We start from the raw sequence: 57,671 nt of genomic DNA on the forward strand, positions 1-57,671 counted from the left end.
GCTGCGCCGGTTCGGTCAGCGGCAGGGCGGGGCCGCCACGCTGGGGGAGTTCCGCTCCCGGCTGCGGTTCGCGCTGCCGCTGGCCGTGCTGGCGCAGCTGGCCGTCCTCGCCGCGCTCGGCTGGGCCCTCGCCGACGGCGCGCCCGCCACCGGCCCGGCCGCGCTGCTGGTGCTCGGCACCCTGCCGCTGCTGGCCGCCGTGGTCCGCGACGCGGGCCGCCCGGGCACCGCCGCGGTCGCGGTCCTCACCGCCGCCGCCGGTGCGGCCGTCCTGGCCCTGCCCGGCCCCGCGCACTGGCTGGACGCCTCCCCGCCCGGCGGCCTCGCGGCCGCGGCCCTCGGGCCCGCCCTGCTGCTGGCCGGCCGCGCCTGGCCCCCGTCCACGAGGCCGGGGGCGTACCGGTGAGGGCCGTTCCGGCGACGGGCGGCCCCGCCGGGGCCGCGGCCGGCGGCCGGGCCCGGGAGCGGTCGGGGGCCCGGCGTCCGGCCGCGCTCCCGGGCCGGGGGCCGTGGGGCGCCCGTCGTGGGGCCGGTGCGGCCGGTCGGGCCCGGGCCGCGAGGCTCCGGGCGGCGGCTGTCGGCCGGGTCCGGGTCGCCGACGTCGTCCGGGCCGGGCGGTCGTCGGGTGCCGGGGGTCCGGCTGCCGGGGCCGGCCGGGTCCGGGCGGTGCGCGCTCCGGGGCGGCGGGCCGGCCGGTGTGTCGATCAGATCTCGTTCCGCCCGGCGGTCGCCGGGCCTGAGGGAAGGACTTGGACCCGATGAGGGTGCTGCTGCTGGGGGCCGACGGGTTCATCGGCCGGCGGGTGGCCGATCGGCTGCTGGCGGAGGAGGGGCTCCAGGTGACCGTGCTGGGCCGGGGCGATTCCGCCGACATCCGGTTCGACCTGGCCGCGGGGAGTCCGGGCGCGCTGGCCCGGTTCCTGGACGCGGTCGCCGCGCAGGTGGTGATCAACTGCGCGGGTGCCACGTACGGGACGTCGCGGACCCTGATCCGGTCCAACACGCTCGCGGTGGCCACGGTCTGCGAGGCGATCCGGCGCAGCCGGGAGCCGGCCCGGCTGGTGCACGTGGGCTCGGCGGCCGAGTACGGTCCGGCGCAGCCGGGCGGGCCGATCCCGGAGAGCGCGGAGCCGCGTCCGGTCGGTCCGTACGGGGTGTCGAAGCTGGCGGGCACCGAGCTGGTGCTGAACTCGGGGCTGGACGCGCTGGTGCTGCGGGTGTTCGACGTGGTCGGGCCGGGGGCGCCGACGGCCTCGCTGTTCGGGCGGCTGGCGGAGGGCCTGCGGCGGGCGCTGGAGCAGGAGGAGAGCCAGGTGCGGATGCCGGACCTGTCCGGCTACCGGGACTTCGTGGACGTCCGGGACGTGGCCCGGGCGATCCAGGCGGCGGCGGTCTCGGCCGCCACCGGGGTGATCAACATCGGCTCCGGCCACGCCGTCCGGGCCCGGGACGCGGCGCACCTGCTGGTGCGGGCGTCCGGCTTCGAGGGCACCGTCACCGAGGACGCCCGGCAGGTGGTGCTGCCCGCGCAGCAGGCGGGCGCGGAGGGGCTGCGGGCCGCGGAGGCGCGGGCGGTGGTGGAGCCGGTGCAGTGGCGGCAGGCGGACGTCCGGACCGCCCGGGACCGTCTCGGATGGCGGACGCAGGTGCCGCTGGAGGAGTCCCTCGGGGACGTCTGGCTGGAGACCGCCTGTCGGGTGTGAACCGGAACGGCCGGGCCTGACCAGGGGGTTGGCCCGGGGAACCTAGGTCTCGGCATCCGGTGCGGCGCATCTCACCCACTGGACCCGCTGTCTTGGAATACCCCGGGCACGTGACACTGTTGGCGTAGTCGAACAGAACCTGACGACCATCGGAGTCCCCGTGTCGCTGCCACCCCTGGTCGAGCCCGCCGCCGAGCTCACCGTCGAAGAGGTCCGCCGGTACTCCCGCCACCTGATCATTCCCGACGTGGGCATGGACGGGCAGAAGCGGCTGAAGAACGCCAAGGTGCTGTGCGTCGGCGCCGGCGGCCTCGGGTCCCCGGCCCTGATGTACCTGGCCGCGGCCGGTGTCGGCACCCTCGGCATCGTCGAGTTCGACACGGTCGACGAGTCGAACCTGCAGCGCCAGATCATCCACGGCCAGTCCGACATCGGCCGGTCCAAGGCCCAGTCCGCGCGCGACTCGGTCAAGGAGATCAACCCGCTGGTCGAGGTGGTGCTGCACGAGGAGCGCCTGGACAACGACAACGTGATGGAGATCTTCTCCGGCTACGACCTGATCGTCGACGGCACGGACAACTTCGCCACCCGGTACCTGGTGAACGACGCCGCGGTGCTGCTCGGCAAGCCGTACGTCTGGGGTTCGATCTACCGCTTCGACGGCCAGGCCAGCGTGTTCTGGGCCGAGCACGGCCCCTGCTACCGCTGCCTCTACCCGGAGGCCCCGCCGCCGGGCATGGTCCCGTCCTGCGCCGAGGGCGGCGTGCTGGGCGTGCTGTGCGCCTCGATCGGCTCGATCCAGGTCAACGAGGCCATCAAACTGCTGGCCGGGATCGGCGAGCCGCTGGTCGGCCGGCTGATGATCTACGACGCCCTGGAGATGCAGTACCGCTCGGTGAAGGTCCGCAAGGACCCGAACTGCGCCGTCTGCGGCGAGAACCCGACGGTCACCGAGCTGATCGACTACGAGTCGTTCTGCGGCGTGGTCTCGGAGGAGGCCAGCGCGGCGGCGGTCGGTTCGACGATCACCTCCAAGCAGCTCAAGGAGTGGATCGACAACGGCGAGCCGATCGACATCATCGACGTCCGCGAGGTCAACGAGTACGAGATCGTCAGCATCCCGGGCGCCCGCCTGATCCCGAAGAACGAGTTCCTGATGGGCAACGCCCTGCAGGACCTGCCGCAGGACAGGCGCATCGTGCTGCACTGCAAGACCGGCGTGCGCTCCGCCGAGGTCCTCGCGGTCCTCAAGTCCGCGGGCTTCGCGGACGCGGTGCACCTGGGCGGCGGCGTGATCGGCTGGGTCAACCAGATCGAGCCGGAGAAGCCCGTCTACTGACGGACCCGGGCCTTCCGCGCGACGACCGCCCGGTCGGGGAACGTCCCCCGGCCGGGCGGTTCCGTGTGTCCGGGGGCCTGCCGCGGCGCTAGAGGGCGTTCCTGCGGTGGAGGACGTTGTAGGCGCCCCAGCCTGGGGCGACCGGGAGCCAGAAGGTGAGCAGCCGGTAGAGGAAGACCGCCGGGGTGGCCGCGGTGGCGGGGACGCCGGCCACGGTCAGGGCGGTGATCAGGGCGATCTCGACCGGGCCGATGCCGCCCGGGGTGGGGATCGCGGAGCCGGCCGCGTTCGCGGTGAGGAAGACCACGGCCACGGCCGCGTAGGTGACGTTGGCGCCGCCGCCGAACGCGTGCACGGAGGCGTCCAGGCAGGCGGTGAAGGAGAGCGTCAGCAGGAGGATGCCGCCGAAGCCGGTGATCAGCTTGCGGGGGGTCTGCATCAGGTCGAGCATCCGCGGGATCACGCCGAACAGCAGGGAGCGGACCCGGGTCACCACGAAGCGGCGCAGCGGGCCGACCGCGGCCACCACCAGGGCCAGCACGGCCGCGGTGAGGACGCCGATGATGACGGCCCGGGAGGCGCCGAGGTCGCCGTTGGTCTGTGAGCCGGTGATCAGGCCGAAGGCGAACAGCAGCAGCAGGTGGCCGCCGAGGCCGGCCAGCTGGGAGGCGCCGACCGAGGCGACCGCCTGGACCGGGCGGATGCCGGCCTTCTGCAGGTAGCGGGTGTTCAGGGCGATGCCGCCGACCGCCGCCGGGGCGACCAGCTTCACGAAGGAGCCGGCCAGCTGGGCGGCGACGGTGCGCCAGAACGGGAGCTTCTCCGGGACGAAGCCGGTCAGGCTCATCGCGGCGGCCACGTACGAGAACGCCGAGGCGGCCAGCGCGACCGAGGCCCAGGCCCAGTTCATCTGGGAGACCTTGAACTGGTCCGGCCGGATGGTGGTCAGGGCCAGGTAGGCGGCGAAGGTGAGCGCCACCACCATGATCAGGGTCTTGGGCTTGAGGCGCTCCAGCTTGGCGGGCTCCAGCGGGGCCTCCGGGGCGATCTGCAGGATCTGCGCCCGAATCCGGGCCAGCAGGTCCTCGCCGGCCTGGGCGATGTCCTCCTCGGCCTGCTGCTGGGTGCGCTCCCCGGCGGCGACCTGCCGGAGGGCCAGCGCCTGGGCGGCGGCCTTGCGCTCCTTGGTCATCCGCTGGAGGTCGCCGCGGGTCTGCCGGCTCAGGCCGACGGGTTGCAGCAGCGGCAGCGCCTCGGCGATCCGGGTCGGGCCGAGGACGGCGGTGGCGACGGCCACCGCGCGCTCCGGGCCGATCCGCAGGGCGAAGGTGGTGATCAGCTGGGCGACGTCGATGCGCAGGGTCAGGTCGCCGGCCGCGATGTCGCCGCCGGAGAGGTTGACCAGGCAGCCGGTCTGCTCGTCGACCACCAGCAGCGACTCGCCGGTGAGCCGGCGGTGCGCGATCCGGCGCTCGTGCAGGGTGGCGACGGACTTCCAGAACGAGGCCATCACCGCGTCGGTGACCTCCTCGTCGGCCAGGTCGTCCAGCGTCCGCCCGGCCACGTTCTCGTAGACCAGGATCGCGGCGTCCGGGCCCAGCTCGGAGGTGGCGACCAGCTGCGGGGCGCGGGCCCCGGAGGCGGCCGCCGCGTACGCGATCAGGGCCTCCTGCTCCAGCGCCTGGCGCAGTGACTGGGGGCTGCGGCGGACCGCGACGGAGCGCAGCCGCAGCCGCCGCCAGGCGCGGTAGAAGAAGCCGGACGCCTGCTGCTCGCGGTCGATGATGTGCACGTCCAGCAGCGGGCCGGTCTGCTGGGTGACCAGGTAGCGGCGGGTGCCGCCGGGCGCGGGCGGGGCCAGGTGCGCGGCGGACGGGACGAAGCCGACCTTGCGCAGGCCGATCATCAGGTGCTGCCCGGTGGGGCGGATGTTCGGCGAGCCGATCGCGTACAGCGTGCCGTACGCCACCGACCAGCCGATCAGGACGGTCAGCACCAGGGAGAGCGGGGTGGTGTTGCCGTTGATCAGCTCGGCGGCGCCGGAGAGGATCACCACCACCCACAGGGCGACCCGCCAGCGCGGGCGGCTCGACATGCCGACCGCCGTCATGTAGGCGATCACCGGCGCCAGGTAGCCGTGCACCGGGTCGGTGAGCGTGTCGCTGCCGGGGGAGCTCTGCGTCAGCGCGTTGCGGATCTCCTCGGGCGCGCCGGCGGCCACCCACCAGTCGACGCCCAGCGAGACGCCGTACGCCAGCACCGAGGCGAGCACGCCGTCGGCCACCCGCAGGCCGTCGCGTTTGATCAGCCGCTCGACGGCGAAGGCCAGCGGCACGGTCAGCACCGCGACCGAGGACACCAGCGCGGAGATCTTGGACAGCACGCCGGGGATGCGGTTGGCGTTGACCGTGATGTCGTTCTCGATGCCGGTGGTGGTGGAGACCGCCACCTGCGCCAGCACGAACACCGCGATGATGCCGAACAGCCCGGCCAGGAAGCGCAGCAGGTCGGACGGCCGGTGCGCGCGCGGGGCGAGCAGCGGCTCGTCGACGGCCAGGTACTCGCCGGCCGGCTCCTCGGCGGGCTGGTCCCCGCCCGGGCCGTAGGGCTCGTCCGGCGGCCCGTCCGGTCCGTAGGGCTCGTCCGGTCCGTCCGGCGGCCGGTCCGGCCCGCCGTCCGGCGGCAGCTGTGCGGCCACCGCTTCCTCCCCCGTGTGGTGCGCGTCCCGTGCCCGGTGGCGCAGGTCGACCGGCGGGGCGGCGGGGCCCCGCGCGGCGGAACCGTCGGTGGCGGGCTGCTCGGAGCCCTCGTCCACGTTCAATTCCGCCGTCCCGGTCATCTGGTCTTCGTCCTGGTGTGTCGCACTGCCCCGAAGATGCTGCCATGCCCGCCACCCGGGTGCGGTCCAGGGGCGGCATCCCGCGCGCCGGGTCGCCCGCACGGGGTGCTGGAAATCGACCGGATGGGGAAGAATGCGTCGGATGACCGAGCCCGAGGACGTCCCCGAGATCCCGCCGTACGCCGAGGCCGTGCTCGACCTCGCCGAGCGCATCCCGCCCGGCCGGGTGATGACGTACGGGGACGTCGCCGAGTACCTGGGCCGCGGCGGCCCCCGGCAGGTCGGCCGGGTGATGGCGCTGTACGGGGCGCCGGTGCCGTGGTGGCGGGTGATCCGGGCGGACGGGCGGCCGCTGCCCGGCCACGAGCACCGGGCGCTGCCCGAGTACCGGGCCGAGGGCACCCCGCTGCGCACCGTCGGCGGCGAGCCGCGGGTCGACCTGCGGGCCGCCCGCTGGGACGGAGGGGTCTGACCGGGAGAGGTGCGCCGGAGGGGTCTGTGGGTGCAGGATCGTAGGCTCGTCGGGCGAGCCCGCCCCCCGGCCCGCCGCCGGACCGCCCGAACCGCCTGAACCGCCTGAACCGCCGTACGACCCTGGACCGCAGTGACCTCACCGTTCCGCCTGGTGCGCAGCCCCCTCGCCCAGCCCGACCCGCCCCAGCTGGACTCCTTCCAGCAGGCGGTGGTCGAGCACGCGTCGGGGCCGCTGCTGGTGCTCGCCGGGCCCGGCACCGGCAAGACCACCACGCTGGTCGAGGCGGTCGCCCGGCGGGTCGCCGACGGCACCGCGCCCGAACGCGTCCTGGTGCTGACCTTCAGCCGCCGGGCCGCGATGGAGCTGCGCGACCGGATGACCGCCCGGATCGGCGCCACCGCCCCGCAGGCCACCACCTTCCACTCGTTCTGCTACGCCCTGCTCCGCACCCACCAGGCGCCCGAGGAGTACGCCGAGCCGCTGCGGCTGCTCTCCGGCCCCGAGCAGGACGTGATGGTCCGCGAGCTGCTGGCCGGCGGCGCCGAGGACGCGAGGGCGGGCGCCGGCACCATCGACTGGCCGCTCGACCTGCGGGCCTGCCTGACCACCCGCGGCTTCGCCGACGAGGTGCGCGCCGTGCTCGCCCGCAGCCGCGAGCTGGGCCTGGGCGAGGCGGAGCTGGAGCGCTTCGCCCGGGGCGTGCAGCGCCCCGACTGGGCCGCCGCCGCGCACTTCCTGGCCGAGTACCTGGACGTGCTGGACCTGCGCGGCGTGCTGGACTACGCCGAGCTGGTGCACCGCGCCGTGCTGCTCGCCGAGCGCCCGGACGTCGCCGCCGGGCTGCGCGGGCGCTACGACGCGGTGTTCGTCGACGAGTACCAGGACACCGACCCGGCCCAGGTCCGGCTGCTGCAGCGGCTGGCCGGCGGCGGCCGGGACCTGGTCGCGGTCGGCGACCCCGACCAGTCGATCTACGCCTTCCGCGGCGCCGACGTGAACGGCATCCTGGAGTTCCCGCACGCCTTCCCGCGCGCCGACGGCAGCCCCGCCGAGGTCAAGGTGCTGCGGGTCTCCCGGCGCTCCCGGCCGGTGCTGCTGGCCGCCTCCCGGGAGCTGGCCCGCCGGATGCCGATGGGCCGGCTGCCCGCCGACAAGCTCGCCGCGCACCGCGCCCTGCTGCCCTCCGCGGCCGGCCACGGGCGGGAGGGCGGCGCCGTCGAGGTGTACACCTACCCGACGCCCGGCGCCGAGCTCGACTCGGTCGCCGACCTGCTGCGCCGCGCCCACCTGGAGGACGGCGTGCCCTGGGGCGAGATGGCCGTGCTGGTCCGGGCCGGGTCCCGGACCATACCGGCGGTGCGCCGCGCGCTGACCGCCGCCGGCGTCCCGCTGGAGATCGACGGCGACGACCTGCCGCTGCGCGAGGAGAGCGCCGTCGTCCCGCTGCTGCTCGCCCTGCGGGTGTGCGCCGAGGGCCCCGGCGCGCTCACCGCCGACCTCGCGCACACCCTGCTCACCGGCCCGCTCGCCGCCCTGGACGGCTCCGACCTGCGCCGCCTCGGCCGCACCCTGCGCGAGGAGGAGCGCCGGGCGCTGGCCGCCGAGGGCGCCCCCGGGGCGGTCCGCCCCGCCGAGGAGCTGATCCGCGAGGCCCTGGAGCAGCCCGAACTGCTCGCCCTGCTGGCCGCCCCCTACGCCCGCCGCGCGTACGAGCTGGGCACGCTGCTGCGCAAGGTCCGGGAGCTGCTGGCCGGCGGCGCGAGCGCCGAGGACGCGCTGTGGGAGCTGTGGGACGGCTCCCGGCGCTGGCGCGAGCGGCTGGAGCGGGCCGCCCTGCGCGGCGGCCCCGCCGGGCGCAACGCCGACCGGGACCTGGACGCGCTGTGCGCCCTGTTCGAGACCGCGGCCCGCGCCGAGGAGCGGGTCACCGGCCACCGCGGCGCGCTCGACCTGCTCGCCGAGGTCGAGGCCCAGGACATCGCCGCCGACACCCTGCACGTGCGCGCGGTGCGCCCCGACGCCGTCCGGCTGATGACCGCGCACCGCTCCAAGGGCCTGGAGTGGCGGCTGGTCGTCGTCGCCGGCGTCCAGGAGGGCCTCTGGCCCGACCTGCGCCGCCGCGGCTCGCTGCTGGAGGCCGACCGGATCGGCCGCGACGGCCTGGCCGAGCCGCTGTCGGCGGGCGCGCTGCTCGCCGAGGAGCGCCGGCTGTTCTACGTCGCCGCGACCCGGGCCAAGGACCGGCTGGTGGTCACCGCCGTCAAGGCCCCGGCCGAGGACGGCGACGAGCCCTCCCGCTTCCTGCGCGAGCTCTACCGCGAGACGCTCGACCCGCGCACCGGCAAGGTGCTGGAGCGCACCCCGCCGGTCAGGGTCGCCGACGTCACCTCCCGGCCGCGCCGCCCGCTGTCGGTGCCCGCGCTGGTCGCCGAGCTGCGCGCCGTCACCGTCGACCCGGCCCGCTCCCCGCAGCTGCGCCGGGCCGCCGCCGAACGGCTCGCCACCCTGGCCGCCGCCCTGGACGAGGAGGGCCGTCCGCTCGTCCCCGCCGCCCATCCCGACCAGTGGTGGGGCCTGGACGACCCCACCGCCGCCCCGCAGCCGCTGCGCGAGCCCGGGCAGCCCGTCGGGCTCTCCGGCAGCGGCCTGGAGCAGCTGGAGTCCTGCACGCTCCAGTGGTTCCTGGAGAAGGACGTCAGGGCGGGCACCACCGCCTCCGCCGCCCAGGGCTTCGGCAACGTGGTGCACGCCCTCGCCGACGAGGTCGGCTCCGGCCGCACCCCCGCCGACCTGGCCGTCCTGATGGAGCGCCTGGACACCGTCTGGGACGCGCTGGCCTTCGACGCGCCGTGGAAGTCCGCCCAGGAGAAGGGCGAGGCCCGGGCCGCCCTGGAGCGCTTCCTGCGCTGGCACGTGCTGGAGCGCGGGCGCACCACCGTCGCCACCGAGCACGGCTTCGACCTGACGCTGGAGGTCGGCGGCGTCGCGGTGCGCGTCCGCGGCTCGATGGACCGGGTGGAGACCGACGCCGCGGGCCGCGCCTACGTCGTCGACTTCAAGACCGGCAAGCAGGTCCCGACCGACAAGTCGCTGCCCGAGCACCGCCAACTCGCCGTCTACCAGCTGGCGGTGGGCAACGGCGCGCTCGACCCGCTGCCCGGCTTCGAGCACGGCGCCACCCCCGGCGGGGCCGAGCTGGTGCACCTGCGCGAACCCGCCAAGGGCGACCCGGAGGCCCCCAAGGTGCAGCGGCAGCTGCCCGAGGAGAGCACCCCCTGGATCGAGGACCTGCTGGTCACCACCGCCGGGAAGGTGCTCGCCGAGAGGTTCACCCCCACCGCGGGCGAGCGCTGCGGGCGCTGCTCCTTCCGCGGCAGCTGCTCCGCGCAGCGGGACGGGCGGCATGTCGTCGACTGAGCCGCTCCGGCACCCGGCCCAGCTCCGCGACCTGCTCGGCGTCCCGTTCAACGACGAGCAGCTGGCGGCCCTCGGCGCGCCCATGGAGCCCGGCGTGATCGTGGCCGGCGCGGGCTCCGGCAAGACCACCGTGATGGCCGCCCGGGTGGTCTGGCTGGTCGGCTCCGGCGCGGTCCGCCCCGAGCAGGTGCTCGGCCTGACCTTCACCAACAAGGCGGCCGGCGAACTCGCCGAACGCGTCCGCGCCGCCCTGCTGCGGGCCGGGGTCCGCGCGGCGGACGAGGACGCCCTCGGCGAACCGCAGGTCTCCACCTACCACGCCTTCGCCGGCACCCTGCTCAAGGAGCACGGCCTGCGCCTGGGCATCGAACCCGACGTCCGGCTGCTCGCCGACGCCACCCGCTTCCAGCTCGCCGCCCGGGTCCTGCGCCAGGCCCGCGGCCCGTTCCCGGCGCTCACCGGCACCTTCAGCGCGCTGGTCGCCGAGATCATCGCGCTGGACTCCGAACTCGCCGAGCACCTGGTCGAGCCCGCACGGCTGCGCGCGTACGACCAGGAGCTGCTCGACCGGCTGGCCACCGTCAGGCTCTCCAACGAGGACCTGCGGGCCGTCCCGAAGGCCGCCCGCGGCCGGCAGGAACTGCTGCAGCTGGTCGAGGACTACCGGGCCCGCAAGCAGAAGCTCGGCCTGCTCGACTTCGGCGACCAGATCGCCGCCTCCGCCCGGCTGGCCCAGCAGCGCCCCGAGGTCGGCCGGCTGCTGCGCGAGCAGTACCGGGTGGTGCTGCTGGACGAGTACCAGGACACCTCCGTCGCCCAGCGCCTCATGCTGGCGGGCCTGTTCGGCGGCTCCGCCGGGGCCGGGCACCCCGTCACCGCGGTCGGCGACCCCTGCCAGGCGATCTACGGCTGGCGCGGCGCCTCGGTCGCCAACCTGGACGACTTCCCGCGGCACTTCCCGCGCGCCGACGGCGGCCCGGCGCACCGCTTCTCGCTCAGCGAGAACCGCCGCAGCGGCGGCCGGCTGCTCGCCTTCGCCAACGAACTCGCCGCCCCGCTGCGCGAGATGCACGAGGGCGTGGCGGCGCTGCGCCCGGCCCCCGGCGCCGAACTCGACGGCTACGTGCGGGCCGCGCTGCTGCCCACCCACGCCGAGGAGGTCGACTGGCTGGCCGACTCGATCGCCCACCTGGTGCGCACCGGCACCGCGCCCGGCCGGATCGCGGTGCTCTGCCGGGCCGGCGGCGCCTTCCCCGACCTGCACGCCGCGCTGGTCGCCCGGCAGGTCCCGGTCGAGGTGGTCGGCCTCGGCGGGCTGCTCCAACTCCCGGAGGTGGCGGACCTGGTGGCGGTCTGCGAGGTGCTCCAGGACCCGACCGCCAACGCCGCCCTGGTCCGGCTGCTGATCGGCCCGCGCTGGCGCACCGGCCCGCGCGACCTGGCCCTGCTCGGCCGCCGGGCCGCCGAGCTGGTCCGCACCGCCCGCCCCGGCGAGCAGGACCCGCTGGCCGCCGCCGTGGCCGGGACCGACCCGACCGAGGTGGTCTCGCTGGCCGACGCGCTGGAGACCTTCGTCGACGCCGAGCAGCCCGACGACCTGCCGTTCTCGCCCGAGGCGCGGGTCCGCTTCGCCCGCTTCGCCCGGGAGATCCGCGAACTGCGCCGGGCGCTGGCCGAACCGCTGATGGACGTCCTGCACCGGGTGCTCACCGTCACCGGCCTGGAGGTCGAGCTCTCCGCCTCCCCGCTGGCGCTGGCCGCCCGCCGCCGGGAGACGCTGCACTCCTTCCTGGACATCGCCGCCTCCTTCGCCGACCTGGACGGCGACCCCGGCCTGGCCGCCTTCCTGGGCTTCCTGCGCGCCGCCCAGGAGTACGAGCGCGGCCTGGACGCCGGGCTGCCCGGCGGCGAGGACACCGTCAAGGTGCTCACCGCGCACAAGTCCAAGGGCCTGGAGTGGGACGTGGTCGCCGTCCCCGGCCTGGTCAAGGGGGGCTTCCCGTCCGGCCAGGGGCGCGAGCGCTGGACCTCCACCCGCCGGGTGCTGCCGCACGCCCTGCGCGGCGACGCCGCCACGCTGCCCGCCGACCCGGCCTGGGACGCCAAGGGGATGGGCCGGTTCAAGCAGGAGACGGCCCGGCACGGCGCGGTCGAGGAACTGCGGCTCGGCTACGTCGCGTTCACCCGGCCGCGCTCGCTGCTGCTGGCCTCCGGGCACTGGTGGGGGCCGACCCAGAAGCGCCGCCGCGGGCCGTCGGAGTTCCTGACCGCGCTGCGCGCGCACTGCGAGCGGCCCGGCAACGGCGAGGTCGAGCACTGGGCCGCGGAGCCGGCGCAGGACGCGGAGAACCCCGCGTTCGACGTGTCGGTGGAGACCCCCTGGCCGCTGCCGCTCGACCCGACCGCCCAGCATGCCCGCCGACGGGTCGCCCGGGTGGTGCGGCAGCGGCTGGGCGGCGCGCCCGCCCCCGGGCCGGAGCCGATGGGCGCCGAGGACCAGCGGCTGCTGGCCTCCTGGGACCGCGACCTGAGCGCCCTGCTCGGCGAGTTGGAGCGCTCCCGGCGCGCCGTCCGGGACGTCGAGCTGCCCGCCTCGCTGTCCGCCACCCAGCTGATGCGGCTGGCCGCCGACCCGGACGGCTTCGCCCGCGACCTGGCCCGCCCGATGCCCCGCCCGCCCGCGCCCGCCGCCCGCCGCGGCACCCGCTTCCACGCCTGGGTGCAGTCCCGCTACGACCAGCCGCTGCTGCTCGGCCCCGACGCGCTGCCCGGCCTGGAGGCCGAGGAGATCGAGGACGAGCGCGACCTGGAGCGGCTCAAGGAGGCGTTCCTGCGCGGTCCCTACGCCGGCCGCACCCCGTACCGGGTCGAGGCGCCCTTCCAGCTGGTGCTCGGGGGCGGGTGGTGCGCGGCCGGATCGACGCGGTCTACCGGGACGCGGGCGGTGGCGCAGGGTCACCGCGCTACGAGGTGGTCGACTGGAAGACCGGCCGGGAGGACTCCGGCGACCCGGTGCAGCTCGCCGTCTACCGGCTGGCCTGGGCCGAGCAGGCGGGCGTTCCGGTGGAGCAGGTCACCGCCTCGTTCTGCTACGTCCGCTCCGGCCGGATCGAAACCCCGTCAGGACTTCTTGGCCGAAAGGAGTTGAGCGATCTTCTGATCGGGAATAGGTAGAAAAGAGTCACTCAGAGCATCCAACCCGTCACGAGATCACGCGAAACCTGTGCGCCCTGCACGTTTCGTGCCTATTGTGGGGTCGGTAACCGGTCATCCCTCGTACTCCGGCCGCCGTCAGGGCTCCCGACCCCCTGACCTCCCGTCAGACCCGCAGGTGCCGAGCAGCACCCGCACCTTCCGCTGGAGAGACCGACGTTGAGCGCGACCGGATGGATCAGGGACGTCCTCCACGGCCCCACCCCAGGCCCGGTACCGGGCACCGTCACCGGGACCTGGCCCAAGACCTCGCACGCCCTGCCGCTGATCGGCATGCTGCTGATCCTCTCCCTCGACCTGCTGACCGCCAGCCGGGTCAGCGTCGAGCCCGCCCTGACCGCCGTCCCCGCCCTCGCCGCCGTCGTCTCCCGCCGGACGTGGTACCCGCTGCTGACCGGCGCCCTGGCCGAGGCGTGCGCCTTCGGCACGGCCTGGTACCACGGCATCCTCGGCCAGTCCGTGCACACCGCCACCGTCGCCGCGATCATCGTCATCGCCGGCATCGGCCACCTCAGCGCCACCCTCCGGCTGCGGCAGGAACTCGCGCTCGCCGAGGCCCAGTTGGTCGCCGAGGTCGCCCGCCGGGTGCTGCTGCGCCCGGTCCCCGACCGGGTCGGGCCGGTCCGCGCCGCCGTCCGCTACGCCGCCGCCGCGGCGCACGCCTCGATCGGCGGCGACCTGTACGAGGTGGTCAACACCCGGCACGGCGTGCGCGCCGTGATGGGCGACGTGCGCGGCAAGGGGCTGGCCGCCGTCGAGACCGCCGCCGCCGTGCTCGGCGCGTTCCGCGAGGCCGCCCACCAGGAGCCCGCGCTGGAGCGGGTGGCCGGCTGGCTGGCCGTCAGCCTGGACCGGGCCCTGCACGAGAACGACCACCCCGGCGTCGAGGAGGAGTTCGTCACCCTGGTGCTGGTCGGCGTCCGCCCCGACGGCGTCCTGGAGATCGCCAACTGCGGCCACCCGCCGCCGGTCCTGCTCCGCGGCGAGGAGCCGCCGCACCTGCTGGCCGCCGACGAGACCGTCCCCCCGCTGGGCGTGCTCGACCCCGAGGACGTCTGCCCGCCGCTGCAACCGGTCGAGCTCCGGTCCGGCGACCGCCTGCTGCTCTACACCGACGGCGTCATCGAGGCGCGGGACCACGGCGGCGCCTTCTACCCGCTCACCGACCGGCTCCCGCTGCTCGCCGACGACGGCCCCGGCGACGTCCTGCAGCGCCTGCACGACGACGTGGTCCGGCACGTCGGCCACAAGCTCGGCGACGACGCGGCGATGCTGCTGCTCCAGTTCGACCCCGTGGCGCTGCCCGCCCAGGCGGCCCCCCGGGACCCGGGGGCCGCGGTGGGCACCGGGGCCGACGCCTGACCCCCGGGCGCTGATCAGACCTCGACCTCGACCACCAGCGGCCGGTGGTCGGAGACCCCGGTGCGGGGCGCCGAGACCGAGCCGACGGTGTTGCGCGGAACGCCGATGCCCAGGATGTGGTCGAACTGGACGGTCGGCCGGTGCGCGGGGTAGGTCGGCGTGCGGGCCAGGTCGTACCAGCCCTGCAGCCGGGTGCGCCGCGCGGTGCGGACGCGCTCGCGCCGCGCCGTGCGCTGGATCGCGTGCGCCGAGCCGAGCACGGTGCGCGGCACCGCGCCGATCAGGTTGAAGTCGCCGAGCACCAGGTAGGGCTGCGGCAGGTCGGCGATCCAGCGCCGGATCGCGGCCAGCTGCCCGACGTTCCACCCCGGCACGAACGACAGGTGCGCCGCCACCACGGTGAACTCCCCGCCCGGCCCGGCCAGCACCGCCGCCAGCGCCGCCCGCGGCTCGTCCGGGACGGGCGTCAGCCCGCGCCGCCCGGCCACCCGCAGCGGCAGGCCGAAGGGCGCGGGCGCGAACCGGCGGGCCCGCCAGTGCAGCACCGGCAGCCGGGTGAGCAGTGCGGTGCCGTACGAGGGCCGGGCGGTGTCGGCCAGGTCGGCGGGCCCGTAGACGGCCAGGCCGGGCCGCTCCGGGTCGGGCACCCAGCCCGCCGAGGGGGCGGGGACGCCGTGCAGCGCGGCGGCGAAGCGCCAGTCCGCGGCGCCCATCGCCTTCGCGGCGACGGCCGCCTGGTCGACCAGGCCGGAGCGCTCCTGGTGGCGGTCGACCTCCTGGAGGGCGAGCACGTCGGCGTCGAGCGAGGCGACGGCCTCGGCCAGCGGGCCGCCCGGATCGGCGGGCCGGGGCGCCGGGCTGCCGTCGGGGGCGAGCGGTTGGCCGTGCAGCAGGTTGTACGTGGCGATCCGCAGTGTGGTCACGCCGTCGACCGTACCGGGCCCGGGTGAACGGCCCGGCGGCTTGAGGGTGGCGGGCATACCGGGTATACATACTCGGTATGTCGATCCGTCACGGCCTGCTCGCCCTGCTCGACCAGGGCCCGCGCTACGGCTACCAGCTGAGATCCGAGTTCGAGGCCCGCACCGGGGCGACCTGGCCGCTCAACGTCGGCCAGGTGTACACCACGCTGGGCCGCCTGGAGCGCGACGGGCTGGTGGAGGCCGCCGGCGAGGACGACGAGGGCCACCAGTTCTACTCCGTCACCGACGAGGGACGCGCGGAACTGCGCCGGTGGTTCGACACCCCGGTGCCGCGCACCAACCCGCCGCGCGACGAACTGGCGATCAAGCTGGCGATGGCGGTGACCATCCCCGGCGTGGACGTGGCCGCGGTCGTGCACGGCCAGCGCCGGCACAGCATGCAGGCGCTCCAGGACTACACCCGGCTCAAGGGCCGGGCGCTGGCCGCGGACGACGGCTCCGGCAAGGACCTGGCCTGGCTGCTGGTGCTGGAGCAGCTGATCTTCCAGACCGAGGCGGAGATCCGCTGGCTGGACCACTGCGAGTCCCGGCTCGCCCAGCACGCCGAACGCGCCGCCGCCCCGTCCGAACCCGCCGCCGCGCCGCCCGCCCGGCGCGCCGCCAAGAGCCGCGACCGCGGCCGCATCTGAACCTCCTGGGGGAGTGATGACCGAACAACTCAAGCCGGCCGAGCCCGTGCTGCACCTCGACCAGGTCAGCCGGACGCACGGCCAGGGCGCGGCCCAGGTGCACGCGCTGCGCGCCGTCGACCTGCGGGTCTACCCCGGCGAACTGGTCGCCGTGATGGGCCCCTCCGGCTCCGGCAAGTCCACCCTGCTGACCCTGGCCGGCGGCCTGGACAGCCCCACCGGCGGCCGGGTGGTCGTCGAGGGCACCGTCCTGGGCGACCTGGACCGCAGGAAGCTGGCCGCCGTCCGCCGCCGCTCGGTGGGCTACGTGTTCCAGGACTACAACCTGATCCCCGCGCTCACCGCCGCCGAGAACATCGCGCTGCCCCGGGAACTGGACGGGGTCTCCGCCCGCGCCGCCCGCCGGGAGGCGCTCACCGCGCTCGAGGAGCTCGGCATCGCCGAGCTCGCCGACCGCTTCCCCGACGACATGTCCGGCGGCCAGCAGCAGCGCGTCGCCATCGCCCGCGCCCTGATCGGCGACCGCCGCCTGGTGCTCGCCGACGAGCCCACCGGCGCGCTGGACTCCACCACCGGCGAGTCCGTGCTCGCCGTGCTGCGCGCCCGCTGCGACGCCGGCGCCGCCGCGATGATGGTCACCCACGAGGCCCGGCACGCCGCCTGGGCGGACCGGGTGGTGTTCCTGCGCGACGGCCTGCTGGTCGACGAGACCGCCCGGCAGGACGCCGGCAGCCTGCTGGTCACCGCCGCCACCAACGCGCGGAAGGACGGACAGCGGTGAAGCTGACCGCCTGGCGCGCCGCCCTGCGGATCGCCCGCCGCGACGCCGCCCGCGCCAAGGGCCGCAGCGCCCTGGTGCTGGCGATGATCGCGCTGCCGGTGCTCGGCGTGGCCGGCGTGGACGTGATCGCCCGCAGCGCCCAGCTCGAACCGGCCGAGAAGGCCGCCCGGCAGATGGGCACCGCCCAGGCGTACGTCACCATGTCGCAGCGCGGCGGCAGCATCCTCCAGGACCCCCCGGGCGAGAACACCGTCAGCCAGGTGCCCGACCAGGACCGGCCGCAGACCGCCGCGCAGAAGCGCAGCGCCGACACCGACCCCGCGCGGCTGCTCACCGAACTGCTGCCCGGCGCGGTGCTGGTGCCGACCGACAACGACACCGGCACCACGACCACCACCAGGGAAGGGCGGATGCAGGTCACCCTCGACGAGGCCGACCTGACCGACCCGGTGTGGCGGGGCAAGCTGAACGTGGTGGCCGGCGCCGCCCCCACCCGGCCCGACCAGATCGCCGCCACCCGGGGCTTCCTGGACCGCTCCGACCTGCGGGTCGGCGACCGCACCGCGATCCACGGCCTGGACTCCACGCCGTACACCATCACCGCCGTCGTCGAGGACCCGCACTACCTGGACCGGAACATGCTGTACGGCCGCCCCGGCGCGGTGTTCGCCCCGATGGCGCAGGCCGATCCGGCGGTCGCCGACAGCGGCCGGGTGCGCAACGGCAGCAGCTGGCTGGTCAAGCTGCCCGCCGGGGCCCGGGTGGACTGGTCCAAGGTGCGGGAACTCAACGACCACGGCTTCACGGTGGTCTCCCGGGCCGTCCTGCTGGACCCGCCGGCCCGCTCCGAGGTGCCCTACTACGCGGCCGAGCAGTCCTCCTCCTCGGCCGTGAGCAAGACCGCGCTGGCGATCGCCGCCATGGTGCCCGGCATGGCGCTGCTGGAGATCGTGCTGCTGGCCGGACCGGCGTTCGCGGTCGGCGCCCGCCGCTCGCGCCGCCAGCTCGGCCTGCTCGCGGCCGGCGGCGGCGACCGCGCGCACGTCCGGGCGGTGGTGCTGGCCGGCGGCGCGGTGCTGGGCAGCGGCGGCGCCGTGCTCGGCCTGCTGGGCGGCGTGGGCCTGGTCGGCCTGTTCCGCGGACAGCTCGAACACCTGGCCGGACAGCGCTTCGGCCACCTCGACGTGCAGCCCCTCGACCTGCTCGGCGTCGCCCTGATCGGCCTGGTCACCGGCCTGCTCGCGGCCGTGGTCCCCGCCGTCCAGGCGTCCCGGCAGGACGTCATCGCCGCCCTCACCGGCCGCGGCGACAGCAAGCCCGCCAACCGGACCGTCGCCGTGATCGGCGCGGTGATGGTGGCCGGCGGCACCGCGCTGGCCCTGCTCTGCGCGATCGGCAACACCGCCGTCGTGGCCGGCCTGCTCGGCGGCTCGGTGATCGCCGAACTCGGCATGCTGCTGTGCACCCCGGTGCTGATCGGCCTGTTCGGGCGGCTCGGCCGCCACCTGCCGCTCAGCCCCCGGCTCGCGCTGCGCGACTCGGTGCGCCACCGCGGCCGCACCGCGCCCGCCGTGGCCGCCGTGATGGCCGCCGTGGCCGGCGCCGTCGCGGTCGGCATCTACCACGCCAGCGACGTCGAGAAGCAGCGCCAGGACTACCGGCCCACCCTGCCGTCCGGCGCGGTCGCGCTCTACCAGCCCTCCGGACCGGCCGACGACCCCGGCCGCTTCCCGATGCTGCTCCAGTCGGTGGAGACCCACCTGGACGGGCTCGGCCGGCGCGCCGACGTGCAGGAGATGACCGCGCTGCCCGGCGACTGCACGACCGGCTACCTGTGCGGCTACGTCCGGGCCGTGAAGCCGCCGGACAAGCGCTGCCCGGCCGACGACGTCCAGGACCCGGACAAGGCCCGCGCGTACCAGGACGACCCCCGGTGCGCCGTCGAGCGCGGCCTGCCCGAGTACCCGACCAGCTTCTTCGGCGACACCCTGGTCGGCGACGCCGCCCTGCTGCACAACCTGCTCGACGTGCACGACCCGGCCGCCGAACAGGCGCTGGCCGCGGGCAAGGCCCTGGTCTTCCGGCCCGGCTTCGTCACCGACGGCAAGCTGTACCTGCGCGCCGAGGAGCAGCCCACCCAGGCGCAGACCGACGCCGGGGACTACCAGGGCAAGCAGCGGGACGTCGCCGTCGACGCGGTGGAGGTGCACGCCTCCGTCCCGTTCGCGGTGACGGTGCTGAGCCCGCAGGCCGCGCAGAAGGCCGGACTGGGCGTGCGCGGGGCCGGCTCGCTGTGGAAGCCCGCCGGGACGCTGTCCGACAAGAGCGTCCAGAAGGCCACCGCCGACCTCGCCAAGCTCGACGGCAACGCCTACCTGACCGTCGAGCAGGGCTTCAAGCCCGAGACCGACGTGCTGACCCTCGGCCTGACCGGCTTCGCCGGCCTGGTCGCCCTCGGTGCGGCCGGCATCGCCACCGGCCTGGCCGCCGCCGACTCCCAGCAGGACCTGGCCACGCTGGCCGCGGTCGGCGCGTCCGGCGGCATCCGGCGGCGGCTGTCCGGCTTCCAGTGCGGGGTGATCGCCGCGATGGGAGCGGTGCTCGGCCTGGTCTGCGGCGCCGTCCCGGCCCTGGCCCTGCGGCTGCTGGAGGCCCGCAACTCGACGGTCTGGGTCAACGGCGTGCCGGCCGGCCACGAGGACCCGGTCATCGCGGTCCCGTGGGCGAACCTGGCCGGGCTGCTGATCGGCCTGCCGCTGGTCGCGGTGCTGCTGGCCGCGGTGCTCACCCGCTCCCGGATCGGACTGACCCGCCGGGCCGGGTGAGCCGGGCGCGGGGGGACCGGCCCCGGGGCCGCGGCGGGGGCCGCGGTGGGGCCGGGCGGACCGCGGCGGGGGCCGCGGTGCGGGGACCGGGGCGGGTGACCGTGCTCACGGCCGGGGGAGGCCGTGGGCACGCACCCGTCCGGGCGAACTAAAGTCGTCCGTATGACGAAAACCCCGGACAGCGCCGTCCGCTCCTACATCGACCGGCACGAGGACGCCTTCCTGGCCGACCTCGCCGACTGGCTGCGCATCCCCTCGGTCTCCGCCGACCCGGACCGGGCGGGCGAGGTCCGCCGCTCCGCCGAGTGGCTGGCCGAGAAGCTGCGGGCGACCGGTTTCCCGGTCGCCGAGGTGTGGGAGACGGACGGGCTGCCGGCGGTGTTCGCCGAGTGGCCCTCCGGCGAGGAGGGCGCGCCGACCGTGCTGGTCTACGGCCACCACGACGTGCAGCCCGCCGCCCGCGAGGACGGCTGGGACACCGACCCGTTCGAGCCCACCGTGGTCGGCCGCCGGCTGTACGCGCGCGGCGCCGCCGACGACAAGGGCCAGGTCTTCTTCCACACCCTGGGCGTGCGCGCCCACCTGGCCGCCACCGGCCGCACCGCGCCCGCGGTCAACCTCAAGCTGCTGGTCGAGGGCGAGGAGGAGTCCGGCTCGCCGAACTTCGCCGCCCTGGTGCGCCGCGAGGCCGAGCGGCTGGCCGCCGACGTGGTGATCATCTCCGACACCGGGATGTGGTCCGAGACCACCCCGACCGTCTGCACCGGCATGCGCGGCCTGGCCGACTGCCAGATCGACCTGTACGGCCCGGACAGCGACATCCACTCCGGCTCCTTCGGCGGCGCCGTCCCCAACCCGGCCGCGGTGGCCGCCGAACTCGCCGCCGGCCTGCACGACGCCGACCGCAGGGTCGCGGTGCCCGGCTTCTACGACGGCGTCGTCGAACTCACCGACCAGGAGCGGGCGCTCTTCGCCGAACTGCCCTTCGACGAGCAGCGGTGGCTGGAGGTCGCCAAGTCGCACGGCACCCTGGGCGAGGCCGGCTACACCACCCTGGAGCGGGTCTGGGCCCGGCCGACCGCCGAGGTCAACGGCATCTGGGGCGGCTACACCGGCCCCGGCGGCAAGACCATCGTCCCGGCCGAGGCGCACCTGAAGCTGTCCTTCCGGCTGGTCGCCGGGCAGGAGGTGGAGAAGGTCCGGGAGTCCGTCGCGGCCTGGGTTTCCGAGCGGGTCCCGACGGGAATCCGGTACGAGATCGTCTTCCCCGGCGCGACCCGCCCCTGCCTGACGCCGCTGGACCACCCGGCGCTCCGGTCCACCGTCCGGGCGATGGAGCGGGCCTTCGAGCAGAAGATCCTGTTCACCCGCGAGGGGGGCTCCGGCCCGGCCGCCGACCTCCAGGACGTGCTGGGAGCGCCGGTGCTCTTCCTCGGCATCTCGGTCCCCTCGGACGGCTGGCACTCGATCAACGAGAAGGTGGAGCTCGACCTGCTGCGCAAGGGCGTCGAGACCTCCGCCCACCTGTGGGGCGACCTCGCGGAGAACTTCCGACCGTGACGACGCGCCCCGCACCTGCCGCACCTGCCGCACCTGCCGTACTGAAGCGAAGCGAACGGGGATGGACGAGTTGAGCAGCGCACCCGACACCAAGCACCTCGCGCTGGCCCGGGCCGGGGTGGACCGGGCGGCGCACCGCCGGCTGGACGAGCCGTGGCTGGCCGCGGCCTGGAGCCACCCCAGCACCCGGGTGCTGCCGATCGCCGGCGGCGAGGCGTTCGTGGTCGACACCGCGGACCGCACCGAACTGGTGCTGCTGCCCTCCTTCGAGGCCCCGGTGACCGGCGATCGGTACTTCCTGGGCACCGACGAGGACGGCACCCACTACTTCGCGCTGGACTGCGAGTCGCTGCCCGGCCGGCTCGACGGCGACGCCCGCCCGGCCGGCCTGCGCGAGGTCGGCAGCGCCCTCTCCGACCGGGACTCCGGGCTGCTGGTGCACGCCGTCGCCCTGGAGCACTGGCACCGGCTGCACTCCTTCTGCTCCCGCTGCGGCCACCGCACCGAGAAGGCCGGGGCCGGCCACCTGCGCCGCTGCACCTCCTGCGCGGCCGAGCACTACCCGCGCACCGACCCGGCGGTGATCATGCTGATCACCGACCCCGAGGACCGCTGCCTGCTGGGCCGCCAGGCGCTCTGGCCGGAGGGCCGCTGGTCCACGCTGGCCGGGTTCGTCGAGCCCGGCGAGTCGATCGAGCAGGCGGTGGTCCGCGAGGTGCTGGAGGAGGCCGGGGTCCGGGTCGGCGAGGTCGCGTACGTGGCCAGCCAGCCCTGGCCGTTCCCGTCCAGCCTGATGCTCGGCTTCCTCGGCCGGGCGCTGCCCGGGGGCACCGGGATCACCGTGGACGGCGAGGAGCTGTCCGAGGCCCGCTGGTTCACCCGGGAGGAACTGCGGGCCGGGATGGCCGCCGGGGAGATCCTGCCGCCGTCCGGCATCTCGATCGCCCGGTACCTGGTCGAACTCTGGTACGGCGAACCGCTGCCGGCGGCCGCCCGCTGGTGACGCCCGGCGCCCGGCGCCGGTGCTTCCCGCCCGACGGGGGCGTACGGAGAGATCCGTACGCCCCCGTCGTGCGTCCGCCGGGGGGCCGCGGGCGGTCGGCCGGAATGGTTCGGGCGCACCCGGAACGTTCCGGCGGGGTTTCCCGAACTCCGTTCCCCGGCACGGTTGTCGCATTCCGCTGAAACCGCGCGAGCCCACTGGCTACATTCACTCGCGTGACGATCCACCGCCGCGCCGCCCCCGCGCCCAAGTACCAGCAGCTCGCCACCGACCTGCGCCGGCGCATCGAGTCCGGCGAGTGGGAGGGCGGCGGCCGCCTCCCGGTCGAGACCGAGCTGGAGGCGCAGTACGGGGTGGCCCGCAACACCGTCCGGCTGGCCGTGGACGTGCTGGTCAACGAGGGCCGGGTGGTGCGCGTCCAGGGCAAGGGCACCTACCTGCGCGAGCCCTCCCGGCACGACCACCGGGTGCACGCCCGCCCGCCCCGGCAGGCCCGCCGCGAACCGCTCACCCCCAGCGGCGAGGTGTACGCCGCCGAGGCCGCCGCCGCCGGACGGCAGCTCACCGTGGACTTCGAGGTGGCCGCCGTCCGGGCCCGCCGGGACGTCGCCGCCTGGCTCGGACTGCGCCCCGAGGACACCGTGATGATGCGCCGTCAGCTCTGCCGGGTCGACCGGGAGCCCTACGCCATCGAGGAGAGCCACTACCGGGCCGGGCTGGCCGCCGGCACCCCGCTGATGCAGGACCGGCCCGTCCCCGGCGGCGACGAGCGGATACTGGCGCAGCTCGGCCGGACCGAGACCTCCGCCACCGACCACCTCACCGCCCGGATGCCCGACCCGGCCGAGGCCGCCTGGTTCGGCCTCGGCCCGGGCGTGCCGCTGCTGGTCAACACCCGGATCAGCAGCGACCGGCGCGGCCCGATCCGGGTGGTGGAGACCCGCTACGCGGCCGACCGGGCCCGGCTGCTCTACGAGCTCGGCGACGCCGCGGCGGGCGGCTGAACCGGCGGCCGGGCGCCCCGGTCCGGCCGCCCGCCGCGCCGCGGCGGAATGCCGGCCCGCGCCGTTCCGGCCGCCGGGGCCGGAATTCCGATCAGTACCGGTCGGACCTCCGGCGGAATTCGACCGGGCCCCGGTGGACATTCAGCCGGAATTAGACCGCCGGCGACCGGTATTGGACCGGTAATGACCGGATCGGGACCGAATTCGATCAGACCAACGCGGACTGGACCTGCCGCAGGCTCGGGTTGGTCATCACGCTCTGCTCGCCGGAGGCGGAGACCACCACGACCGTCGGCACCGTCTGGTTGCCGTTGTTCACCGACTCCACGTAGGACGCCGAGGCCGGGTCCTGCTCGATGTTGACCTCGGTGTAGGCGATGCCCTCGCGGTCCAGCTGGCTCTTGAGGCGGTTGCAGTAGCCGCACCAGGTCGTGCTGTACATCGTGACGGTGCCGGACATGGCGAGGGACTCCTTCGGTCGACGGACGGTGGCCGGACGGCCGCCCGGTGCAACGCCCGGCGGCCCCGGCCCATTCCGGGCGGGTAGCGGTGTGACGATCCGACCACCTCGGACCGCCTGTGGACAACCCCGTCCGAACTGTCCGGCCCGCCTGCGAGGATGGGGGCATGCAGGAAGACCTCCTCGGGCTCGACGGCCCCCACTCGCAGTACGGCCACGCCCCCGCCGGGGCGGACGCGGTGCTGGCCGGGCTCGACCCCGAGCAGCGCGCCGTGGCCACCGCCCTGCACGGCCCGGTCTGCGTGCTGGCCGGCGCCGGCACCGGCAAGACCCGCGCCATCACCCACCGGATCGCCTACGGCGTGCGCAGCGGCGTCTACCACCCCGCGCAGGTCCTCGCCGTCACCTTCACCGCCCGCGCGGCCGGCGAGATGCGCGGCCGGCTGCGCCAGCTCGGCGCCGACGGCGTGCAGGCCCGCACCTTCCACTCGGCCGCCCTGCGCCAGCTCCAGTACTTCTGGCCGCGGGCCATCGGCGGCGAGTTCCCCCGGCTGCTGGAGCGCAAGGTCCAGCTGGTCGCCGAGGCGGCCGGCCGCAGCGGCCTGCGCGTCCAGCGCACCGAACTGCGCGACCTGACCGCCGAGGTCGAGTGGGCCAAGGTCACCCAGGTCGTCCCCGACGACTACCCGGCCGCCCTCGCCAAGTCCGGCCGCGAGGCCCCGCGCGACCCGGCGGAGATCGCCCGGGTCTACGCCGCCTACGAGCACGCCAAGCAGCAGCGCCGCCTGATCGACTTCGAAGACGTGCTGCTGCTCACCGCCGCCGTCCTGGAGGACCGGCCGGAGATCGCCGACCAGGTCCGCTCCCAGTACCGGCACTTCACCGTCGACGAGTACCAGGACGTCTCCCCGCTCCAGCAGCGCCTGCTGGAGCAGTGGACGGGCTCCGACGGCGGCGCCAGCCTCTGCGTCGTGGGCGACGCCAGCCAGACCATCTACTCCTTCACCGGCGCCACCCCCGACCACCTGCTGAACTTCCGGCACCGGCACCCCGAGGCCACCGTGGTCAAGCTGGTCCGGGACTACCGCTCCACCCCGCAGGTGGTCCACCTGGCCAACGGGCTGCTCGCGCAGGCCCGCGGCCAGGCCGCCCAGCACCGGCTGGAGCTGGTCTCCCAGCGCGAGGCCGGCCCCGAGCCGGTCTACCGCGAGTACCCGGACGAGCCGACCGAGGCCGAGTCCACCGCCCGCCTGATCCGCGACCTGCTCGGCACCGGCGTCCGGGCCAGCGAGGTCGCCGTGCTGTTCCGCACCAACGGCCAGTCCGAGGTGTACGAGCAGGCCCTCGCCGACCTCGGCATCGCCTACCAGCTCAAGGGCGCCGAGCGGTTCTTCGAACGCCCCGAGGTCCGCGAGGCCGGCGTGCTGCTCAAGGGCGCCGCCCGGGCCGCCGACGACCCGCTGACCTCCGGCGCGCCCGACCTCGCCGCCCAGGTCCGCGCGGTGCTCGCCACCCGCGGCTTCGCGGCCGCCCCGCCGGCCGGCTCCGGCGCCGTCCGCGAGCGCTGGGAGTCGCTGAACGCGCTGGTCCGCCTCGCCGAGGAGTTCGAGGCCGCCCGCCGGTCCGCCGGGGCCCCGGCCGACCTCGCCGCCTACGTCGCCGAGCTGGACGCCCGGGCCGCCGCCCAGCACGCCCCCGCCGTCGAGGGCGTCACGCTCGCCTCGCTGCACGCCGCCAAGGGCCTGGAGTGGGACGCGGTGTTCCTGGTCGGCCTGAGCGAGGGCACGCTGCCGATCATCTACGCCAAGACCGACGAGCAGGTCGAGGAGGAGCGCCGGCTGCTCTACGTCGGCGTCACCCGGGCCCGCCGCTTCCTGACCCTCTCCTGGTCGCTCTCCCGCTCCCCGGGCGGCCGCGCCTCCCGCAAGCCCACCCGCTTCCTGGACGGCCTGCGCCCCGGCTCCGCCGGCCCCGGCGCGCGCGCCCGGGGCGGGCGCGGGGGCGTCGAGCCGGGCGCGGAGCGCTCCGCCGCGCGCCGGGCGCGCGGCCCGGTCAAGTGCCGGGTCTGCGAGCGCACCCTGACCGACGCCGTCGAGCGCAAGCTCCGCCGCTGCGAGGGCTGCCCGTCCACGATGGACGAGGCGCTCTACGAGCGGCTGCGCGAGTGGCGCTCGGTCAAGGCCAAGGAGCAGGGCGCCCCGGCCTACGTGGTGTTCACCGACGCCACCCTGACGGCCATCGCGGAGGACGTGCCGGGCAGCCTCGCGGAGCTGTCCCGGATCTCCGGAGTGGGCGCCATGAAGCTGGACAAGTACGGCTCCGACGTGCTCTTGTTGTGTGCGGGGGAGAGTCCGGAGCCGGTGGGGGAGACCGACCGCGAACCGGAGCCCGCCCCGTCCGAGGGCGAAGCCGGGAACCAGGCTGAGAACTCGCCGGAAAAATAGTTTGCGCGCCGCATGGACGGCGCAATAGCCTGCCGGAGCGGTCAAGGGGACGAGGCCGCGAAGCTCGCAGAGGGCCTGTTTCTGCGTGCACTGACCATCAACCAGATATCGGAGCCCGGGCGACCGGGCACCGCGAGACGCCGAGAGGAGGCGAGTTCAGTGGAGACCAAGATGATCACCAAAGTGACCGACCTGATGACCACCCTCGCCATGCCCTCGCGCGTCAGCGCTTCGGGTCTGGGTCTCGGCACGGCCGGCGGCGACGCCGGAGTCCTGCTGTCCGAGCACTGCCTTGTCAGTGATCTCGGCAATGCTGTGGCCACCCGTGTCGAGGCAGGTCCCTCCCGTGACTGGGCGACGTTCGGCGGCGGCATTTCGCTGTCCGACGAGCGACCGACCAAGGCACCGAAGGCGGTAGTGGCAGAGGCCCTGCATGGGCGCTATGCCGCAGTCATCGGTGCCGGAAGCAACAAGCAGGACCAGCAGATCTCCCTGGCCGAAGCCGCCGTCCGCGGCGCCGAGGCCGGCCGGAAGCAGGCTTTTCGCGGGCCTGGACCCTGGAGCGAACGACCCTGACTGAACCAGTCACGGGCGGTGCCTCCAGGGCCGCGGAAACCCAGCAACCGGGTTCCGCGGCCCTTCTGTTTTGTCCGGTACGCAAGACCACCCAGGCCCCCCGGGGCCTCCGGACCGCTCCGCACCACGGAACGGCCGGACCCACATCGAAGACGAGGAAGACGCCCACAGTGTCCACGGTCATCACACCGCCGCCCCTCCCGTCCGTACCGACCGACAAGACCGTCAAGGCCGACCAGGCCCACCCCCCGGAGGTAACACTCATGCAGCTCACCGCCATCGACGAGGCTGACTCGCTCGGGCTCCCCATCCCGTGCCGGGCCTTCGACCCGGAGGTCTTCTTCGCGGAGACCCCCGCGGACGTCGAGTACGCCAAGTCGCTGTGTGGCACCTGCCCCGTCAAGGCCGCCTGCCTCACCGGTGCCCTGGAGCGCCGCGAGCCCTGGGGCGTCTGGGGCGGCGAGCTCTTCGTGCAGGGCGTCGTCGTCGCCCGGAAGCGCCCGCGTGGCCGTCCGCGCAAGACCGAGGTCATGGCGTGAACCCCGCAGCCAGGGCCGACCGCAGCGGCACCGGAGCCGTCCGCAGGGGAGAGCAGCCCCCGCTGGACACCGCTCTGCGCCACTCGGTACGCATCGCGGCCGCCAAGGCCGACGCAGAACTGACCCGTCCCTTCCCGACCACGCACCACGAGCAGGACCACCACATGAACCCCGCCGGCATCGATCCGACCGTCCGCTCCGAGCAGACCACCGAACTTCAGATCCAGAACAGGACCCTCGAGATGAATCTCCTCCAAGAATCCCTGGCGCGCGCGCATATGCAGCAACGCCTCCACGAGGCCGAGGAGCAACGCCTCGGCCTGCGGGTGCTGCGCGCGGCGCGGCTGCGCCGCCGGGCCGAACGTGCCTCGCTGCGCGCCCGCAAGGCCCTCGCCGTCGCCCTGATGTGACGGATGCTCCACCCCGCCGGTCGGCCGCGAGGCCCCGCCGGTGACCGACCCCTGAACGCCGACGGCCGGCTCCCCGCCCCGGGGAGCCGGCCGTCGGCGCGTTCCCGCTGAATCCAGGACTTCTGCGGCTCCCAGGGCCTCCGTCGGGCCCGGGTGTCGGGCGTCCAACTCCAGGGTTCCGTACTGCTGTTCGCCACCCGAACAGGTCGTGCAAGGATGGCCCCCATGTGGTCCTCCCTCCCGCTCGGCGAGCGGCTGCGCGCCGAACTCGGCCCGCCGCGCAAGGTCCGCCGCCTGGTCAGCAGCCCGCGCTCCCGGGTCTGGCGGGCCGAGCTCTCCGGCCGCCCCGTGGTGGTCAAGCAGTTGGTCGACTCGCCCGGGGCCGACGGCCGTTACGCCCGCGAGGCGGCCGGGCTCTCCCTCGCCGCCCGGCCCGGCCGACCCGGCCCCCCGGTGGCGCCCGCCCTGCTCGGCGCCGACCCGGCCGCCCGCCTGCTGGTGCTGGAACGCCTGGAGGACCGCACCCCGGGCCCCGACTGGCAGCGCGAGTACGCCACCGCGCTGGCCGGGCTGCACGCCAGCGCCCCCGCCGACCTCCAGGACCTCGCCGGGACGGCCCCCGCCACCGACCTGCCCGCCTGGACCGGCCCGACCGGGCGCGACCTCGGCTGCTTCATCGCCCTGGCCCGAATCCTCGACGTCCCGGCCCCGCCCGGCGCCCGCGCCGAGGCCGAGGCGCTGCTCGACCGGCTCTCCGCCACCCCCGTCCGGCACGCGCTGCTGCACGGCGACCCCTGCCCCGGCAACGACCTGCACACCGCCGACGGCGTCCGGTTCGTCGACTTCGAGCAGTCCGCGCTCGGCCCGGGCGCCGTCGAGTTCGCCTACCTGCGGATCGGCTTCCCCACCTGCTGGTGCTCCACCGCCCCGCCCGCCGCCGTGCTGGCCGAGGCCGAGGCCGCCTACCGCACCGCCTGGCGGGCGGCCACCGGCACCGAGGCCGCCACCCCCGCCGAACTCGCCGACGCCTGCGCCGGCTGGCTGCTGCGCGGCGACGCCCTCGTCCCCAAGGCCGAACGCGGCACCGCCGACCACCTGTCCCGCCTCCACCACGGCGACTGGACCTGGGGCAACGCCACCGCCCGCCGCCGCCTCCTGCACCGCCTGCGGGTGGTCGCCGAACTCGCCGACGCCGACACCGCCCTCCCGGTCTTCGGCCGCTTCTGCGCCACCCTGGCCGCCCGCGCCCGCACCGCCTGGCCCACCGCCACCCCACTCCCCGCCGAACGGGCCTGACCGCCCGCGGGGCCGCGAGCCCGCCGCCCGCGAGCCTCGGCCGGGGCCCGGACACCCGCGCCTCGGGGCCTCCGGAGGCGCGGGTGTCCGGGTCCCGGCTCAGTCGGCTTCCGGCCCCGGCCCCGGCTCCGGCCCGGCTTCCGGCCCGGTCTTCGGCTCGTTCCCCGGTCCGGCGAAGCCGGGCAGCCAGCGGAGCAGTTCCTCGTGCAGGCGGACGGTGGCGCCGAGCTGGCACAGGACGCCGATGGTGGAGAGGGTGACGCGGTGGATCAGCAGGTAGGAGGGCGGGAGGTTGAGCTGCTTGCCGAGGTTGTAGGCGGGGGAGCGCGGGTCGGCGATCCGGGCGGCCTGGGTGCGCATCCACGGGCGGCTGAAGGTGAACTGCTCGGCGCGGGTGGGCTCGATGATCGGGAGCAGGTAGTCGAGCACCGCGTCCGGGTCGAGCGAGATGCCGGGACGGACGAAGTTCTCCTGCCTGAGCAGGTCGTACACCGCCCCGGCGTCCCCGGCCAGGGCCAGCCGCAGGGAGGTGCCGATCGTGCGGGGCAGGCCGCCGGGGAGGCGGTCGACGGTGCCGAAGTCGAGCACGCCCAGCTTCCAACTCGCGGCGGTGCGGCCGGTCTTGACCAGCCGGAAGTTGCCGGGGTGCGGGTCGGCGTGCAGCAGGCCGGTGCGGCTCGGGCCGGCGAACAGGAAGCGGGCGAGCAGCTGCCCGGCCCGGTCGCGCTCGGCCCGGGTGCCGTCCGAGACGACCTGGGAGAGCGGCTTGCCCTCCAGCCACTCGGTGACCAGCACCCGCCCGGACTGGGCCACCACCCGGGGCACCACGATGTCGGCGTCCCCGGCGAACTCCCGGGCGTGCAACTGCTGGGACTCCGCCTCCAGCCCGTAGTCCAGCTCCTCGGTGACCCGCTCGCGCAGCTCGGCGATCAGCGGCTTGATGTCCACGCCCGGGATCAGCGGACCCAGCATCCGGGCCACCCGGGAGAGCTGGCTCAGGTCGCTGAGCAGGGCGTCGCCCGCGCCCGGGTACTGGATCTTGACCGCGACGTCCCGCCCGTCCTTCCAGACGGCGCGGTGCACCTGGCCGATCGAGGCGGCGGCGGACGGCTGGTCGGAGAAGGAGCGGAAGCCGTCGGCCCAGTCCTCCCCGAGGTCGGCGGCCAGCACCGCGTGCACGGTGCGGGTCGGCATCGCCGGGGCGGACTCCTGGAGCTTGGTGAGCGCGGCCCGGTAGGGGCCCGCGACGTCCTCCGGGAGGGCGGACTCGAAGACCGACATGGCCTGCCCGAACTTCATCGCACCGCCCTTCAGCTTGCCGAGGGTGGCGAAGAGCTGCTCCGCGGTCTGGGCCTGGAGCTCGGCCGCCACCTCCTCCGCGGGCCGTCCGCCCAGGCGCTTGCCCAGGCCGAGGGTGGCCCGCCCGGCGAAGCTCAGCGGCAGGGCCGCCAGCCGGGCCGTCCGGGAGACCGCCTTGCGCGGCATGTCAGACATCCGCCGCCTCCGTCCGGACGGTGCGGCCGGCGGTGGCCGGAGCCGCCCCGGCGCGCGGGTGGGCGACCGGCCGGGCCGGGCCGGTCCTTGCCTTGCGCGGTAGATCGCTCACCGGACCTCCTGATCCTCCGGACCGACCGGCGCCCCGCCGGCGGTCGGTACAGCGCCGCTCCCGGACCCGCCCGGCGGCTCCGGCCCCGACGGCCGCCGCCCGCCCGGCCTCCGGAAGCGGTGCACCGGGACGGGTGGCGACGGATCGGGTCTGCGGGCTGCCGGACGGGCCCCAGGGCTCGTCCTAGGCCATTGTGCCCGTTCGCCCCGGTGTGGCGGACTGCCAGAGGCAACCGCAGTCCGGGTGGCTGCGCAGCCGCAGCCGCCGGACCATGCCGTCGGCGGCGGACAGCTCGCACCAGCCGTCCACGCTCGGCGGCAGCACCCCGTCCAGGTACAGCTGGGCGTGCAGCGCGGCGAGCCCCGCGACCGAGGCCGCGACCGCGCCGTCGCAGGCCGGGACGCGGGCCCGGCCGGGGCCCTCGTCGATCAGCTGGGCCAGCAGCCGGGGCCACGCCTCGTCCTCGTCGCGCCGGGCCAGGGTCGCGCAGCTGCCGCAGGCGGAGGCGCCGGGGACGACCAGCGGGCCGACCACGCCGAGGTGTTCGAGCACCCCGGTGTACAGGTGCGGGACGCCGGCCCGCATCAGCTCCTGGGCGTCCACCGCGGCCCCGGTGTACGCGGCGGAGCCGTCCCGCGGGGCGAGCACCACCAGCGTGGGCGGCGGGGGAGCGGCGGGCGGGCGCCGGTAGCGCTCGCCGACCGGGGCGCCGGTGACGCGGTGCACCAGCTCGCGGGCGGCGGTGGAGCGCAGCCGCCCGATGTCGCCCGGTGGCAGGCCGCCGGGCAGGCAGTCCCGGGCGGCGACCCGGCCGCGGTCCAGCACCGCGACCTCGCCGATCCCGCCGGCCGCCAGCGCGGCCCCGACGGCGGCCCCGACCCGCCCGGCGCCGCGCACCTCGACCCGGGCCCGGACCCGGCCGTGCAGCACGGCGGCGGCCTCGCCCGGCGCGGGGTGCACCAGGGAGAGCGAGGCCAGCTCGGGGCCGAGCAGGTCGCGCCGGGCGGGTGGGTACAGCTCCAGCACGTCCCGCAGGGCCTGGGCGTCGTCCAGCAGCTCGCTGCGGCCGAGCGAGTCGAGCACCGCCCGGCAGTACTCGGCGCTCAGCCCGAGCCGCTGCCCGGCGGCGATCAGCGCGGGGCCGTCCCGGCTGCCGTCGATCAGCTCCAGGAAGCCGGCCAGCTTGCGGTCGACGCCCTCGATCAGCCGGGCGTGCCGCCGTACGGTGCCGAACTGCAGGGTCTGCTTCTCCCGCCAGAGCCGGGACAGGGCGGGCTTGATCACGGGGCGCATGCGGGTACCTCCCACGGTCGGGACCCCGGCGTCGGGATCGCCGGTGACCGCAGCTTGCCCGCCCGTCCGGACCGGCGGAAATCCGTTGTCCACAGCCCCGGTGTGACGATCGGTTCATCGCCGCGCACCGCCTGTGGACAACGCACCCGGGTGGACCCGTGGGCCGCGCCGTCCCGCTGCCGGACTTCTGTCACGGGGAGCGGGTAACGTCCTGTGCCATGGCAGCCGAACGGGACTCCCATCGGTCGGCGTCGCATCGGCGTGCCCGGGCAGCCTCCGGTCCGACGGTCGCGGCGCCCGGTGCGCATGCCAGCGCCGGGGCCGATCGTGAGTGCACATCCGAACGCGAGCACACCCCCGACCCGACCCGCGCGACCGACCGCGGCGGCGTCGACCACGGCGGCCCCGACCGCACCGGCCCCGACCGCACCGGCCAGGAGCGCGGCGGCCCCGACCGCGGCAAGGTCGAGGTCCGCCGCAGCGCCCGCCGCAGCCGCACCGTCTCCGCCTACCGCGAGGGCGACCGCACCGTGGTGCTGATCCCGGCCCGGATGTCGCACGCCGAGGAGCAGCGCTGGGTGGCCCAGATGCTCGACAAGCTGGCCGCGCAGGAGAGCCGCCGGATGCTCGGCGACGAGGCGCTGCAGTCCCGCGCCCGCGAGCTCTCGCGGCTCTACTTGGCCGGTCGCGCCGTCCCGGAGCAGGTCCGCTGGGTCACCAACCAGAACTCCCGCTGGGGCTCCTGCACCCCCAGCGAGCGCACCATCCGGCTCTCCCACCGCCTCCAGGGCATGCCCGAGTACGTGGTCGACTACGTCCTGCTGCACGAGCTCGCGCACCTGCTGGTCCCCGACCACGGCCCCCGGTTCTGGGCCCTGCTGGACGCCTACCCGCGCACCGAACGCGCCCGCGGCTACCTGGAGGGCGTCGCCTCCGCCGCCCGGCTGCCGCACGTCCCGCCCGCCCACCTCACCTGACGTCCCGCTCCGCCGGCCGTCGCGCCACCGGCCCGGCCCGGGAGCGGCACGGAGGCCCCCGACCGGCCCCACCGGGGCGATCGAGGGCCTACGGGACGGCGGAGGACGCCGGGCCGGTGCGGGGAGGGCGTCAGACCAGCGCGCGGGCCCGCGCGACCAGGTCGCGCACCGAGCGGTCGGTGTCGGCGGGCAGCTCGTCCCAGCCGAACCAGCGCAGGTCCAGCGACTCCTCGCTGATCAGCTCGCGCGCCCCGGCCGGGGCCAGCGCCACGTACTGCACGTCGAGGTGGGTGTTCTCCGGCCGGTCCTTCCCGGTGCAGCGCACCCGGTGCCGGTCCAGCTTCACGGGCGCGGGGCGGCCGTCGACGGCGAGCAGCGCCAGGCCGGCGATGCCGGACTCCTCGACCGCCTCGCGCAGCGCGGCCGCGGCCAGCGTGTCGTCGCCGGGCTCGCAGTGGCCGCCCATCTGCAGCCACAACCCGACCTTCGGGTGCAGGGTGAGCAGCACCCGCCCGCCGTCCGGGTCGACCACCAGCGCGCTGGCGGTGAGGTGCCCGGGCAGGCAGGCCCGCCACATGCCGTCGGGGCGGTCGGCCAGGTGGGCCAGGTAGTCGCGGCGCAGTTCGTCCTGCCCGGCGCCGTCGGGCACCCAGTCGGTGAGGACGCGGACGGCGTCGGCGTGCAGCGCGGTCACTTGGCGGTGCCCTCCGGACCCTGCTCGCCGCCGTCCTCGCCCTTGCCGTCCTCGCCCTTGCCGTCCTCGCTCGGGGCATCGCCCGAGGCGTCGTCCGCGGCGTCGGCGTCGTCCGGGGAAGCCTTCGGGGCGTCCTCCGCGGGCTGCCCCGCGGACTCGTCCGCCGCCCCGTCCGCCCCGCCGTCCTCGTCCTTGCTGTCCTTGCGCAGGTCCGCCTTCCCAGCGCCGGTGCCGGTGCCGGCGCCGGCCCCGCCGCCCGCCGCCTCGCCGAGCAGCTTGTCCAGCGCGTCGAAGTCGAAGCCGCCCTCGGCCACCGCCGCGGTGTCCCGGTGCACGAAGCCGTCCGGGTCGTCCAGGTCGGCGGCGGTGGGCAGCATGTCGGGGTGGCTCCACAGCGCGTCGCGGCCCTCGACGCCGCGGGCGTCGGCGAGCGAGGCCCAGAGGCGGGAGGCGTCGCGCAGGCGGCGCGGGCGCAGTTCGAGGCCGACCAGGGTGGCGAAGGTCTGCTCGGCGGGGCCGCCGGAGGCGCGGCGGCGGCGGAGCGTCTCGCGCAGCGCGGCGGCGTGCGGCAGGTGCGGAGCGGCGGCGGTGTGCACCACGGCGTCGACCCAGCCCTCGACCAGGGCGAGGGCGGTCTCCAGCCGGGCCAGCGCGGCCTTCTGCGCGGGGGTGTCCTCGGGCTGGAGCAGGCCGCCGGCCAGCGCCTCCTGGAGGGCCTCGGGGTTGGACGGGTCGAGCTGGCCGACCAGCTCCTCCATCCGCGAGGTGTCGACCTTGATGCCGCGCGCGTACGCCTCGACGGCACCGAACAGGTGCGCCCGCAGCCACGGCACGTGGGCGAACAGGCGCTGGTGGGCGGCCTCGCGCAGGGCCAGGTAGAGCCGGACCTCCTCGGCCGGCACGTTCAGCCCCTCGCCGAACTCGGCGATGTTCTGCGGCAGCAGCGCGGCCTTCCCGGCGGGGGCCAGCGGCAGGCCGACGTCGGTGGAGCCGAGCACCTCGGCGGCCAGCGCGCCGAGCGCCTGCCCGATCTGGGTGCCGAACATGGCGCCGCCCATCGAGCGCATCATGCCCATCAGCGGCCCGGCCACGGCCTGCATCTCCTCGGGCAGCACGCCGCCCATGGCGTTGCCGACCCGCTCGGCGACCGGGTCGACCAGGTCCTTCCAGACCGGCAGGGTGGCCTCGATCCACTCGGCGCGGCTCCAGGCCACCGCCGCGGAGGAGGTGGACGGGAACTCGGTCGCGGAGTCCAGCCACAGGTCGGCCAGCCGGACGGCCTCGGTGACGGCGGTGCGCTCGGCCGCGCCGACCGAGCGGTCCTTGGTCCTCCCCTCGGGCTGCTCGGCGACCACGGTCTGCCGGGCGATGTTCTTGGCCAGGTCCCAGTTCACCGGGCCGCCCTCGAACGAGAGCATCTGCCCGAGCTGCTGGAACGCCGCGCCGAGGTCGTTGGGGTTGAAGCCGCCCATCATCGCGGCGAACGGGTTGTCCCCGCCCTGGCCGCCGCCGGGGCCGCCCATGCCGAACAGCGCCCCGAAGGGGTTTCCGCTGCCGAAGCCGAACGGCGGCTGCGGGGTCGAGTCGCCCTGCTCGCCGTCCTTCTTGCCCTTGTTCTCGCCGTCCTCGGGCTCCTCGGGGGGAACGCCGAATCCGAAGGGGAGGTCGCTCACGGGGTCCTCGATCTGATCGGCCGTCACGCGGGTGGTGTGGCGGGAAAGTCTGCCGCCCGGGGGCTCCGAGCGGTTTCAATGGTCTCGCGGCGACCGCGCCGGGTGCACCGCCGGGGCCGAGCCTCGGGCAGGATGGTCGAGTGCGTGACACTCGTACGTCCGCACTTAAGCTAACCGTGGAGGATGGCCGGTGAGTTCCCCGCCTTCGGACGTTCGCTCTGGGCTGACCGAGGGCGAGGGTGTGCCGGCCGACGCCGGTTCGCCGATTCCAGCCTACGGCGGCAAGCCGCTGACCGTGGCGGTCACCGGCGCGGCGGGCGTGCTCGGCGAGCGCGTCGCGCGGCGGCTGGTCGACTCCCCGCACGTGCGCCGGGTGCTGGCGGTGGACGACCGGCGCGGCGAGGTGCCCGGTGTGCAGTGGCGGGTGCTGGACGTGCGCGACCCGGCGGTGGCCGAGCGGCTGTCCGGCGTCGACGTGGTGGTCCACCTGGCGATGGACCTCGGCATGGAGTCCGACCCGCGGGCCCGCAGTGCCTACAACGTGCGCGGCGCGCAGACCGTGGTGACCGCCGCGGCGGCGGCCGGGGTGCACCGGGTGGTGCTGTGCACCTCCGCGATGGTCTACGGCGCGCTGCCCGACAACGAGGTCCCGCTGGCCGAGGACTCCGAGCTGCGGGCCACCGAGGAGGCCTCGCTGGTCGGCGACCTGCTGGAGATCGAGCGCCTGGCCCGCCGCGCCCCGCGCGCCCACCCGGGCCTGCAGGTCACCGTGCTGCGCCCGGCCGTGGTGGTCGGCCCCGGCATCGACACCGTGCTGACCCGGCACTTCGAGGCGCCGCGGCTGCTGGTGGTGGCGGGCTCCCGTCCGTGCTGGCAGTTCTGCCACCTGGACGACCTGGCCTCGGCGCTGGAGTACGCGGCGCTCGGCCTGGTGGAGGGCGAGGTGACGGTCGGCTGCGACGGCTGGCTGGAGCAGGAGGACGTGGAGGAGCTGTCCGGCATCCGCCGGATGGAGCTGCCCGCCTCGCTGGCCCTGGGCACCGCGGCCCGGCTGCACCGGCTGGGCCTGACCCCGGCCCCGGCCGGGGACCTCGCGTACACCATGTACCCGTGGGTGGTGTCCGGCAGCCGGCTGCACGAGGCGGGCTGGCGGCCGCGGTACGGCAACGAGGAGGTGCTGGCCGAGCTGCTCGCCCAGGTGTCGGGCAAGCACGCGGTGGCCGGGCGCCGGCTCGGCGGCAAGGAGGCCGCCACCAGCCTGGGCGCGGCCGGGGCCACGGTGGCGCTGATCGGCACCGCCGCGCTGGTCCGGCGGGCCCGCAGGCAGCGCCGGATCTGAGCCGCCATCTTTCCGCATCATGGAATTACCGCATCGTGATACGAAAATCCTTGCGACCGCTCGCCGGGGATGCGGAATGATGGTGGGCATGTCCGAGAACCACGACCCGATCCGCCTGCTCGCCGTCCGTGACACCCCGCTCTCGCTGGACGAGGTGCACGCCGCGGTCGGCGACGACGCGGCCGGCGGCACCACCCTGTTCGTCGGCGCGGTGCGCGACCACGACGGCGGCAAGCCGGTCGCCGCGCTGGAGTACAGCGCCCACCCGACCGCCGCGCGCGAGCTGCGCCGGATCGCCGAGAAGGTCTGCGCGGACTTCCCGGTCCGGGCGCTGGCGGCGGTGCACCGCACCGGCCGGCTGGGGATCGGCGACGTCGCGGTGATCGTCGCGGTGTCCTGCCCGCACCGCGGCGAGGCGTTCGCGGCGGCCCGGCGGCTGATCGACGACCTCAAGCACGAGGTGCCGATCTGGAAGCACCAGGTCTTCACCGACGGCGAGGAGGAGTGGGTCGGCGCCGGCTCCTGCTGACGCCCCCGTGTCCGGCCCCGGGTGGCGCTCGTTCCCCGTTCGGCGGTACCCCCGTGTGGTGGAGAACGGGCCCCGCCCCGTAACCCGGATGCCGCTCGCGCCGTTCCCCCAGCAGGCGGCTAATCTGCTGATACGCATTGACGAGCCTGTGGGGAGTTCGAAAATGGCTGTGCTCGCCTGGTTGAGCATTCCTGTGGTGGCCGGGGTGCTGGCCGCGGTCTGGGCCACCTGGGCGGCCCGGCCGCCCCGTGCGATGACCGATCCGACCTCGCTCGCCGAGCACGAGCGGTTCCGCGCCGCGATGGAGCGCAGCACCGGCGCCCGGGACTGACCGGCCCGTCCCCGATCGGCGGTGCCGGGCGCGGACCGCCGGTGCACCCCGAACCGCACTTCCCGTACTGTCGTGCCATGCCACGCCGATCGTCGACGATGCTCGCCGCCACCCTGCTGCTGATAGGCCTGCTCTGTGCCTCGGTGCTGTTCAAGGTGCCGTTCACCGAGATGAGCCCGGGGCCGACGTACAACACCCTCGGCACGCAGGACAAGACCGGCACCCCGGTGATCACCATCACCGGCCACGAGACCTACCCGACCAGCGGCCACCTCAACATGACCACGGTCCAGGTCACCGGCGCGAAGTACCAGCCCAGCCTGGTCTCGGCGATCGTCGGCTGGGTGCGGGACGACGTGCTGGTCGTCCCGCACGACAACGTCTACCCGAAGGGCCAGACCGACCAGGAGGCCCAGCAGGAGAACGCCGAGCAGTTCGCCTCCTCCGAGGACAGCGCCAAGACCGCGGCCCTCAAGCAGCTGGACATCCCGGTCGGCACCGAGATCATCGTCTCCTCGGTGGCCGCGGGCGGGCCCGCCGAGGGCAAGCTGCACGCCGGCGACCAGATCGTCGCGGTGGACGGCACGGTCATCTCCAGCCAGGCCCAGGTCGCCGCGCAGGTGACCAGGCACAAGCCCGGCGAGACCACCGTCTTCACCGTGGTGCCGCACGCCAAGGCCGGTGCGACGCCGGACCCGGCGGACCGGGTCGAGGTGCCGATCGTCACCGGCAAGTCCGCGGACGACGGCCCGGAGCGGGCGGTGGTCGGGATCACGCCCGGCGTCGACCACGTCTACCCGTTCAAGATCGACATCGGCCTGCAGGACGTCGGCGGCCCCAGCGCCGGCCTGATGTTCGCCCTCGGCATCGTCGACAAGCTCACCCCCACCGACCTCACCGGCGGCGCGTTCGTGGCGGGCACCGGCACCATCGACGACGACGGCGCGGTCGGCCCGATCGGCGGCATCCAGATGAAGCTGATCGCCGCCCGCGACAAGGGCGCCGAGTACTTCTTCACCCCCGCGGACAACTGCGCCGAGGCCACCAAGGGCACCCCGTCCGGCCTCACCCTGGTCAAGGTCGAGAACCTGGACGGCGCGGTGAAGGCCCTGGACAGCATCCGGGCCGGCGACCGGACCGCGCTGCCGACATGCGGTTAGGGGTTCCTGACGGGGGCCCCGGCGGGGCCCGGGCGGTCAGGAGAACGTCGCGAGCAGGGCGTCCGTCAGGTTGGGGACGAGCTCGGGGCCGGTGAGCACCTCGCGCGCGAGGTCCTTCTCGCGCAGCCGCAGCGCGACCTCCTTGGCGCCGTCGCGCAGCACGGCCGCGGTGATCCGGACCTCCTGGCGCTGCGGGTGGGTGGCCACCCAGTCGTTGATCTCCTTCTCGGTGGCGTTCTTCGGCCGGGTGGCCTCGGCGCCGGGCGGGAGCATCAGGCGCTCGACCACCAGAGCGCAGCCGACCACGCCGTCGGGCCAGGCGATGGTGCCGAGGAAGCGGTCGAGCTCGGTGCCCGCGGGGATCTCCTCCTGCTCGACCGGGGTGAGCCCGGTCGGGTTGTCGTCCAGGCCGAGCTGCGAGGCGAGCCGCGGGTTGGCCTTGAGCATCTGGGCGTTGTCGACCAGGGCGAACAGGCGGGCCGGGAGGTCCCAGCCGAGGGTCGCGGCGTGCTCGTCGATCTCCAGGGCGGCCCGGGTGAGCGGGGTGGCCGCGGGCGGGCCGGAGGTGGCGGCGGTCAGGTCAGGGGAGTCGGACATGGGGTCATCCTCACACGTCCGGGGGGGCCGTCTCCAACTCCGACGCAGCCACCGGGAACTCAGGTAAAGACTGATGAAGTTGCATGGGGAGACCGCTGCCGGTTATCGGTGCGGCAGCGGGCATTCCCAACGACGACAGCTGAGGTGGCGCCTTGACCTTCCAGATGCCGGACCGCTCCGGTCCGGGTTTCCGAGCGAGAGTCGGGCCGCCGTCGCGCCGGGCGAAGGTGCTGCTGCTGACGTTGGGCGTCCTGGCGGCGCTGTTCGTGCTGTTCGTGCTGTTCGCGGGGCTGTGGACCGACTGGCTGTGGTTCGACTCGGTGCGCTACGGCTCGGTGTTCACCGCGCAACTGGGCGCCAAGGCCGGGCTGTTCGCGGTCTTCGGGCTGCTGATGGCGCTGGTGGTCGGCTTCAACCTGTGGCTGGCGTACCGGCTGCGGCCGCCGCTGGCGGCGATGTCGGTGGAGCAGCAGAGCCTGGACCGCTACCGGATGGGCATCGCGCCGTTCCGCAAGTGGCTGATGATCGGCCTGTCGCTGCTGGTCGGCCTGGCGGCCGGCGCCGCGGCGGGCGCGCAGTGGCGGACGTGGATGCTGTGGGTCAACGGCACCGCGTTCGGCGTGAAGGACGGCCAGTTCCACAAGGACGTCTCGTACTACGCGTTCAAGCTGCCCTGGTACGAGTTCGTGCTGGGCTTCGGCTTCAGCGCGGTGATCGTGTCGCTGCTGGCGGCCACCGCCGTGCACTACCTGTACGGGGGCCTGCGGCTGCAGGGGCCCGGGCGGCGGGCGAGCGCCGGGGCGCAGGGCCACCTGGCCGTGCTGCTGGGCGTGTTCGTGCTGCTGAAGGCGGTCGCGTACTGGCTCGACCGGTACGCGCTGGCGGTGAAGAGCGAGTCGTACAAGAACGTCGACGGCTGGACCGGCCTGCGCTACGTGGACGCCAACGCGTTCCTGCCGGCCAAGACGATCCTGTTCTTCGTCGCGGTCATCTGCGCGCTGCTGTTCTTCCTGACCCCGATCCGGCGGACCTGGGCACCGGCGCTGATCGGCTTCGGGCTGATGGCGCTGTCGGCGATCCTGGTCGGCGGCCTCTACCCGGCGCTGGTGCAGCAGTTCCAGGTCAAGCCGAACGAGCAGGCCAAGGAGACCGCGTACATCCAGAAGAACATCGACGCGACCCGGCAGGCGTACGGCATCGCGGACGTGGCCGAGCAGCAGTACGCGCCGACCGACTCCACCGACGCCGGCACGCTCGCCAAGGACGCGCAGACCGTCTCCGACATCCGGCTGCTGGACCCGAACGTGGTCTCGCCGACGTTCCAGCAGAACCAGGCGCTGCGCAACTACTACGCGTTCCCGAAGACGCTGGACGTGGACCGCTACGGCGACCAGGACACCGTGCTGGGCGTGCGCGAGCTGGACCTGACCGGCGTCCAGCAGCACAACTTCATCAACGACCACTTCAAGTACACCCACGGGTACGGCGTGGTCGCCGCCAAGGGCAACCAGGTCGACTCGAACGGCAACCCGGTCTACACCGAGCACTCGCTGCCCGCCGAGGGCAGCATGGGCAGCTACGAGCAGCGGGTCTACTACGGCGAGAAGACGACGATGTACTCCGTCGTCGGGCCCGGCCTGGACGAGATCGACTACACCCGGGACGGCCAGCCGGACCAGACCTCCCAGTACAGCGGCGGCAGCGGCGTCTCGCTGAACAACCCGCTGACCCGGGCCGCGTACGCGCTGAAGTTCGCCGAGCCGCAGATCCTGTACTCGGGGGCGATCAAGGACGACGCGAAGATCCTCTACGACCGCACCCCGAAGGAGCGGGTCGAGAAGGTCGCGCCGTGGCTGTCGATCGACGCCGACCCGTACCCGGTGGTGCAGAACGGCCGACTGGTGTGGGTGCTGGACGGCTACACCACCTCGGACGGGTACCCGTTCTCGTCCAAGACCACCTTCGGCGACGCCACCAAGGACTCGCTGACCGACCAGCGCGGGCGCACCCTGACCGCCGTCAACCAGGTCAACTACATCCGCAACTCGGTGAAGGCCACCGTGGACGCGTACACCGGCGAGGTGACGCTCTACCAGTGGGACGAGGCCGACCCGGTGCTGAAGACCTGGATGAAGGCGTTCCCGGACACGGTGAAGGCCAAGGCGGACATCCCGGCCACCCTGCTGCCGCACCTGCGCTACCCGCAGGACCTGTTCAAGGTGCAGCGCGACCTGCTCGGGCAGTACCACATGACGGACGCCACGGCGTTCTTCAACGGCACCGACATCTGGGAGGTGCCGGAGGACCCGACGGCCAACACCCACGAGGTGCAGCCGCCGTACTACCTGACGCTGCGGATGCCGGACGCCCAGGAGGCCAGCTTCTCGCTGACCACCTCCTTCGTGCCCTCGGGCCGCAAGAACCTGGCCGCGTTCATGACCGCGGACGCCGACCCGGGGCCGGGCTACGGCAAGCTGCGAATCCTGCGGATGCCGTCCGGTTCGGGCGCGCTCGGCCCGGCGCTGACCCAGGCGAAGTTCAACTCGGACTCCGAGGTGGCCCGCCAGCTGACCCTGCTGCGCAGCGGCACCGACTCCGACGTGGTCTACGGCAACCTGCTGACCCTGCCGGTCGGCGGCGGCATCCTCAACGTGGAGCCGGTGTACCTGGTGGCCCGCGGCGCCAAGGTGCCGGTGCTGAAGAAGGTGCTGGCGGTGTACGGCGACCACAACGTGGCGCTGGAGGACACCCTGGACCAGGCGCTGGCCAAGGTGCTCGGCGGCGCGGCCGACGGGGCCACCACCCCGACCGCCCCGGCCGACCCGCAGAACCCGGGCACCGGGACGCCGACCACGCCCACCACGCCCGGCACGCCGGACAGCCCGGAGGTGCAGCAGGCGCTCACCGCGGCGCAGAAGGCCTTCGACGACGGCCAGGCGGCGCTGAAGAGCGGCGACTGGACGGCGTACGGCAAGGCCCAGGAGGCGCTGAAGAAGGCCATCGGCGACGCGATGGCCGCCGAGCAGAAGGCGTCCGGCGCCACCGCGCCGGCCCAGCCGGGCGGCGGGGCCGCCGCCTCGCCGTCGGCCTCCCCGCCCGCCTCGCCCTCGGCCTCGCCGACGGGCTGAGCTGCGGAAACCGGTTTGTTGGTCCACCCCGTGATCGTGATACAGTGGTTTCACCGACGCGGGGTGGAGCAGCTCGGTAGCTCGCTGGGCTCATAACCCAGAGGTCGCAGGTTCAAATCCTGTCCCCGCTACTCAGTGGCGAAAGGCCCGGAGGCATCAGCCTCCGGGCCTTTGCCATTCCTTGGGCGTCGGGCCGATTGACACCCCATGTGGTCCAGTCCAATCTGAGTCATGCCCATGGCGGGCGGCCCCCACCGCTCGCCTTGATGCGTTGCAACTCCTTTGTCGGCACCGGGAATTGATCACGTGCCGGCTCCGTCTGCCGCTCTCCCCGACCGGGTGTCGGACGGCGTTCCTGCATCCCCACGTGACAGGAGAGAGGCACATCCGCATGCATCGCCACCACCGCAGGGCCTGGGCCGTCACGGCCGCGGCCGCCACGCTGCTCGCCGGGGCGGTCTCACTGCTGGGAGCCCCCAGCGCGAGCGCCGGACCGGGCAACACCACCGGGGCCCCCGCCACCAGCGGCGGCATCAAGGTCGCGTACTTCGACCAGTGGTCGATCTACCAGAACGCCTACTACCTGAAGAACGTCGACACCAACGGCATGGCCGGGAAGCTCGACTACCTGCTGTACGACTTCGCCAACATCGACCCGACCAACCTGACCTGCTTCGAGGCCAACTCGGCGGCCTCCCAGGACGAGAACAACCCGAACGCCGGCGACGGCGCGGGCGACTACTACGCCGACTACGCCAAGACCTTCGCCAACGGCAACAGCGTCGACAACTCCACCGACACCTGGAACCAGCCGCTGGCCGGCAACTTCCACCAGCTCCAGGAGCTGAAGGCGAAGTACCCGAAGCTCAAGGTGCTGCTGTCGATCGGCGGCTGGACGTACTCCAAGTACTTCTCCGACGCGGCGGCCACCGACGCCTCGCGCAAGAAGCTGGTCTCCTCCTGCGTCGACATGTTCATCAAGGGCAACCTGCCCGCCCAGGGCGGCTACGGCGGCCCGGGCACCGGCAAGGGCATCTTCGACGGCTTCGACATCGACTGGGAGTACCCGGGCGGCGGCGGCCACACCGGCAACCACTCCTCGACGGCCGACAAGCAGAACTTCACCGCCCTGCTGGCCGAGTTCCGCAGCGAGCTCAACACCCAGGGCACCGCGGACGGCAGGACCTACGCGCTGAGCGCGGCGCTGCCGGCCGGCCAGGACAAGATCCAGAACATCGAGACCAACAAGATCGGGCAGTACCTGACCTTCGCGGACCCGATGACGTACGACATGCACGGCGGCTGGGAGGCCCAGGGCCCGACCAACCACCAGACGCCGGTCTACCAGAACCCGAACGACCCGATGAACAACGTGCCGCCGGGCAACGCCAAGTACTCCATCGACGAGGCGATCAAGGCGTACACGGTCGGCGACTCCTCGTACGGCATCCCCGGCGGGTTCCCGGCGAACAAGCTGAACATGGGCGTCCCGCTCTACTACCGCGGCTGGACCGGCGTGGCGGCCGGCGCCAACCACGGCCTGTTCCAGCCCGCCGGCGGCCCGGCCCCCGGCGCGCCGAACTCCGGCAACGTCGCGGGCGTGCGGATGTACAAGGAACTGCTCGGGACGGTGGACAACCCGAGCTACACCTACTGGGACGCCGCCGCGCAGGCCGCGTACTTCTACGACGGCACCACCTTCTGGTCCGGCGAGAACGCCAAGTCCATCCAGGCCAAGATGGACTACGCGCACTGCAACGGACTCGGCGGATCGTTCGTCTTCTCGCTCTACGACGACCCGAACGCGGCGCTGCTCAACCCGCTGATGACCGCGACCGGTGGCTCGGCCGCCTCCTGCCCGGCCCCGCCGACCGGCTCGCCGAGCGCCAGCGCCAGCGCCAGCGCCTCGCCGTCGAAGTCCCCGTCGCCGTCGCCGTCCACCAGCCCCTCCACCAGCCCCTCGACCTCGCCGTCCAGCAGCCCGTCGACCAGCCCGTCCTCCTCGCCGACCCCGCCCGGCGGCGGGATCGTGGCCAACCCCGGCCTGGAGTCCGGCGCGCTCAGCCCGTGGACCTGCTCGGGCGGCGCTGTGGTCAGCGGCGGGCACACCGGCTCCCACGCCCTGCAGGGCAACGCGAGCGCCGGTGACACCGCGCAGTGCCAGCAGACCGTCACGGTCAAGCCGAACACCACCTACACGCTGTCCGCCTGGGTCAAGGGCAACTACACCTACCTGGGCGTCACCGGCTCCGGCGCGGACAGCTCGACCTGGACCCCCGGCGGGAGCGCGTGGACGCAGCTGTCCACCAAGTTCACCACCGGTGCCTCGGTCACCTCGGTGACCGTCTGGGTCCACGGTTGGTACGGACAGGGTGCCTACCAGGCCGACGACTTCAGCGTCAGCTGAGGCTCCGTCAAGACCCTTTTAAGGAAGGCCCGGAGGATTCCGTCCTCCGGGCCTTCCCCCTTGCGGGCGCGCGGAGTTGATCGACTCCGGTACGATGCGTGGCCGGGGTTTGTGGGGCCCAGTGTCGGGAAATCGACAAAGAGCCGAAGCGATCTCGCCGGGCTTCGGCCCCGCTCCGCCAAAACGGACGGAGCAGGTGTACGCGGTGTGCGGGTGATGCGACGATGGACCACGAGGGGGACGCGGCGCGGCCGTTGACCGGCCGTCCGGTCCGGTGTGCCCCCCGGGGGAGACGACCCGGGCCGACGGCCCGGGGCGGATGCCGCGACACTCGGGGGGAGCGGGAGTCGGCATGAAGCTCATCGGCAACAGCGGGACGGGGGAACGACTGGCGGCCGGCAGCACCGCGGACACCGACACCGGTGCCCGCCCCACCGACCAGTCCACCGGCAGCCTGCCCGCCCAGCGCGGCACCGCGGGCGGCATCGACGTGACCGGCTACGGCCCCGAGAGCCTGGTCCACCTGACCGCCGACCAGGTCGCCGCCGCCTCCGTCCGCGACCTGATCGACCCCGACGACGACACCGCCGACAGCTTCGAGACCGCCCTCGCCGCCCGCGAACAGGCCGCCCTCGAAGCCCGCCACCGCGGCTCCGCCGACGCCGGCGACCCGGGCGCCGCCAGCCAGCTCGGCGCCCTCCTGCTGCGCCGCGGCGACCTGCTCGACGCCGAGCGCTACCTGCGCGCCGCCGCCGCGGCCGGACTGCGCGCCGCCGCCAACAACCTCGGCGTCCTGCTCCACCAGCAGGGCCACCGCACCGAGGCCGCCCAGTGGTGGCGCCAGGCCGCGGTGGCCGGCTCCGCCCCCGCCGCCCACGCCCTCGGCCTGCAACTGCGCGACCAGGGCGAGGAGGAGGCCGCCGAGTACTGGCTGCACTTCGCCGCCGAACAGGGCCACCCGCTCGGCGCGTACGCCCTCGGCGACCTGATGGAGCACCGCCGCGACGTCCGCGCCGAGCGCTGGTTCAAGGCCGCCGCCGACTCCGGCCACCGCGAGGCCGCCTACCGCCTCGCCCGGATGCGCGAGGCCGCCGGCGACAAGGACACCGCCGAGACCTGGTACCGCACCGCCGCCGCCCGCAGCCACGCCCGCGCCGCGCTGCGCCTGGGCGTCCTGCTCGAAGCCCGCGGCGACCTCGACGAGGCCGCCCGCTGGTACCGGCAGTCCGCCCAGAACGGCGAGGCCCGCGCCGCCTGCGCCCTCGGCTTCCTGCTCCGCGACACCGGCGACCTCTCCGCCGCCGCCGAATGGTGGCAGGAGGCCGCCGAGGCCGGCGACGGCACCGCCGCCAACGCGCTCGGCGCGCTGCACGCCGGCCGCGGCGAGAACACCGTCGCCGAACGCTGGTACCGCGCCGCGCTCGACGCCGGCGACCACAACGGCGCCTTCAACCTGGGGCTGCTGTGCGCCGGCGCCGGACGCGAGGCCCAGGCCGAGCAGTGGTACCGCCGCGCCGCGTACGCCGGCCACCGCGAAGCCTGCAACGCGCTCGCCGTCGTGCTGCTCCAGCGCGGCGACGAGTCCGGCGCCGAACCCTGGTTCTCCAAGGCCGCCGAGGCCGGCTCCGTCGACGGCGCCTTCAACCTCGGCGTCCTGCACGCCGGCCGCGGCGAGACCCGGCAGGCCCAGGAGTGGTACGCCCGGGCCGCCGCCGAGGGCCACGGCGAGGCCGCCCTGCAACTCGCCGTCGCCCAGGAGCAGCGCGGCAACCTGGCCGGCGCGCTGGAACGCTACCGGCAGGCCGCCGACGGCGGCTCCGCGGAGGGCGCCTTCCGGCTCGCCTCGCTGCTCGACCGCCGCGGCGACGCCGACGCCGAGGCCGAGCACTGGTACGCGGTCGCCGCGGACGCCGGACACCGCCGGGCCCAGGTCCGGATGGGCGTGCGCGCGGCCGAACGCGGCGCGCTCCAGATCGCCGAGAGCTGGTACCGGCGCGCCGCCGAGGGCGGCAGCCGCAGCGCCGCGTTCAACCTCGGCCTGCTGCTGGCCCGGCAGGACAGCGAGGCCGAGGCGATGCTCTGGTACACCCGCGCCGCGGACGCCGGCCACGGCCGCGCCGCGCTGCGGCTGGCGCTGCTCGCGCTGCGGCGCGGCGAGGCGGTCCAGGCCGAGAACTGGTGCCGCCGCGCGGCGGAGTACGGGCCGGCGGAGGTCGCGGAGCGGGCGGGACGGCTGCTGGGGGCGCTGAACGCGGAACTGAGCGCGTAGCGGGGAAGCGGGCCTCGGCGGGGGCGCGGGACCGGGCAGGACGCTGTCCCGCGCCGCGCTCTGACGGTGCGTGCCCGGTCGGCCGCGCAGTTCCTCGCGGCCCTGGTTTCACACGCTCAGCGAGCGCAGCACTGCCTCGTGGAGGACGCCGTTGGTGGCGACCGCGTCCGCGCCGGTGGGGCCGTCGATGCCGTCGAGGCCGGTGAAGCGGCCGCCGGCCTCCTGGACGATGACGCAGGGGGCGGCCATGTCCCAGAGCGAGAGCTCGGGTTCGGCGGCGATGTCGACGGCACCCTCGGCGACCATCATGTAGGACCAGAAGTCGCCGAAGGCACGGGTGCGCCAGCAGATCCGGGTGAGGTCGAGGAAGGCGTCGAGGCGGGCGCGCTCCTCCCAGCCGCTGAGCGAGGAGAAGGAGAGCGAGGCGTCGGCGAGGCGGGAGACCTTGGAGACGTGGATGCGCTGGGCCTTGGCCAGGCTGCGGCCGGCGAACGCGCCCAGGTCCTTGGCGGCCCACCAGCGGCGGCCGAGCGCGGGGGCGGAGACGATGCCGACCACCGGGACGTGCTCGCCGTCGGGCTGCTCCTCCAGCAGGGCCACCAGGGTGGCCCAGACCGGGACGCCGCGGACGTAGTTCTTGGTGCCGTCGATCGGGTCGATCACCCAGCGGCGCGGGCCGGAGCCCTGCAGGCCGTACTCCTCGCCCAGCACCGCGTCCCGGGGGCGGGCCCGCTGCAGGACGGAGCGGACGAGTTCCTCGGCGGCCTTGTCGGCGTCGCTGACCGGGGTCAGGTCGGGCTTGGTCTCGATCTTCAGGTCGAGCGCCCGGAACCGCTCCATGGTGATCGAGTCGGCCGAGTCGGCGAGGACGTGGGCGAGTCGGAGGTCATCGTGGTAGTCGGCCATGCACGGCACCCTAGCGGACTCAGTGTCCCGAGCCGCTGAGCTGGAGACCGATCACGCCCGCGATGACCAGGGAGATGGACACCAGTTTGAGGACGGAGGAGGACTCCCCGAGGAAGACCATCCCGTACACCGCGGTGCCGGCCGCGCCGATGCCGGTCCACACCGCGTAGGCGCTGCCGACCGGGAGGGTCCGCAGGGAGAGGGTGAGCAGCCCGAAGGAGCCCAGCGCGAAGAGCGCGAAGCTGATGGTGGGCCAGAGCCTGGTGAAGCCGTGGCTGAGCTTGAGGTTGACCGCGAATCCCGTTTCCAGCAGACCGGCGAGGATCACCATGGCCCATGCCATCGGGTTGACTCCCTGTCAGGTGGGAAGGTGTGACCTTCCTATCGTTACCCAGCGCAGCGGCCCCAGCGACTCGTGATCGCCGGGAATTCTCACTCCGCTTCCGGCGCCTCGCGGGTGGCCAGCAGCCGGCGCAGCGAGTACAGCCGGGCCGGGTCGGCGTGGCCGTCGGCGACCCAGGCGTCCAGCGCGCAGTCCGGTTCGTCGTGCGAGCAGGCGCGCGGGCAGTCGGCGGTGCCGGGCTCCAGGTCGGGGAAGGCGAGGATGACCCGGGACGGGTCGACGTGGGACAGGCCGAAGGAGCGGAAGCCGGGGGTGTCGATCACCCAGCCCGGGTCCAGCGCCTTCTTCGAGCCCGGCTTGGCGCCGGGCGGCGGGGGCAGCCGCAGGGCCAGCGCGGAGACGGTGGTGTGCCGGCCCCGGCCGGTGACCGCGTTGACGTGGCCGGTGCTGCGCTGCCGCTCCGGGACGAGCGCGTTGACCAGGGTGGTCTTGCCGACGCCGGAGTGCCCGATGAACACCGTGGTGCGCCCGCGCAGGTGCGCGCGCACCGCCTCCGCGCCGGCCGTCTCCAACTCGTCGGCCCGGGTCACCACGTAGTCGATGCCCAGCGGCGCGTACGACTCCAGCAGCTCGTCGGCCGGGGCCAGGTCCGACTTGGTGAGCACCAGCAGCGGCTCCATCCCGGCGTCGTACGCGGCGACCAGGCAGCGGTCGATCAGCCGGGGGCGCGGCTCCGGGTTGGCCAGCGCGGTGACGATGGCCATCTGCTGGGCGTTGGCGACCACGATCCGCTCGTACGGGTCGTCGTCGTCCGCGGTGCGGCGCAGCACCGAGCTGCGCTCCTCGACCCGGACGATCCGGGCCAGCGTGTCCGGCTCGCCGGACAGGTCGCCGACCACGCTGACGGTGTCGCCGACCACGACGCCCTTGCGGCCCAGCTCGCGGGCCTTCATGGCGGTGACCAGGCGCTCGTCCCTCGTGCCGCCGTCGACCAGGCAGGTCATCCGGCCCCGGTCCACGGTGAGGATCATCGCCTCGGCGGCGTCCTCGTGCTTGGGCCGGGTGCGGGTGCGGGGGCGGGAGCCCCGGCGGCCCGGGCGGCTGCGGATGTCGTCCTCGTCGGCGTCCTTGCCGTAGCGGCGCATGCTCGTGATCCCCCGTCAGCCCTGGCCGAGGAGGTCGGCCCACATCTGCGGGAAGTCCGGCAGCGTCTTGGCCGTGGTCGCCACGTTCTCCACCAGCACGCCCTCGACGGCCAGGCCCAGGACGGCGGCGGCGGTGGCCAGCCGGTGGTCCTCGTAGGTGTGGAAGACGCCGCCGTGCAGCGGGCGGGGCCTGATCCGCAGGCCGTCCTCGGTCTCCGAGACGTCGCCGCCCAGCCCGTTGATCTCCTTGGCCAGCGCGGCCAGCCGGTCGGTCTCGTGCAGCCGCAGGTGGGAGATGCCGTACAGGTGCGACTCGGAGTCGGCCAGCGCCGCCACCGCGGCGATCACCGGGGTCAGCTCGCCCACGTCGTGCAGGTCGACCTCGATCCCGTGGATCTTGCCGGTGCCGGTGAACTCCAGCCCGTCGTCGGTGAACTGACAGCTCCCGCCCATCGCGGTGTAGATCTCGCGCAGCTGGTCGCCCGGCTGGTAGGTGTGCCGGGGCCAGTCCCGGACGGTCACCCGGCCGCCGGTGGCCAGCGCCGCCGCGAAGAACGGGGCCGCGTTCGACAGGTCCGGCTCGACCACCAGGTCGCGGCCGATCAACGCGCCCGGGGTGACCCGCCAGACGTCCTTCTCGCCGCCGTCCTCCGGCGCGTCGACCTGGCCGCCGGCCTTGCGGATCATGTCCACGGTCATCCGGATGTGCGGCAGCGAGGGCACCGTCCCGCCGGTGTTGCGGATCTCCACGCCGTTGTTGAACCGGGCGCCGGAGAGCAGCAGCGCCGAGATGAACTGCGAGGAGGACGAGGCGTCCACCTCCACCGCCCCGCCGTCCAGCGCGCCCGCGCCGTGCACGGTCAGCGGGAAGCCGCCGCGGCCGCCGTCCTCGATCCGGGCGCCCAGCGCGCGCAGCGCGTCGATCACGCCGTGCTGCGGGCGTTCGTGGCTGCGCGGGTCGCCGTCGAAGTGCACCGGGCCGTCCGCCAGGGTGGCCAGCGGCGGCAGGAAGCGCATCACCGTCCCGGCGTTGCCCACGTCCACCCGGGCCGGGCCGCGCAGCCGCTCGGCCGGGATCACCCGCCAGGCCTCGCCGCCGCCGGTGCCGCCGGACGCCGCGTTCACCGTCTCCTCGACCGTCACGCCCAGCGCCCGCAGGCCGTCCGCCATCAGCTGCGAGTCGCGGCTGCGCAGCGGGCGGCGCACCCAGCCCGGGCCGTCGGCGAGGGCGGCCAGCACCAGCGCGCGGTTGGTCGCGGACTTCGAGCCGGGGATGGTCACGGCCGCGTCCACGGCGGCGGTGGCGACGGGGGCGGGCCAGAGGGAGTCGGTCATGGCGCCAGTCTATGAGGCGCGGCGCTCCTACCGGGGCAGCAGCCAGGCCGCCCCGAGCCCCAGGCAGCCCAGCGCCACCGCCAGGAACGCCAGCAGCCACAGCGCCCCCGGCACGCCCGTCAGCCGCGCCAACTGGTCGGCGTCCGAGCCGGGCGCGCCGCCGCGCCGCCGCCGGGCCGCCCACAGCTCCAGCATCGGACGCACCCCCGCCAGCAGCAGGAACCACACCCCCAGGTAGGCGAACGCCCCCTGCCATTCGGCCGTCCCGTACCAGGACACCGCGACGAACGCCCCGCCGGTCGCCAGCACCGCCGCCACCCCGAACAGGTTGCGCAGCGCCGGCAGCATCGCCGCCAGCAGCGCGGTGCCGATCCACAGCAGCGCGGTGATCCGCCCCGCCGCGAGCAGCGCCGCCCCGCCCAGGCCCAGCAGCGAGGGCGCCGGGTAGCCCGCCGCGGCGGTCAGCACCATGCCCGGGCCGGTCGGCCGCCCGGAGGAGACCGTCAGCCCCGAGGTGTCCGAGTGCAGCCGGATGCCCGACAGCCGACGCCGGGTCAGCAGCGCCGTCAGCCCGTGCCCGCCCTCGTGCGCGATCGTCACCACGGTGCGGGTCCACAGCCACACCGGGCGCACCGCCACCGCCAGCAGCGCCACCGCCGCCGTGCCCCACACCAGCCAGGGCGGCGGGTCCGGCTGCACGCTCGTCACCCGGTCCCACAGTCGCGCGAAGTCCATCGCCGCCGGCCTCCGATCACCGTCGCTCCCCCTGCCCGGGGCGGGCAGCCTCCCACGGGAGGACGGGTCCCCGGTAGCCGCCGGTTCTCCCGGACGGCCCCGCCCGCCCGGCCCGCTCTGGCAAGCTGGACGCCATGTGCGGACGCTTCGCCTCCTCCACCGACCCCGCCGAACTGGTCCGGCTGTTCGGCGTCCAGCAGTGGGACCCGACCGAGACGATCGCGCCCAGCTGGAACGTCGCCCCCACCGCGAAGACCTACGCCGTCCTCGACCGGCCCCCGCGCGGCGGGCGCCACCCGGTGCGCCAACTGCACGCGCTGCGCTGGGGCCTGGTGCCCGGCTGGGCGAGCAGCCCCGACACCGCGGTCAAGATGATCAACGCCCGGGCGGAGACCGTCCACGAGAAGCCCGCCTACCGGCAGGCGTACGCCTCCCGGCGCTGCCTGATACCCGTCGACGGCTACTACGAGTGGCAGACCGCCCCCACCGACGACCTCGCCCGCCCGCCCCGCCGCCCCTACTTCGTGCACCGCGCCGACGGCGCGCCGCTCGCCCTGGCCGGGCTGTACGAGTTCTGGCGCGACCGCGAACGCCCCGGCGACCACCCCGACGCCTGGCTGGTCACCTGCACCATCGTCACCACCGCCGCCGAACCGCTGCTCGCCCCCGTCCACGAGCGGATGCCGCTCTACCTCGGCCCCGACCGCTGGAACGCCTGGCTCGACCCGCACGCCGAGACCGCCGACCTCACCCCGCCACCGCCCGGCGACCTGCGCATCCACGCCGTCCCCGACGAGGTCGGCAAGATCCGCAACAACCACCCCGGCCTGACCCGGCCGCGCACCGAGGACGACCGCACCACGCTGTTCTGAGCCGCCCGCGCCCGAGGAGGGGCGGGGGAGCGGATGGGTACGCTCGGGGCCGTGCAGCGCATCATCGACACCCCCGCCGGGGACGCCAGGCTCCACTACCACCGCGCCGCCCGACCGCGCGCCGTGCTGCTGCTCGGCCACGGCGCGGGCGGCGGCGTCGAGGCCCCCGACCTGCGGGCCCTCGCGGCCGCGCTGCCGGCCGCCGGCGTCACCGTGGTGCTGGCCGAACAGCCCTGGCGGGTGGCCGGCCGCAAGCTCGCCCCCGCCCCGGCCGCGCTCGACGCGGGCTGGCCCGCGCAGTTCGCCGCCGCGGCCGAGGAGGGCCTGCCGGTGTACGCGGGCGGCCGCAGCGCCGGCGCCCGGGTCGCCTGCCGGACCTCCGCCGCGCTCGGCGCGGCGGGCGTCCTCGCGCTGGCCTTCCCGCTGCACCCGCCCGGCCGGCCGGAGCGGAGCCGGGCGGACGAACTGCTCACCACCGGCCTGCCCACCCTGGTCCTCCAGGGCGGCGCCGACACCTTCGGCACCCCGGACGAGTTCCCCGCCCTGCCCGCCACCCACCGCCTTACCGGGGTCCCGCACGCCTCACACGCCTTCAGGACCCCGAAGAAGGCCCCGCTGACCCAGGACGAGGCCCTGGAACTGATCACCCGCACGGCCGCCGACTGGCTCCGGCAGCCCTGAACCCCGCCGCCCGCCGCCTCCGGACCCCCGGCGGGCGGAGCGGGCGGTGTGACCGCTCTCATACCGCGCCCCGCCGGAGGGAGGAGCGCGGCGCGGGGCGGCCGGAGCGGGTCGGCAAGGCCACGGCTCCGGCAGCGAGTTGTGCCGTCCGGGAATGCCCGGGTGGCGGACGGGGTTGCACGAGGCGTCAGAACATGCCCCCGGTGGAAAGGCAGCGTCCATGGGTTCGATCGCGTGCCGCGAGCGGCCGGAAGAGCGGGCTGCGCAGTCTGCGCTCCTGCCGGACTGGTCGGAGTGGGTTGTCGCGGGCGAGAAGCCGGTCAGCCCGATATCCTCGCTTGCGGGTCGGCCCGAGGTGGGCCGTGTGCGGGTTTCCGAGGAGGTGGGTCCAGTCGTCGGGACCGATGACGCGGCCGTGTCGGGCGCTGCCGGCGCCGACCAGGGCCGTCCGGAGGGCGAACAGCTCACCGGCGACGAACTGGCCGAGGCGATCGGCGAGGACACCTTCCGGGTGTCCGAGAACGAGAGCGAGGAGGCCAGGCGCGAGCGCTTCGAGCGCGACGCGCTCGGCTACCTGGACCCGATGTACTCGGCGGCGCTGCGGATGACCCGCAACCCCGCCGACGCGGAGGACCTGCTCCAGGAGGCGTTCGCCAAGGCGTACGCGTCGTTCCACCAGTTCCGCGAGGGCACCAACCTCAAGGCCTGGCTGTACCGCATCCTCACCAACACGTTCATCAACTCGTACCGCAAGAAGCAGCGCGAACCCCAGCGCACCGCGGCCGAGGAGATCGAGGACTGGCAGCTGGCGCGCGCCGAGTCGCACATGTCGACCGGCCTGCGGTCGGCCGAGGCGCAGGCGCTCGACCACCTGCCGGACAGCGACGTGAAGGACGCGCTCCAGGCCATCCCGGAGGAATTCCGGATCGCGGTGTACCTCGCGGACGTCGAGGGCTTTGCGTACAAGGAGATCGCGGACATCATGGGTACACCCATCGGTACGGTGATGTCCCGACTGCACCGTGGCCGCCGCCAGTTGCGCGGCATGCTGGAGGACTACGCCCGCGAGCGGGGGCTGGTCCCGGCCGGTACCGGTGCAGGGCAGGAAGCGAAGGGCGCGGGCTCATGAGCTGCGGAGATCCGCACGAGACCGAGTGCGGTGAGGTGCTCGACCACCTCTACGAGTTCCTCGACAACGAGATGGCCGAGGGCGACTGCGCCAAGCTGCGGGTGCACTTCGACGAGTGCTCGCCGTGCTTGGAGAAGTACGGCCTGGAGCAGGCGATCAAGGCGCTGATCAAGCGCTCCTGCGGGTGCGACGACACCCCGACCGACCTGCGGGCCAAGGTGCTGGCCCGGATCGACTCGATCCGCACCCAGCGCTCGGGAGAGGTGGACACCTCGGTGATCGAGGTGTCCTCGGTGAGCGTCGAGGTGACGGTCGACGGGACGGCCGGGCACGGCTCGGCGGTGGCGACCGCCGAGTAGCGCTCACTCGATCGGGTGAGCCGACGCTGCTCCGGCTGCGGCGATGCGCGATCGTGCGCCACGTCCGCGCGGGCGGGCCCTATTCTCTGACGAGTCCTCACGTCGGAGGGCCCGGTACGGGCGGGGGAGGCCGAGATCGCCAGCGGAAGCGAACGCCAGCGGAGCGCCGCCGCCCTGCCGGGGCCGGCCGCGGGCTACCTGGCCGCCGTCCTGGTGGCCGCGTCCGCGGTGCTGCTGCCGCTGGCCACCGTCGGCCCCGGGCTGGACTGGCCCCGGATCGGCCTGCTCGCCCTGCTGCACATGTGCCTGGAGTCGCTGGCGCAGGGCGCCCGCACCCCGTGCGCCCGGCTCTGGCGCCGACTGCGCGGCCGCCCCGCCGACGAGGCCCCGGCCGACCCGCGGGGCAGCGGCTTCTTCCCGGTGCTGTTCGCGGGCGTGCTGATGCTGCCGCCCGCTGCCGCCGCCCTGGTCGCCCTGCCCGGGGCGCTGCTCGGGCCCGCCGTCCCGCCGCGCGCCCTGCGCCGGGTGTGGAACGCCGCCCAGCTGGCCCTGGCCGCCGCTGCCGCCGCCGAGGTGTTCCGGCTGCTCGGCGGGGCCCGGCTGCTGCTCGGCACCCGCTTCCCCGGGGCCGCGCTCGGCGCGCTGGCCGCAATCCTGACGTTCTGCCTGGTCAACGGCGTGCTGGTGACCGGCATGGTCCGGCTGACCTGCGGCTCGGCCAGCCCCGGCGCGGCCCGCGCGCTGCGCCGGGCCGCCCCCGCCGCGCTGCTGCACGGCGCGGGCGGGCTGATGATCGCGGTGCTCTGGCAGGGCCCGTACGGGGCGTTCGCCGCGGTGCTCGGGCTGCTGCCGCTGACCATCACCGCCTGGCTGTCCGCGCAGGGCCACCGCGAGCGGGCCGCGCACCGGGCCACCGTGCAGGCCCTGGTGCAGGCCGTGGAGATCAAGGACTCCTACACCCGCGGCCACAGCGAACGGGTCGGCCGGGCCTCGGTGCTGATCGCCCGCCAGCTCGGCCTGGCCGAGGACCGGGTGCGCACCCTGCACTTCGCCGGGACGCTGCACGACGTCGGCAAGCTCGCCGTCGCCACCGAGCTGCTGCGCCGCAACGGGCCGCTGACCGACGCCGAGCGGCGCGCCGTCGAGGTGCACCCGGTGTTCGGGCACGAGCTGGTGCGGCAGCTGGACTTCCTCGGCGAGGGCCGCGACGGCATCCTGCACCACCACGAGCGGATGGACGGCCGCGGCTACCCGCACGGGCTGACCGGGGACCGGATTCCCGAGTTCGCCCGGATCATCTCGGTCGCCGACGCCTTCGACTCGATGACCTCCACCCGCTCCTACCGGCGCGGCCGTCCCGTCCCGGAGGCGGTCGCCGAACTGGAGCGGTGCGCCGGCAGCCAGTTCGACCCGATGATGGTCTCGGCGCTGGTCGAGGCCGTCGCCGAGCACGGCTGGCAGCCCGAACCGCCACCGCCCGGCGGCTGGGACGGCGAGGTGCCGGACATCCCGCTCGGCGTGCCCGAGCCGGCCCGGCTGCCGCAGCAGTCCGGCACCGGCCTGCCGACCGGGGGAGCGGCGTGACCACCCGCCGCCCGGCCCCGGCCGACCTGCTGCTCGCCGCCTCCGCCGCGCTCGCCGCCGCCGCCGTGCTGCACGCGCTGGCCGACGGCGTCGCCCAGGGCCGGGTCGCGCTGGCCTTCGCGGTGCTGATCGGCCTCGGCCAGTGCGCCGGGCCCGCCCTGCCCGGCGACCGCGAACCCGCGCCCGTCGCCACCGCCGTCGCCCTGGCGTACGCGCTGCTCGGGCCGCTGCACGGGCTGCCCACCACGCACGGGGTGCTCCAGGTCGCGGGCGTCACCGCGGCCGGCACCCTGCTTGGGCTTGGCGCCCAGCTCGGCGGGCAGGCCGTGCTGGCCGCCGCCCGGCACCGGCCGCGCACCCCGCCCGCCGGGCTGGACGCCGCCGCCCGCCGGCTGGTCACCGTCGCGTTCGCCGCGCTGCTGTTCCAGCCGCTGTACAACACCGGCCTCACCGACCGGCTGCCCGGCCCCGCGTACGGGGCGCTGCTGGCGGGCGTGGCCGCGCTGGCCGCGCTCGGCGACGCGGTGCTGGCCGCCGCCCAGCAGGCCGCCCGCACCGGGCTGCGGTACGCCGCCGCGCTGGAGGACCAGCTGCACGCGCTGCTCGGCATCGGCTCCGCGCAGGTCGCCACCGGGCTGCTGCTGAGCCTGCTCGCCGGGGAGGCCGGGCTGTGGGCGCTGCCGGTGTTCTGCCTGCCGCTGATCCTCGCCCAGACCTCGTTCCGGCGGGCCGTCGCGGTGCGGGCCACCACCGGGCAGACCATCGAGACGCTGGCCCGGGCCACCGAGATCGCCGGGTACACCACCCCGGGGCACGCCCGCCGGGTCGCCGACACGGCGTGCGCGCTGGGGCGCGAACTCGGGCTCGGCAGCCGGGAGCTGACGCTGCTGGAGTACGCCGCGCTGATGCACGACATCGGGCAGCTGTCGCTGGTCGAACCCGTCCCGGGCGGGGCCACCGCGCTGCTGCCCGACGGCGAGCAGCAGCGCATCGCCCGGCTCGGCAGCGAGGTGATCCAGCGCACCGGAGTGCCCCGGCAGGTGTGGCAGCAGGTCGCCCGGCTGGCCGACCCGTGCCGCCTGGCCGACGGCCGGCACGACCCCACCCTGCCGCTGGCCTCCCGGATCATCCGGGTCGCCAACGCCCACGACGACCTGCGCACCGCCGCCGCCGACCGCCCCCGCGGCGGCCTGCTCGACCCGCTGGAGCACCTGCGGCTGGAAGCCGGGCCCGGCTACGACCCGGTGGTGCTGGACGCGCTGGCCCGGCTCGGCCGCCGCGGCCACCGCGCCGCCCGCGGTCCGGACCGCCGCTGCCGCCCGGCGGCCTGAATGGCCGCGCGGGGCGCGCGGCCGGGTGCGGGCGTGGTTGGATGCGGTCGTGGCGGGAAGACCCGGAGGCGGGGCGACCCGGTGACGACCGACGGCAAGGGACCAACGTGAGGATCTTCCACCGCGCACGGCACCGTCCGTCGGCGACCTGGCGGCAGACCACCGACCGTGCGTTCACCCTGATCGGCGACGGCCGCTACGAGGACGCCGGGGCGCTGCTGGTGATGGCGGCGGACCTGGAGCCGTGGCTGTCGGACTCCTGGTTCAACCTGGCCCTGCTGCACAAGTTCCGCCGGGACTGGGAGCAGGCCCGCTCGGCCGGCCTGCGCGCCGTCGCCCTGCTCGACCGCCAGCACGGCGCCCCGGACTGGTGGAACCTCGGCATCACCG

At 75.0% G+C, this 57,671-nt stretch carries 44 protein-coding genes, 1 tRNA gene and 2 pseudogenes (2 of these 47 running past the window's edge); 34 read left to right on the forward strand and 13 right to left on the reverse strand.

The window, feature by feature from the left end:
- The 3 genes from QMQ26_RS22365 to moeZ form a co-directional block, all read left to right on the forward strand.
- Positions 1-406, forward strand: partial view of a hypothetical protein gene (locus tag QMQ26_RS22365; protein ID WP_282202484.1) — the 3' end only. It extends 659 nt beyond the left edge of the window; only the last 406 of its 1,065 coding nucleotides appear in the window; the start codon falls outside the window, past its left edge; it ends in the stop codon at positions 404-406.
- A gap of 352 nt (positions 407-758) precedes the next feature.
- Positions 759-1,703: an NAD-dependent epimerase/dehydratase family protein gene (locus tag QMQ26_RS22370; protein ID WP_100836458.1), complete on the forward strand. Its 945-nt coding sequence runs from the start codon at positions 759-761 to the stop codon at positions 1,701-1,703.
- Positions 1,704-1,863: 160 nt separating this feature from the next.
- Positions 1,864-3,042 (forward strand): adenylyltransferase/sulfurtransferase MoeZ, encoded by a 1,179-nt coding sequence (moeZ, locus tag QMQ26_RS22375; RefSeq protein ID WP_100836457.1) that lies wholly within the window; start codon positions 1,864-1,866, stop codon positions 3,040-3,042.
- An 88-nt stretch (positions 3,043-3,130) separates the two neighbouring features.
- On the opposite strand, the gene QMQ26_RS22380 is transcribed toward moeZ, so the two are convergent.
- A complete protein-coding gene (locus QMQ26_RS22380; protein WP_282202485.1) occupies positions 3,131-5,881 on the reverse strand; it encodes a lysylphosphatidylglycerol synthase transmembrane domain-containing protein in 2,751 nt (916 codons plus the stop codon).
- A gap of 133 nt (positions 5,882-6,014) precedes the next feature.
- On the opposite strand from QMQ26_RS22380, the gene QMQ26_RS22385 reads away from it, so the two are divergent.
- The 4 genes and pseudogenes from QMQ26_RS22385 to QMQ26_RS22400 all read left to right on the forward strand — a co-directional run bounded on the left by QMQ26_RS22385 (position 6,015) and on the right by QMQ26_RS22400 (position 14,348).
- Positions 6,015-6,353 (forward strand): MGMT family protein, encoded by a 339-nt coding sequence (locus QMQ26_RS22385; RefSeq protein ID WP_282202486.1) that lies wholly within the window; start codon positions 6,015-6,017, stop codon positions 6,351-6,353.
- A gap of 132 nt (positions 6,354-6,485) precedes the next feature.
- A complete protein-coding gene (locus QMQ26_RS22390; protein ID WP_282202487.1) occupies positions 6,486-9,773 on the forward strand; it encodes an ATP-dependent helicase in 3,288 nt (1,095 codons plus the stop codon).
- Positions 9,760-12,947: pseudogene (locus tag QMQ26_RS22395) on the forward strand (ATP-dependent DNA helicase). The gene QMQ26_RS22390 and the pseudogene QMQ26_RS22395 overlap by 14 nt, the downstream one beginning before the upstream one ends.
- Before the next feature lie 198 nt (positions 12,948-13,145).
- Positions 13,146-14,348, forward strand: coding sequence for a PP2C family protein-serine/threonine phosphatase (locus QMQ26_RS22400; protein ID WP_282202488.1), 1,203 nt, complete (start codon positions 13,146-13,148; stop codon positions 14,346-14,348).
- 14 nt (positions 14,349-14,362) lie between these two features.
- Here QMQ26_RS22400 and QMQ26_RS22405 read toward each other — a convergent pair whose 3' ends face one another.
- Positions 14,363-15,271 carry an endonuclease/exonuclease/phosphatase family protein gene (locus tag QMQ26_RS22405; RefSeq protein ID WP_100838510.1) on the reverse strand — a complete coding sequence of 303 codons (909 nt, stop codon included), beginning with the start codon at positions 15,269-15,271 and terminating at the stop codon, positions 14,363-14,365.
- Between the two features lie 77 nt (positions 15,272-15,348).
- Here QMQ26_RS22405 and QMQ26_RS22410 point away from each other — a divergent pair, with 77 nt between their 5' ends.
- The 6 genes from QMQ26_RS22410 (at position 15,349) to QMQ26_RS22435 (ending at position 23,133) form a co-directional block, all read left to right on the forward strand.
- A complete protein-coding gene (locus QMQ26_RS22410; protein ID WP_100836451.1) occupies positions 15,349-15,960 on the forward strand; it encodes a PadR family transcriptional regulator in 612 nt (203 codons plus the stop codon).
- A gap of 16 nt (positions 15,961-15,976) precedes the next feature.
- Entirely contained in the window at positions 15,977-16,741 is a 765-nt protein-coding gene (locus QMQ26_RS22415; protein ID WP_100836450.1) for an ABC transporter ATP-binding protein, read from the forward strand.
- Positions 16,738-19,566, forward strand: coding sequence for an FtsX-like permease family protein (locus tag QMQ26_RS22420; RefSeq protein ID WP_282202489.1), 2,829 nt, complete (start codon positions 16,738-16,740; stop codon positions 19,564-19,566). The genes QMQ26_RS22415 and QMQ26_RS22420 overlap by 4 nt, the downstream gene beginning before the upstream one ends.
- Before the next feature lie 162 nt (positions 19,567-19,728).
- A complete protein-coding gene (locus QMQ26_RS22425) occupies positions 19,729-21,126 on the forward strand; it encodes a dipeptidase (protein ID WP_282202490.1) in 1,398 nt (465 codons plus the stop codon).
- A 61-nt stretch (positions 21,127-21,187) separates the two neighbouring features.
- The gene (gene nudC, locus QMQ26_RS22430) at positions 21,188-22,129 is read left to right on the forward strand and encodes an NAD(+) diphosphatase (protein WP_100836447.1); all 942 of its coding nucleotides are present in this window, start codon (positions 21,188-21,190) and stop codon (positions 22,127-22,129) included.
- Positions 22,130-22,344: 215 nt separating this feature from the next.
- On the forward strand, positions 22,345-23,133 hold the full coding sequence (locus QMQ26_RS22435; RefSeq protein WP_100836446.1) for a GntR family transcriptional regulator: 789 nt from the start codon (positions 22,345-22,347) through the stop codon (positions 23,131-23,133).
- 208 nt (positions 23,134-23,341) lie between these two features.
- On the opposite strand, the gene QMQ26_RS22440 is transcribed toward QMQ26_RS22435, so the two are convergent.
- Complete coding sequence (locus QMQ26_RS22440; RefSeq protein WP_282202491.1) at positions 23,342-23,593, reverse strand: mycoredoxin; 252 nt, start codon at positions 23,591-23,593, stop codon at positions 23,342-23,344.
- Positions 23,594-23,760: 167 nt separating this feature from the next.
- Between QMQ26_RS22440 and QMQ26_RS22445 the strand changes: the two genes are divergently transcribed.
- The 5 genes from QMQ26_RS22445 (at position 23,761) to QMQ26_RS22465 (ending at position 28,858) form a co-directional block, all read left to right on the forward strand.
- The gene (locus QMQ26_RS22445) at positions 23,761-26,037 is read left to right on the forward strand and encodes an ATP-dependent DNA helicase UvrD2 (protein WP_404813938.1); all 2,277 of its coding nucleotides are present in this window, start codon (positions 23,761-23,763) and stop codon (positions 26,035-26,037) included.
- Between the two features lie 159 nt (positions 26,038-26,196).
- Positions 26,197-26,613, forward strand: a complete 417-nt coding sequence (locus tag QMQ26_RS22450) for a hypothetical protein (RefSeq protein WP_282202492.1) — start codon at positions 26,197-26,199, stop codon at positions 26,611-26,613.
- Between the two features lie 170 nt (positions 26,614-26,783).
- Entirely contained in the window at positions 26,784-27,152 is a 369-nt protein-coding gene (locus QMQ26_RS22455) for a WhiB family transcriptional regulator (RefSeq protein WP_100836442.1), read from the forward strand.
- 164 nt (positions 27,153-27,316) lie between these two features.
- The gene (locus QMQ26_RS22460; protein WP_030459980.1) at positions 27,317-27,562 is read left to right on the forward strand and encodes a hypothetical protein; all 246 of its coding nucleotides are present in this window, start codon (positions 27,317-27,319) and stop codon (positions 27,560-27,562) included.
- A gap of 225 nt (positions 27,563-27,787) precedes the next feature.
- Positions 27,788-28,858 carry an aminoglycoside phosphotransferase family protein gene (locus QMQ26_RS22465; protein WP_282202493.1) on the forward strand — a complete coding sequence of 357 codons (1,071 nt, stop codon included), beginning with the start codon at positions 27,788-27,790 and terminating at the stop codon, positions 28,856-28,858.
- Between the two features lie 99 nt (positions 28,859-28,957).
- Here QMQ26_RS22465 and QMQ26_RS22470 read toward each other — a convergent pair whose 3' ends face one another.
- Both QMQ26_RS22470 and QMQ26_RS22475 read right to left on the reverse strand, forming a co-directional pair.
- Positions 28,958-30,352: an ABC1 kinase family protein gene (locus tag QMQ26_RS22470; RefSeq protein ID WP_282202494.1), complete on the reverse strand. Its 1,395-nt coding sequence runs from the start codon at positions 30,350-30,352 to the stop codon at positions 28,958-28,960.
- Between the two features lie 295 nt (positions 30,353-30,647).
- Positions 30,648-31,757, reverse strand: a complete 1,110-nt coding sequence (locus tag QMQ26_RS22475; RefSeq protein WP_100836439.1) for a hypothetical protein — start codon at positions 31,755-31,757, stop codon at positions 30,648-30,650.
- A gap of 455 nt (positions 31,758-32,212) precedes the next feature.
- On the opposite strand from QMQ26_RS22475, the pseudogene QMQ26_RS22480 reads away from it, so the two are divergent.
- Positions 32,213-32,734, forward strand: a pseudogene (locus QMQ26_RS22480) (M48 metallopeptidase family protein); the annotation flags it as partial.
- A 130-nt stretch (positions 32,735-32,864) separates the two neighbouring features.
- Here QMQ26_RS22480 and QMQ26_RS22485 read toward each other — a convergent pair.
- Together QMQ26_RS22485 and QMQ26_RS22490 are read right to left on the reverse strand one after the other, a co-directional pair.
- Positions 32,865-33,428, reverse strand: coding sequence for an NUDIX hydrolase (locus QMQ26_RS22485; protein WP_282202496.1), 564 nt, complete (start codon positions 33,426-33,428; stop codon positions 32,865-32,867).
- Positions 33,425-35,101 carry a zinc-dependent metalloprotease gene (locus QMQ26_RS22490; RefSeq protein WP_282202497.1) on the reverse strand — a complete coding sequence of 559 codons (1,677 nt, stop codon included), beginning with the start codon at positions 35,099-35,101 and terminating at the stop codon, positions 33,425-33,427. Before QMQ26_RS22490 ends, QMQ26_RS22485 begins: the two co-directional genes overlap by 4 nt.
- A 241-nt stretch (positions 35,102-35,342) precedes the next feature.
- On the opposite strand from QMQ26_RS22490, the gene QMQ26_RS22495 reads away from it, so the two are divergent.
- The 4 genes from QMQ26_RS22495 (at position 35,343) to QMQ26_RS22510 (ending at position 38,460) form a co-directional block, all read left to right on the forward strand.
- Positions 35,343-36,440: an NAD-dependent epimerase/dehydratase family protein gene (locus QMQ26_RS22495; RefSeq protein WP_282202498.1), complete on the forward strand. Its 1,098-nt coding sequence runs from the start codon at positions 35,343-35,345 to the stop codon at positions 36,438-36,440.
- An 88-nt stretch (positions 36,441-36,528) separates the two neighbouring features.
- Positions 36,529-36,969: a molybdenum cofactor biosynthesis protein MoaE gene (locus tag QMQ26_RS22500; protein ID WP_282202499.1), complete on the forward strand. Its 441-nt coding sequence runs from the start codon at positions 36,529-36,531 to the stop codon at positions 36,967-36,969.
- Positions 36,970-37,150: 181 nt separating this feature from the next.
- Positions 37,151-37,300, forward strand: a complete 150-nt coding sequence (locus tag QMQ26_RS22505) for a hypothetical protein (RefSeq protein WP_282206707.1) — start codon at positions 37,151-37,153, stop codon at positions 37,298-37,300.
- A 77-nt stretch (positions 37,301-37,377) separates the two neighbouring features.
- Positions 37,378-38,460: a YlbL family protein gene (locus QMQ26_RS22510; RefSeq protein WP_282202500.1), complete on the forward strand. Its 1,083-nt coding sequence runs from the start codon at positions 37,378-37,380 to the stop codon at positions 38,458-38,460.
- A 36-nt stretch (positions 38,461-38,496) separates the two neighbouring features.
- Here the strand turns inward: QMQ26_RS22510 and QMQ26_RS22515 are convergent, their stop codons facing one another.
- On the reverse strand, positions 38,497-39,057 hold the full coding sequence (locus QMQ26_RS22515; RefSeq protein ID WP_100836433.1) for a PPA1309 family protein: 561 nt from the start codon (positions 39,055-39,057) through the stop codon (positions 38,497-38,499).
- 164 nt (positions 39,058-39,221) lie between these two features.
- Here QMQ26_RS22515 and QMQ26_RS22520 point away from each other — a divergent pair, with 164 nt between their 5' ends.
- The 4 genes from QMQ26_RS22520 (at position 39,222) to QMQ26_RS22535 (ending at position 46,861) form a co-directional block, all read left to right on the forward strand.
- Positions 39,222-42,185: a UPF0182 family membrane protein gene (locus QMQ26_RS22520; protein ID WP_282206593.1), complete on the forward strand. Its 2,964-nt coding sequence runs from the start codon at positions 39,222-39,224 to the stop codon at positions 42,183-42,185.
- Positions 42,186-42,242: 57 nt separating this feature from the next.
- A tRNA-Met gene (locus QMQ26_RS22525) sits at positions 42,243-42,316 on the forward strand.
- Positions 42,317-42,576: 260 nt separating this feature from the next.
- Positions 42,577-44,592, forward strand: a complete 2,016-nt coding sequence (locus QMQ26_RS22530) for a glycosyl hydrolase family 18 protein (RefSeq protein ID WP_282202501.1) — start codon at positions 42,577-42,579, stop codon at positions 44,590-44,592.
- A 352-nt stretch (positions 44,593-44,944) separates the two neighbouring features.
- The gene (locus QMQ26_RS22535; RefSeq protein ID WP_282202502.1) at positions 44,945-46,861 is read left to right on the forward strand and encodes a tetratricopeptide repeat protein; all 1,917 of its coding nucleotides are present in this window, start codon (positions 44,945-44,947) and stop codon (positions 46,859-46,861) included.
- A gap of 108 nt (positions 46,862-46,969) precedes the next feature.
- Here QMQ26_RS22535 and hisN read toward each other — a convergent pair whose 3' ends face one another.
- The 5 genes from hisN to QMQ26_RS22560 all read right to left on the reverse strand — a co-directional run bounded on the left by hisN (position 46,970) and on the right by QMQ26_RS22560 (position 51,325).
- Positions 46,970-47,767 (reverse strand): histidinol-phosphatase, encoded by a 798-nt coding sequence (gene hisN, locus QMQ26_RS22540; protein WP_100836431.1) that lies wholly within the window; start codon positions 47,765-47,767, stop codon positions 46,970-46,972.
- A 19-nt stretch (positions 47,768-47,786) separates the two neighbouring features.
- The gene (locus QMQ26_RS22545; protein ID WP_100836430.1) at positions 47,787-48,110 is read right to left on the reverse strand and encodes a DMT family transporter; all 324 of its coding nucleotides are present in this window, start codon (positions 48,108-48,110) and stop codon (positions 47,787-47,789) included.
- An 89-nt stretch (positions 48,111-48,199) separates the two neighbouring features.
- The gene (gene rsgA / locus QMQ26_RS22550; RefSeq protein WP_100836429.1) at positions 48,200-49,255 is read right to left on the reverse strand and encodes a ribosome small subunit-dependent GTPase A; all 1,056 of its coding nucleotides are present in this window, start codon (positions 49,253-49,255) and stop codon (positions 48,200-48,202) included.
- A 15-nt stretch (positions 49,256-49,270) separates the two neighbouring features.
- A complete protein-coding gene (gene aroA / locus QMQ26_RS22555) occupies positions 49,271-50,590 on the reverse strand; it encodes a 3-phosphoshikimate 1-carboxyvinyltransferase (RefSeq protein WP_100836428.1) in 1,320 nt (439 codons plus the stop codon).
- Positions 50,591-50,617: 27 nt separating this feature from the next.
- Complete coding sequence (locus tag QMQ26_RS22560) at positions 50,618-51,325, reverse strand: M50 family metallopeptidase (RefSeq protein WP_282202503.1); 708 nt, start codon at positions 51,323-51,325, stop codon at positions 50,618-50,620.
- Positions 51,326-51,459: 134 nt separating this feature from the next.
- Here QMQ26_RS22560 and QMQ26_RS22565 point away from each other — a divergent pair, with 134 nt between their 5' ends.
- From QMQ26_RS22565 to QMQ26_RS22595, 7 genes are all read left to right on the forward strand, one after another.
- On the forward strand, positions 51,460-52,197 hold the full coding sequence (locus QMQ26_RS22565) for an SOS response-associated peptidase (RefSeq protein ID WP_282202504.1): 738 nt from the start codon (positions 51,460-51,462) through the stop codon (positions 52,195-52,197).
- A gap of 33 nt (positions 52,198-52,230) precedes the next feature.
- Positions 52,231-52,878 (forward strand): alpha/beta hydrolase family protein, encoded by a 648-nt coding sequence (locus tag QMQ26_RS22570; protein WP_100836425.1) that lies wholly within the window; start codon positions 52,231-52,233, stop codon positions 52,876-52,878.
- Positions 52,879-53,356: 478 nt separating this feature from the next.
- Positions 53,357-54,007, forward strand: coding sequence for a sigma-70 family RNA polymerase sigma factor (locus QMQ26_RS22575; protein WP_404814195.1), 651 nt, complete (start codon positions 53,357-53,359; stop codon positions 54,005-54,007).
- Positions 54,004-54,366, forward strand: a complete 363-nt coding sequence (rsrA, locus tag QMQ26_RS22580) for a mycothiol system anti-sigma-R factor (RefSeq protein WP_100836423.1) — start codon at positions 54,004-54,006, stop codon at positions 54,364-54,366. Before QMQ26_RS22575 ends, rsrA begins: the two co-directional genes overlap by 4 nt.
- A gap of 213 nt (positions 54,367-54,579) precedes the next feature.
- Positions 54,580-55,950: an HD-GYP domain-containing protein gene (locus QMQ26_RS22585; protein WP_282202506.1), complete on the forward strand. Its 1,371-nt coding sequence runs from the start codon at positions 54,580-54,582 to the stop codon at positions 55,948-55,950.
- On the forward strand, positions 55,947-57,281 hold the full coding sequence (locus QMQ26_RS22590) for an HD-GYP domain-containing protein (protein WP_282202507.1): 1,335 nt from the start codon (positions 55,947-55,949) through the stop codon (positions 57,279-57,281). Before QMQ26_RS22585 ends, QMQ26_RS22590 begins: the two co-directional genes overlap by 4 nt.
- A 107-nt stretch (positions 57,282-57,388) precedes the next feature.
- Positions 57,389-57,671, forward strand: the beginning of a protein-coding gene (locus QMQ26_RS22595) for a tetratricopeptide repeat protein (protein ID WP_100836420.1). Its footprint extends 701 nt past the window's final position; the window shows 283 of its 984 coding nt (coding positions 1-283); the start codon lies at positions 57,389-57,391; the stop codon falls past the right edge of the window.

The sequence above is a fragment of the Kitasatospora fiedleri genome (genome assembly GCF_948472415.1).
Lineage (GTDB): Bacteria > Actinomycetota > Actinomycetes > Streptomycetales > Streptomycetaceae > Kitasatospora > Kitasatospora fiedleri.

Bases quoted from the DNA above. Each gene is read 5' to 3' on its own strand.
- QMQ26_RS22380 (WP_282202485.1), bottom strand. From the start codon at position 5,881: ATGACCGGGACGGCGGAATTGAACGTGGACGAGGGCTCCGAGCAGCCC.
- rsgA (WP_100836429.1), bottom strand. From the start codon at position 49,255: ATGCGCCGCTACGGCAAGGACGCCGACGAGGACGACATCCGCAGCCGC.
- QMQ26_RS22385 (WP_282202486.1), top strand. From the start codon at position 6,015: ATGCGTCGGATGACCGAGCCCGAGGACGTCCCCGAGATCCCGCCGTAC.
- QMQ26_RS22570 (WP_100836425.1), top strand. From the start codon at position 52,231: ATGGGTACGCTCGGGGCCGTGCAGCGCATCATCGACACCCCCGCCGGG.
- QMQ26_RS22440 (WP_282202491.1), bottom strand. From the start codon at position 23,593: ATGTCCGGCACCGTCACGATGTACAGCACGACCTGGTGCGGCTACTGC.
- QMQ26_RS22425 (WP_282202490.1), top strand. From the start codon at position 19,729: ATGACGAAAACCCCGGACAGCGCCGTCCGCTCCTACATCGACCGGCAC.
- QMQ26_RS22415 (WP_100836450.1), top strand. From the start codon at position 15,977: ATGACCGAACAACTCAAGCCGGCCGAGCCCGTGCTGCACCTCGACCAG.
- aroA (WP_100836428.1), bottom strand. From the start codon at position 50,590: ATGACCGACTCCCTCTGGCCCGCCCCCGTCGCCACCGCCGCCGTGGAC.
- rsrA (WP_100836423.1), top strand. From the start codon at position 54,004: ATGAGCTGCGGAGATCCGCACGAGACCGAGTGCGGTGAGGTGCTCGAC.
- QMQ26_RS22370 (WP_100836458.1), top strand. From the start codon at position 759: ATGAGGGTGCTGCTGCTGGGGGCCGACGGGTTCATCGGCCGGCGGGTG.
- QMQ26_RS22470 (WP_282202494.1), bottom strand. From the start codon at position 30,352: ATGTCTGACATGCCGCGCAAGGCGGTCTCCCGGACGGCCCGGCTGGCG.
- QMQ26_RS22445 (WP_404813938.1), top strand. From the start codon at position 23,761: ATGCAGGAAGACCTCCTCGGGCTCGACGGCCCCCACTCGCAGTACGGC.
- hisN (WP_100836431.1), bottom strand. From the start codon at position 47,767: ATGGCCGACTACCACGATGACCTCCGACTCGCCCACGTCCTCGCCGAC.
- nudC (WP_100836447.1), top strand. From the start codon at position 21,188: ATGGACGAGTTGAGCAGCGCACCCGACACCAAGCACCTCGCGCTGGCC.
- QMQ26_RS22510 (WP_282202500.1), top strand. From the start codon at position 37,378: ATGCCACGCCGATCGTCGACGATGCTCGCCGCCACCCTGCTGCTGATA.
- QMQ26_RS22515 (WP_100836433.1), bottom strand. From the start codon at position 39,057: ATGTCCGACTCCCCTGACCTGACCGCCGCCACCTCCGGCCCGCCCGCG.
- QMQ26_RS22530 (WP_282202501.1), top strand. From the start codon at position 42,577: ATGCATCGCCACCACCGCAGGGCCTGGGCCGTCACGGCCGCGGCCGCC.
- QMQ26_RS22565 (WP_282202504.1), top strand. From the start codon at position 51,460: ATGTGCGGACGCTTCGCCTCCTCCACCGACCCCGCCGAACTGGTCCGG.
- QMQ26_RS22560 (WP_282202503.1), bottom strand. From the start codon at position 51,325: ATGGACTTCGCGCGACTGTGGGACCGGGTGACGAGCGTGCAGCCGGAC.
- QMQ26_RS22475 (WP_100836439.1), bottom strand. From the start codon at position 31,757: ATGCGCCCCGTGATCAAGCCCGCCCTGTCCCGGCTCTGGCGGGAGAAG.
- QMQ26_RS22465 (WP_282202493.1), top strand. From the start codon at position 27,788: ATGTGGTCCTCCCTCCCGCTCGGCGAGCGGCTGCGCGCCGAACTCGGC.
- QMQ26_RS22545 (WP_100836430.1), bottom strand. From the start codon at position 48,110: ATGGCATGGGCCATGGTGATCCTCGCCGGTCTGCTGGAAACGGGATTC.
- QMQ26_RS22520 (WP_282206593.1), top strand. From the start codon at position 39,222: ATGCCGGACCGCTCCGGTCCGGGTTTCCGAGCGAGAGTCGGGCCGCCG.
- QMQ26_RS22410 (WP_100836451.1), top strand. From the start codon at position 15,349: ATGTCGATCCGTCACGGCCTGCTCGCCCTGCTCGACCAGGGCCCGCGC.
- QMQ26_RS22535 (WP_282202502.1), top strand. From the start codon at position 44,945: ATGAAGCTCATCGGCAACAGCGGGACGGGGGAACGACTGGCGGCCGGC.
- QMQ26_RS22500 (WP_282202499.1), top strand. From the start codon at position 36,529: ATGTCCGAGAACCACGACCCGATCCGCCTGCTCGCCGTCCGTGACACC.
- QMQ26_RS22460 (WP_030459980.1), top strand. From the start codon at position 27,317: ATGAACCCCGCCGGCATCGATCCGACCGTCCGCTCCGAGCAGACCACC.